The sequence below is a fragment of the Paenibacillus sp. TY11 genome (assembly GCF_059772165.1).
Genome location: NZ_JCBAIQ010000007.1, coordinates 230,687 through 288,357, shown reverse-complemented (window position 1 = coordinate 288,357; position 57,671 = coordinate 230,687). Strand labels below are relative to the sequence as shown.

The 57,671-nt window shown below is 43.4% G+C and carries 52 protein-coding genes, 3 tRNA genes and 1 pseudogene (1 of these 56 cut by a window edge); 46 read left to right on the top strand and 10 right to left on the bottom strand.

What is annotated here, in order from left to right; genetic code table 11:
- From pelA to AC6EJC_RS10365, 3 genes are all read left to right on the top strand, one after another.
- Window positions 1-898: the 3' portion of a pectate lyase gene (gene pelA / locus AC6EJC_RS10375; protein ID WP_444953888.1), read on the top strand. It extends 311 nt beyond the left edge of the window; 898 of the gene's 1,209 nt are visible here — the last part of the coding sequence; its start codon lies off the left edge, out of view; the stop codon is at window positions 896-898.
- Window positions 899-1,035: 137 nt separating this feature from the next.
- Window positions 1,036-1,554: an acyl-CoA thioesterase gene (locus AC6EJC_RS10370; protein WP_444953887.1), complete on the top strand. Its 519-nt coding sequence runs from the start codon at window positions 1,036-1,038 to the stop codon at window positions 1,552-1,554.
- Entirely contained in the window at window positions 1,551-1,949 is a 399-nt protein-coding gene (locus tag AC6EJC_RS10365) for an FxsA family protein (protein ID WP_081276763.1), read from the top strand. The genes AC6EJC_RS10370 and AC6EJC_RS10365 overlap by 4 nt, the downstream gene beginning before the upstream one ends.
- A 29-nt stretch (window positions 1,950-1,978) precedes the next feature.
- Here AC6EJC_RS10365 and ytvI read toward each other — a convergent pair whose 3' ends face one another.
- Entirely contained in the window at window positions 1,979-3,097 is a 1,119-nt protein-coding gene (gene ytvI / locus AC6EJC_RS10360) for a sporulation integral membrane protein YtvI (RefSeq protein WP_444953886.1), read from the bottom strand.
- A gap of 345 nt (window positions 3,098-3,442) precedes the next feature.
- Between ytvI and citZ the strand changes: the two genes are divergently transcribed.
- The 15 genes from citZ to AC6EJC_RS10285 all read left to right on the top strand — a co-directional run bounded on the left by citZ (window position 3,443) and on the right by AC6EJC_RS10285 (window position 20,553).
- Entirely contained in the window at window positions 3,443-4,555 is a 1,113-nt protein-coding gene (gene citZ, locus AC6EJC_RS10355; protein ID WP_444953885.1) for a citrate synthase, read from the top strand.
- A 152-nt stretch (window positions 4,556-4,707) separates the two neighbouring features.
- Window positions 4,708-6,003 (top strand): NADP-dependent isocitrate dehydrogenase, encoded by a 1,296-nt coding sequence (gene icd, locus AC6EJC_RS10350; RefSeq protein WP_444953884.1) that lies wholly within the window; start codon window positions 4,708-4,710, stop codon window positions 6,001-6,003.
- Window positions 6,004-6,019: 16 nt separating this feature from the next.
- Window positions 6,020-6,961: a malate dehydrogenase gene (mdh, locus tag AC6EJC_RS10345; protein WP_444953883.1), complete on the top strand. Its 942-nt coding sequence runs from the start codon at window positions 6,020-6,022 to the stop codon at window positions 6,959-6,961.
- 629 nt (window positions 6,962-7,590) lie between these two features.
- Window positions 7,591-8,007 (top strand): hypothetical protein, encoded by a 417-nt coding sequence (locus AC6EJC_RS10340; protein WP_444953882.1) that lies wholly within the window; start codon window positions 7,591-7,593, stop codon window positions 8,005-8,007.
- Between the two features lie 216 nt (window positions 8,008-8,223).
- Window positions 8,224-9,093: an SDR family oxidoreductase gene (locus tag AC6EJC_RS10335; protein ID WP_444953881.1), complete on the top strand. Its 870-nt coding sequence runs from the start codon at window positions 8,224-8,226 to the stop codon at window positions 9,091-9,093.
- Between the two features lie 119 nt (window positions 9,094-9,212).
- Window positions 9,213-11,015: a two-component system histidine kinase PnpS gene (pnpS, locus tag AC6EJC_RS10330; RefSeq protein WP_444953880.1), complete on the top strand. Its 1,803-nt coding sequence runs from the start codon at window positions 9,213-9,215 to the stop codon at window positions 11,013-11,015.
- A gap of 128 nt (window positions 11,016-11,143) precedes the next feature.
- Window positions 11,144-11,875 carry a response regulator transcription factor gene (locus AC6EJC_RS10325; protein ID WP_010349065.1) on the top strand — a complete coding sequence of 244 codons (732 nt, stop codon included), beginning with the start codon at window positions 11,144-11,146 and terminating at the stop codon, window positions 11,873-11,875.
- 159 nt (window positions 11,876-12,034) lie between these two features.
- A complete protein-coding gene (locus AC6EJC_RS10320) occupies window positions 12,035-13,159 on the top strand; it encodes a methyl-accepting chemotaxis protein (protein WP_444953879.1) in 1,125 nt (374 codons plus the stop codon).
- A gap of 127 nt (window positions 13,160-13,286) precedes the next feature.
- The gene (pstB, locus tag AC6EJC_RS10315; protein WP_013309606.1) at window positions 13,287-14,045 is read left to right on the top strand and encodes a phosphate ABC transporter ATP-binding protein PstB; all 759 of its coding nucleotides are present in this window, start codon (window positions 13,287-13,289) and stop codon (window positions 14,043-14,045) included.
- A 36-nt stretch (window positions 14,046-14,081) separates the two neighbouring features.
- The gene (phoU, locus tag AC6EJC_RS10310) at window positions 14,082-14,741 is read left to right on the top strand and encodes a phosphate signaling complex protein PhoU (RefSeq protein WP_444953878.1); all 660 of its coding nucleotides are present in this window, start codon (window positions 14,082-14,084) and stop codon (window positions 14,739-14,741) included.
- 178 nt (window positions 14,742-14,919) lie between these two features.
- Entirely contained in the window at window positions 14,920-17,574 is a 2,655-nt protein-coding gene (gene polA, locus AC6EJC_RS10305; protein ID WP_444953877.1) for a DNA polymerase I, read from the top strand.
- A 71-nt stretch (window positions 17,575-17,645) separates the two neighbouring features.
- Window positions 17,646-18,476, top strand: coding sequence for a DNA-formamidopyrimidine glycosylase (gene mutM, locus AC6EJC_RS10300; RefSeq protein WP_444953876.1), 831 nt, complete (start codon window positions 17,646-17,648; stop codon window positions 18,474-18,476).
- 111 nt (window positions 18,477-18,587) lie between these two features.
- Window positions 18,588-19,385: an MntP/YtaF family protein gene (locus tag AC6EJC_RS10295; RefSeq protein WP_444953875.1), complete on the top strand. Its 798-nt coding sequence runs from the start codon at window positions 18,588-18,590 to the stop codon at window positions 19,383-19,385.
- An 11-nt stretch (window positions 19,386-19,396) separates the two neighbouring features.
- Window positions 19,397-19,993: a dephospho-CoA kinase gene (coaE, locus tag AC6EJC_RS10290; protein WP_444953874.1), complete on the top strand. Its 597-nt coding sequence runs from the start codon at window positions 19,397-19,399 to the stop codon at window positions 19,991-19,993.
- On the top strand, window positions 19,990-20,553 hold the full coding sequence (locus tag AC6EJC_RS10285; protein WP_444953873.1) for a lytic transglycosylase domain-containing protein: 564 nt from the start codon (window positions 19,990-19,992) through the stop codon (window positions 20,551-20,553). The genes coaE and AC6EJC_RS10285 overlap by 4 nt, the downstream gene beginning before the upstream one ends.
- Before the next feature lie 118 nt (window positions 20,554-20,671).
- Here the strand turns inward: AC6EJC_RS10285 and AC6EJC_RS10280 are convergent, their stop codons facing one another.
- Window positions 20,672-20,896: an alpha/beta-type small acid-soluble spore protein gene (locus AC6EJC_RS10280; protein WP_013309613.1), complete on the bottom strand. Its 225-nt coding sequence runs from the start codon at window positions 20,894-20,896 to the stop codon at window positions 20,672-20,674.
- A 105-nt stretch (window positions 20,897-21,001) separates the two neighbouring features.
- On the opposite strand from AC6EJC_RS10280, the gene nrdR reads away from it, so the two are divergent.
- The 3 genes from nrdR (at window position 21,002) to AC6EJC_RS10265 (ending at window position 21,761) form a co-directional block, all read left to right on the top strand.
- Entirely contained in the window at window positions 21,002-21,469 is a 468-nt protein-coding gene (nrdR, locus tag AC6EJC_RS10275) for a transcriptional regulator NrdR (protein WP_013309614.1), read from the top strand.
- 131 nt (window positions 21,470-21,600) lie between these two features.
- A tRNA-Ala gene (locus AC6EJC_RS10270) sits at window positions 21,601-21,676 on the top strand.
- Between the two features lie 12 nt (window positions 21,677-21,688).
- Window positions 21,689-21,761, top strand: a tRNA-Lys gene (locus tag AC6EJC_RS10265).
- Window positions 21,762-22,058: 297 nt separating this feature from the next.
- Here the strand turns inward: AC6EJC_RS10265 and AC6EJC_RS10260 are convergent.
- Window positions 22,059-22,520 (bottom strand): MarR family winged helix-turn-helix transcriptional regulator, encoded by a 462-nt coding sequence (locus AC6EJC_RS10260; protein WP_444953872.1) that lies wholly within the window; start codon window positions 22,518-22,520, stop codon window positions 22,059-22,061.
- Window positions 22,521-22,728: 208 nt separating this feature from the next.
- Between AC6EJC_RS10260 and AC6EJC_RS10255 the strand changes: the two genes are divergently transcribed.
- From AC6EJC_RS10255 to AC6EJC_RS10220, 8 genes and pseudogenes are all read left to right on the top strand, one after another.
- A complete protein-coding gene (locus tag AC6EJC_RS10255; protein WP_444953871.1) occupies window positions 22,729-23,613 on the top strand; it encodes an SDR family NAD(P)-dependent oxidoreductase in 885 nt (294 codons plus the stop codon).
- Window positions 23,614-23,619: 6 nt separating this feature from the next.
- Window positions 23,620-23,698: transfer RNA gene (locus AC6EJC_RS10250), tRNA-Thr, on the top strand.
- A gap of 381 nt (window positions 23,699-24,079) precedes the next feature.
- A pseudogene (locus tag AC6EJC_RS10245) lies at window positions 24,080-24,199 on the top strand (L-rhamnose mutarotase); the annotation flags it as partial.
- A gap of 69 nt (window positions 24,200-24,268) precedes the next feature.
- A complete protein-coding gene (locus tag AC6EJC_RS10240) occupies window positions 24,269-26,026 on the top strand; it encodes a cache domain-containing sensor histidine kinase (RefSeq protein ID WP_444953870.1) in 1,758 nt (585 codons plus the stop codon).
- A 4-nt stretch (window positions 26,027-26,030) separates the two neighbouring features.
- Complete coding sequence (locus tag AC6EJC_RS10235; RefSeq protein WP_444953869.1) at window positions 26,031-27,584, top strand: response regulator transcription factor; 1,554 nt, start codon at window positions 26,031-26,033, stop codon at window positions 27,582-27,584.
- Window positions 27,585-27,658: 74 nt separating this feature from the next.
- Window positions 27,659-28,948, top strand: a complete 1,290-nt coding sequence (locus AC6EJC_RS10230) for an ABC transporter substrate-binding protein (protein ID WP_444953868.1) — start codon at window positions 27,659-27,661, stop codon at window positions 28,946-28,948.
- Window positions 28,949-29,204: 256 nt separating this feature from the next.
- Window positions 29,205-30,305, top strand: a complete 1,101-nt coding sequence (gene bglB, locus AC6EJC_RS10225) for a beta-galactosidase BglB (protein WP_444953867.1) — start codon at window positions 29,205-29,207, stop codon at window positions 30,303-30,305.
- Between the two features lie 134 nt (window positions 30,306-30,439).
- Window positions 30,440-31,981 carry an MFS transporter gene (locus AC6EJC_RS10220; protein ID WP_444953866.1) on the top strand — a complete coding sequence of 514 codons (1,542 nt, stop codon included), beginning with the start codon at window positions 30,440-30,442 and terminating at the stop codon, window positions 31,979-31,981.
- A gap of 243 nt (window positions 31,982-32,224) precedes the next feature.
- Here the strand turns inward: AC6EJC_RS10220 and AC6EJC_RS10215 are convergent, their stop codons facing one another.
- The 3 genes from AC6EJC_RS10215 to AC6EJC_RS10205 are packed head-to-tail and all read right to left on the bottom strand — an operon-like array spanning window position 32,225 to window position 34,654.
- Complete coding sequence (locus AC6EJC_RS10215) at window positions 32,225-33,229, bottom strand: alpha/beta hydrolase family protein (protein WP_444953865.1); 1,005 nt, start codon at window positions 33,227-33,229, stop codon at window positions 32,225-32,227.
- A 20-nt stretch (window positions 33,230-33,249) separates the two neighbouring features.
- The gene (locus AC6EJC_RS10210; RefSeq protein WP_444953864.1) at window positions 33,250-33,879 is read right to left on the bottom strand and encodes a GNAT family N-acetyltransferase; all 630 of its coding nucleotides are present in this window, start codon (window positions 33,877-33,879) and stop codon (window positions 33,250-33,252) included.
- A gap of 19 nt (window positions 33,880-33,898) precedes the next feature.
- Window positions 33,899-34,654, bottom strand: coding sequence for a helix-turn-helix domain-containing protein (locus tag AC6EJC_RS10205; protein ID WP_444953863.1), 756 nt, complete (start codon window positions 34,652-34,654; stop codon window positions 33,899-33,901).
- Window positions 34,655-34,906: 252 nt separating this feature from the next.
- On the opposite strand from AC6EJC_RS10205, the gene AC6EJC_RS10200 reads away from it, so the two are divergent.
- The 3 genes from AC6EJC_RS10200 (at window position 34,907) to AC6EJC_RS10190 (ending at window position 38,341) form a co-directional block, all read left to right on the top strand.
- Window positions 34,907-35,785 carry a radical SAM/SPASM domain-containing protein gene (locus AC6EJC_RS10200; RefSeq protein WP_444953862.1) on the top strand — a complete coding sequence of 293 codons (879 nt, stop codon included), beginning with the start codon at window positions 34,907-34,909 and terminating at the stop codon, window positions 35,783-35,785.
- Window positions 35,786-36,103: 318 nt separating this feature from the next.
- Window positions 36,104-36,934: a copper amine oxidase N-terminal domain-containing protein gene (locus AC6EJC_RS10195; protein ID WP_444953861.1), complete on the top strand. Its 831-nt coding sequence runs from the start codon at window positions 36,104-36,106 to the stop codon at window positions 36,932-36,934.
- Between the two features lie 324 nt (window positions 36,935-37,258).
- Window positions 37,259-38,341 (top strand): ankyrin repeat domain-containing protein, encoded by a 1,083-nt coding sequence (locus tag AC6EJC_RS10190; protein WP_444953901.1) that lies wholly within the window; start codon window positions 37,259-37,261, stop codon window positions 38,339-38,341.
- A 90-nt stretch (window positions 38,342-38,431) separates the two neighbouring features.
- On the opposite strand, the gene AC6EJC_RS10185 is transcribed toward AC6EJC_RS10190, so the two are convergent.
- Window positions 38,432-39,319 (bottom strand): LysR family transcriptional regulator, encoded by an 888-nt coding sequence (locus AC6EJC_RS10185; protein WP_103048081.1) that lies wholly within the window; start codon window positions 39,317-39,319, stop codon window positions 38,432-38,434.
- Window positions 39,320-39,445: 126 nt separating this feature from the next.
- Between AC6EJC_RS10185 and AC6EJC_RS10180 the strand changes: the two genes are divergently transcribed.
- From AC6EJC_RS10180 to AC6EJC_RS10165, 4 genes are all read left to right on the top strand, one after another.
- A complete protein-coding gene (locus AC6EJC_RS10180; RefSeq protein WP_444953860.1) occupies window positions 39,446-40,117 on the top strand; it encodes an O-methyltransferase in 672 nt (223 codons plus the stop codon).
- A 350-nt stretch (window positions 40,118-40,467) separates the two neighbouring features.
- Window positions 40,468-41,214 carry a DeoR/GlpR family DNA-binding transcription regulator gene (locus AC6EJC_RS10175; RefSeq protein WP_444953859.1) on the top strand — a complete coding sequence of 249 codons (747 nt, stop codon included), beginning with the start codon at window positions 40,468-40,470 and terminating at the stop codon, window positions 41,212-41,214.
- Between the two features lie 2 nt (window positions 41,215-41,216).
- On the top strand, window positions 41,217-42,128 hold the full coding sequence (pfkB, locus tag AC6EJC_RS10170) for a 1-phosphofructokinase (protein WP_444953858.1): 912 nt from the start codon (window positions 41,217-41,219) through the stop codon (window positions 42,126-42,128).
- Window positions 42,129-42,195: 67 nt separating this feature from the next.
- A complete protein-coding gene (locus tag AC6EJC_RS10165; RefSeq protein WP_444953857.1) occupies window positions 42,196-44,124 on the top strand; it encodes a PTS fructose transporter subunit IIABC in 1,929 nt (642 codons plus the stop codon).
- A gap of 162 nt (window positions 44,125-44,286) precedes the next feature.
- Here the strand turns inward: AC6EJC_RS10165 and AC6EJC_RS10160 are convergent, their stop codons facing one another.
- Complete coding sequence (locus tag AC6EJC_RS10160) at window positions 44,287-45,162, bottom strand: LysR family transcriptional regulator (protein ID WP_444953856.1); 876 nt, start codon at window positions 45,160-45,162, stop codon at window positions 44,287-44,289.
- Window positions 45,163-45,273: 111 nt separating this feature from the next.
- Between AC6EJC_RS10160 and AC6EJC_RS10155 the strand changes: the two genes are divergently transcribed.
- The 10 genes from AC6EJC_RS10155 to AC6EJC_RS10110 all read left to right on the top strand — a co-directional run bounded on the left by AC6EJC_RS10155 (window position 45,274) and on the right by AC6EJC_RS10110 (window position 55,658).
- Complete coding sequence (locus tag AC6EJC_RS10155) at window positions 45,274-45,660, top strand: tautomerase family protein (RefSeq protein WP_444953855.1); 387 nt, start codon at window positions 45,274-45,276, stop codon at window positions 45,658-45,660.
- Window positions 45,657-45,974: a carboxymuconolactone decarboxylase family protein gene (locus AC6EJC_RS10150; RefSeq protein ID WP_444953854.1), complete on the top strand. Its 318-nt coding sequence runs from the start codon at window positions 45,657-45,659 to the stop codon at window positions 45,972-45,974. The genes AC6EJC_RS10155 and AC6EJC_RS10150 overlap by 4 nt, the downstream gene beginning before the upstream one ends.
- Before the next feature lie 236 nt (window positions 45,975-46,210).
- Complete coding sequence (gene licT, locus AC6EJC_RS10145) at window positions 46,211-47,068, top strand: BglG family transcription antiterminator LicT (RefSeq protein ID WP_444953853.1); 858 nt, start codon at window positions 46,211-46,213, stop codon at window positions 47,066-47,068.
- Between the two features lie 184 nt (window positions 47,069-47,252).
- A complete protein-coding gene (locus AC6EJC_RS10140; protein ID WP_444953852.1) occupies window positions 47,253-49,133 on the top strand; it encodes a beta-glucoside-specific PTS transporter subunit IIABC in 1,881 nt (626 codons plus the stop codon).
- A gap of 76 nt (window positions 49,134-49,209) precedes the next feature.
- The gene (locus tag AC6EJC_RS10135) at window positions 49,210-50,619 is read left to right on the top strand and encodes a glycoside hydrolase family 1 protein (RefSeq protein WP_444953851.1); all 1,410 of its coding nucleotides are present in this window, start codon (window positions 49,210-49,212) and stop codon (window positions 50,617-50,619) included.
- A gap of 143 nt (window positions 50,620-50,762) precedes the next feature.
- Complete coding sequence (locus tag AC6EJC_RS10130; RefSeq protein ID WP_444953850.1) at window positions 50,763-51,665, top strand: LysR family transcriptional regulator; 903 nt, start codon at window positions 50,763-50,765, stop codon at window positions 51,663-51,665.
- A 123-nt stretch (window positions 51,666-51,788) separates the two neighbouring features.
- Window positions 51,789-52,928, top strand: a complete 1,140-nt coding sequence (locus AC6EJC_RS10125; protein ID WP_025719664.1) for a 5-methyltetrahydropteroyltriglutamate--homocysteine S-methyltransferase — start codon at window positions 51,789-51,791, stop codon at window positions 52,926-52,928.
- A gap of 279 nt (window positions 52,929-53,207) precedes the next feature.
- Window positions 53,208-54,059, top strand: a complete 852-nt coding sequence (locus AC6EJC_RS10120; RefSeq protein WP_444953849.1) for a GNAT family N-acetyltransferase — start codon at window positions 53,208-53,210, stop codon at window positions 54,057-54,059.
- 140 nt (window positions 54,060-54,199) lie between these two features.
- On the top strand, window positions 54,200-54,457 hold the full coding sequence (locus AC6EJC_RS10115) for a YciI family protein (RefSeq protein WP_444953900.1): 258 nt from the start codon (window positions 54,200-54,202) through the stop codon (window positions 54,455-54,457).
- A gap of 349 nt (window positions 54,458-54,806) precedes the next feature.
- Window positions 54,807-55,658 (top strand): DJ-1/PfpI family protein, encoded by an 852-nt coding sequence (locus AC6EJC_RS10110; protein WP_180984570.1) that lies wholly within the window; start codon window positions 54,807-54,809, stop codon window positions 55,656-55,658.
- Here the strand turns inward: AC6EJC_RS10110 and pdxR are convergent.
- Both pdxR and AC6EJC_RS10100 read right to left on the bottom strand, forming a co-directional pair.
- Complete coding sequence (pdxR, locus tag AC6EJC_RS10105) at window positions 55,653-57,044, bottom strand: MocR-like pyridoxine biosynthesis transcription factor PdxR (protein ID WP_190299004.1); 1,392 nt, start codon at window positions 57,042-57,044, stop codon at window positions 55,653-55,655. The two genes, AC6EJC_RS10110 and pdxR, sit on opposite strands and share 6 nt — an antisense overlap.
- Window positions 57,045-57,206: 162 nt before the next feature.
- On the bottom strand, window positions 57,207-57,545 hold the full coding sequence (locus AC6EJC_RS10100) for a helix-turn-helix domain-containing protein (RefSeq protein WP_444953848.1): 339 nt from the start codon (window positions 57,543-57,545) through the stop codon (window positions 57,207-57,209).
- Between the last annotated feature and the right edge of the window lie 126 nt (window positions 57,546-57,671).

Here is a 57,671-nt window from a genome sequence, read left to right as displayed (position 1 = left end):
ATTCTTCAAAGCTATGGAAAAGAATTATAAATCCAAATGGGATGGCAAAGCTGCACGATCTACATGGAAAAGCAAGGATGGTGTAGAACTGGGAACGTTTGATAACGAGGCCACAACAACCGAAATTCGCTTTTTGGCGGATGTATACAAAAAAACAAAAAATAAAGACATTAAGAACAGTGTCCAAAAAGCAGTTGACTTCGTTCTAACCTCTCAATATTCCTCCGGTGGCTGGCCGCAAGTATACCCTAAACGTGGTAATTATTCTGATGCCGTAACTTACAACGATGATGCGATGGTTAGAGTTATGGTTCTGGCTGACGATATTGTGAACAAGAAGCAGCCGTTTGATAGCGATATTCTGGACAATACATATCGCTCCAGACTTCAGCAGGCCCTTAATAAAGGCGTACAATATACGCTTAAATCTCAAATTGTAAACAATGGCACACCGACGATCTGGGGGGCACAGCATGATCCGGTTACTTATGCATCTGTTGCGGCCCGAGCATTTGAGCTTCCTTCCAAAACAACTACGGAATCGGTAGGTATCACGGCCTTCTTGATGTCTCAACCGCAAACGGCTGAGGTGAAAAAAGCAGCTCAAAGCGCCTTGAAATGGTTAGACGCTAACCGGATCGATGGTATCAAATACAATCGTCAAGGTCCAGAGTTTTTCCAAAAGGACGCATCGAGCGTAATGTGGTATCGTTTCTACAATGTGGAAGACAATAAGTATTTCTTTTCAGACCGAGATGGCAAAAAGTATACGGACATCATGAAAATTAGTGAGGAGAGACGACTCGGTTATGCTTGGGCAGGAAGTCAAGCGAAAAGTCTGTTGATTGCAGCTTCGGAAAGCGGATATTACAAATTGTCCAAGCCGTTGCCTAAATAATAAAGCCATCATTATAAATGATTTGAGAGGGTAGAGCCGCTTCGGCTCGGCCCTCTTTTTGTTCCCGGGCTGTAAATATGGTTTAATGGAGAGAGGGTAAAATAGAGATAAAGATGCACAAAGATAGGAGAGCTTGTATGACTCAAGAGGAGAACCAAACGGAATTACGCTGGTATGGCGCATCGCTACGCGTCCGTTATCAGGAAAGCGACCAGATGGGGGTCGTGTATCATGCAAATTATTTGAACTGGTTTGAGATCGGGCGCACCGAAATGATCCGGCAGGCGGGCTTTAACTATCGGAGCATGGAGGAACGAGGAGTTTTGCTGCCAGTTATTGAAATCAATGCGAAATATGCGAGTCCTGCTCGATATGATGATTTAATTACCATTTATACCGCTATTACGGACTTCTCCAGACTACGTCTAAACTATACCTATGAGGTTCGACGGGTAACGGACGATGAGCATCAAAGGTATGTTGGAAAGGTATGGACGCAGGCAGACACGCTGCCGGGAGAGCTGCTCGTCACAGGGACGACACGCCACGTATGGGTGAATACCGAATGGAAGCCCGTTCGACTGGATCAGGCGCTACCTGAGCTGTACACTGCATTAAGGTCTGCTTTTACAGGCGAGGAGGGACAGAAGTCATGATGATGCGTAAACGTCTATGGCTGTTGCTGCTGCTCATTCCTTTGGCGGAGCTGTACGGGTTTATATGGGTAAGTCACTGGATTGGAGCGGGGAAAACGATTCTGCTCATCATTCTGACAACCCTGATTGGGGCTGCCATGATGCAATTTGAAGGTCGCAAGGTAATTGCCGATGCAAAAAATGAAATGAACCGTGGACAAATGCCTGGTCGTAAAATGCTGGATGGATTATGTGTCTTTTTCGGTGGGAGTTTGCTGCTTATCCCCGGTTTTTTAACAGATATTATTGGTTTTACGTTGGTGTTCCCTTTAACACGAGTGTTGTATCGACGTTTTTTATTGAAGTGGCTGGAGAAAAAAATGAAAAACGGCAGTATTACGTTTCGGCGGTTTTGACGTGAGCTGCCGTTTTTCCTATCTATGATCTAACGGACTCTTCCGGCGAGAATATAGTTGCGCAAGTCCTGAATGACATTCGCGCGATTCAGTGCATCAACGACAATGAATGATACAGGTCCGATAATCAGTCCTAAAACGCCAAACAGCTTGAGCCCGATGAACATACCAATGAGGGTGGGAAGCGGGTTCAAGCCCACGCTACTGGCCAACACCTTAGGTTCCACGATCTGCCGTCCAACCAACAGAATGATATATAGGATCGACAATCCTACCCCTAGTGCCAAATTACCTGACATATATGCATACAGTATCCACGGAATCATCACGATGCCAACCCCTAAATAAGGCAGCAAGTCCACCAGCCCGATCATCAAACCGATGGTAAAGGCGGATTCCACACGTAATATGAACAGTCCAACAATGACCGTTAATGCCGTAATGGAGATTATGATAAACTGTGCTCGCAAATAGCCGTACAGTGCTTTACGCAGATCGTGCCATATATCCGACAAGGGCTTGCGAATCGTATCAGGAACCGTATTTGAGAGCATCCGACTATGTCGGTCCCAGTCCTTACTAATAAAAAAGGCCGCTAATACAATAACCATTAGCACTGCACCCATATTAGGCAGAGAGGTCAGCAAGTTCAAAACTCCATTAAAAAATTGGGCGACTAGCGTAGTGACAGCCGAACTGACTGTTTGAGTTGTTTTATCAATATTACTGTTAATGGTATGTTGGTAATCCGGATTATCCCGAATAAAATGGTTAATTTCAATAATTACATTTTGAATCAAATCGCTTTGAGTCCAATCGATAAACAGGCTTTTAAAACGCTCGATATGCCCGTCAAAAGTCATGGCCAGCTTAATAACTTCTCGGACAATGCGGGTGATTGCCGCAGACAGAATAATTGCGATTCCGCCTAAATATACAAATAATGAGACCGTGACAGCCATCCAACGTGGCATACGGGCCTTGTTACGCAGAAAACCAACCAGTGGATTCATGGCATAGGCTACAAGCCAGGCGAACAGGAAGGGATAGACGAGAGGAAATAGCACATATATGCCCAGCAACAGAGCTACAATCACGATTGCGACCCATAGTGCGCGAAATATGCGATTCAGGATTAACCGGCTCAAGCTCTCACGGCTCCTTTCTTTTACGATGGTATTCCACAAAATAAGTGTTCTACTATACATATGCGGGAAGGGGGTGAGACAAGACCTGTGTAAAAAAGTGCAAATGGACTAATATATTTTGTAAGGGGTTTCAAAAATTTCTTTATAGAAGCGATAAAACATTTGAATGTGTTGGAATAGCCTTGAATGTTCACATAAACGACAAAATCCAGTATAGTGAAAGAAGGTTTAAATATTGACATATGGCGTTAACATTACTCAGCTATTTAAAAGGCATATCTTACTTTTGAAAATGTTTACATTGCAAGTCCGTTCACAATGTTTTTACAAAGGAGAGATGTAACGATGACAGCGACTAAAGGTCTGGAAGGGATCGTAGCGACCACTTCCTCCATAAGCTCTATCGTAGATGGCGTTCTCACGTACCGGGGTTATAACATTGATGATTTGGCTGTTAACGCCGATTTTGAAGAGGTAGCTTATTTGTTGTGGTTTGGAAAATTGCCTGATCAAGCGCAATTGCAGGAGCTTCGCAACCAGTTAAGCGAATACGCTGCTATTCCGGATGAAATTATTACTCAATTAAAGTTGTACCCGAAAGATTTGAGCACGATGGCTGCCCTGAGGTCAGCTGTATCGTCTCTCGCTTTGTATGACCCAGAGGCGGATGATATGTCCAGAGAGTCCAATGTGACTAAAACCGTCAAGCTTCAGGCGCAATTGCCCACCATTGTGGCAGCCATAGCACGTATACGCGAGGGCTTGGAGCCAATTGCGCCTAAAAAAGGTGTTTCCATTGCTGAAAACTTTTTGTATCAGCTTACTGGCAAGGATCCGGAGGAGACGGCTATTAAAGCGTTCAACCAGGCTCTCGTGCTGCATGCCGATCATGAATTGAATGCTTCGACCTTTGCTGCGCGTGTAACGGTAGCTACATTGTCGGATATTTATTCCGGGATCACATCTGCCATTGGGGCTTTAAAAGGACCGTTGCATGGTGGGGCCAACGAGGCCGTTGCCAAAACGCTGGAGGAGATTGGCGGTTTGGATCAGGTGGACTCATATATTCAGGCCAAACTGGATAACCGCGAAAAAATCATGGGCTTCGGACACCGTGTCTATAAAAACGGTGATCCGCGTGCCAAACACTTGCACAAAATGTCCCGCGAGCTGGGTGAAATGAACGGCGACACTACGTTGTTTGATATGTCAGTTCGAATTGAGGGAATTGTAACAGGACAAAAAGGCTTGAAGCCAAATGTGGATTTTTATTCTGCCTCTGTTTATACCCAACTGGGTATCAAGAGAGACCTGTTTACACCTATTTTTGCTGTGAGTCGTGTATCCGGGTGGACCGCACACATTTTAGAGCAGTATGAAAATAACCGTCTGATTCGTCCTCGTGCCGAATATACAGGTCCAACTGATCAAAAATATGTGTCACCAGAATTGCGCTAATCCCTTGTTGAAGGAAGATTGAGGTTGTATACCCTGATTTTAAAAAATAAGGTACAATAGAGGGGACGACGAGAGATGTAAGTTTTTTGTCTATGATAAAGATCACGTCTTTCGTCCTGTACCCATTCATATCTGAGGAGGAAAAGGAACTTATGGCGAAATTTGAAAAGTTTGAGCTCCCAACTGAAGGCGAAAAAATTACGATTGATAACGGTCAACTAAAGGTTCCGAACCATCCGGTAATTCCGTTTATCGAAGGTGACGGTACGGGTCGCGACATCTGGAAAGCTTCCAAGCGCGTACTGGACGCAGCTGTAGAAAAAGCATATAACGGCAGCAAAAAGATTGCCTGGTATGAAGTATTCGCTGGTGAGAAAGCTTTCAATACATACGGCGAGTGGCTGCCTAACGATACTTTGGAAGCCATCCGTGAGTATATTGTAGCCATTAAAGGTCCACTTACGACACCAATTGGTGGTGGTATCCGTTCCTTGAATGTGGCATTGCGTCAAGAACTGGATTTATACGTATGTCTGCGTCCTGTTCGTTACTTTAACGGTGTTCCGTCTCCAGTGAAACGTCCTGAGTTGGTAGACATGGTTATTTTCCGTGAGAACACAGAAGATATCTACGCAGGTATCGAGTATGCTGAAGGGTCCGAAGACGTGAAAAAGGTTATTCAGTTCCTCCAACAAGAGCTGGGTGTGAACAAAATCCGTTTCCCTGAAACTTCTGGTATCGGAATTAAGCCAGTTTCCTCCCAAGGTTCAAAGCGTCTAGTACGGGCAGCTATTCAGTATGCTGTTGACCACGGACGCAAGAGCGTAACGCTCGTACACAAAGGCAACATTATGAAATTTACCGAAGGTGCCTTCAAAAACTGGGGTTATGAAGTGGCTGAGGAAGAATTTGCAGATAAAGTATTTACTTGGGCTCAATATGATGTAATCAAGGAAAAAGACGGTGAGGATGCGGCAAATGCAGCTCAAAAAGCAGCTGAAGATGCAGGCAAAATCATTATCAAGGATGCGATTGCTGACATTGCACTTCAACAAGTGCTGACTCGTCCCGCCGAATTTGATGTTATTGCTACGCTGAACCTGAACGGGGACTATCTGTCCGATGCTCTTGCTGCCCAAGTTGGTGGAATTGGTATCGCGCCAGGTGCGAACATTAACTATGTAACGGGGCATGCCATCTTTGAAGCTACACATGGCACAGCGCCAAAATATGCTGACAAAGACGTGGTGAACCCTGGTTCCGTAATTCTGTCTGGCGTAATGCTGCTTGAACACTTGGGTTGGAAAGAAGCAGCTGACCTGATTTACAAAGGACTGGAGACGTCCATTAATAAGAAGATTGTAACTTATGACTTTGCCCGTCTGATGGATGGCGCTACACAAGTGAAATGCTCCGAGTTCGCAGATACCATTATTAGTAACCTGTAAGGAAGGGGAATGCCACGTGACCATTCAACGTAAAAAAATATCAATTGTTGGTGCCGGTTTTACCGGTGCCACTACCGCATTGCTGCTGGCTCAAAAGGAGCTAGGGGATATCGTACTGATCGACATTCCGCAACTAGAGAATCCGACCAAAGGCAAGGCGCTTGATATTTTGGAGGCCGGTCCGGTACAGGGATTTGACAGCCAGGTCACAGGCACTTCTAATTACGAGGATGCAGCCAACTCGGATATCGTCATTATTACAGCCGGGATTGCACGTAAGCCGGGTATGAGCCGTGATGATTTGGTAAATACGAACGCAGGAATTGTAAAATCCGTGTGTGAGAACGTGAAGAAGTATGCACCGGATTCTATCGTCATTATTCTGAGTAATCCGGTCGATGCTATGACCTATACTGCATACCAAACGCTGGGTTTCCCGAAAAATCGGGTTATTGGCCAATCGGGTGTGCTGGATACAGCACGGTATTGTACCTTTATTGCACAAGAATTGAACGTTTCCGTCGAAGATGTGCGCGGTTTCGTTTTGGGTGGTCACGGTGATGATATGGTGCCACTGGTACGCTATTCCAGCGTCGGTGGTATTCCTATCGAAACCCTGATTTCTCAGGAACGTATCGAAGCGATCGTACAACGGACACGTGTCGGCGGTGGAGAGATCGTTAACCTGTTGGGTAATGGTAGCGCATATTATGCTCCGGCAGCCTCGCTTGCACAAATGACAGAAGCGATTGTAAAAGATAAAAAACGGATTATTCCGGTCATTGCTTACCTGGAGGGAGAGTACGGCTATCAGGACTTGTTCCTTGGCGTACCAACACTTCTTGGAGGCAATGGCATCGAAAAAGTGTTCGAGTTGGAATTGACAGCCGAAGAAAAAGCAGCGCTCGATCAATCCGCCGAATCCGTACGCAATGTAATTAAAATAGTTACCGTGTAAGTTCGGTTATCTACTAAAACGGTATACTATTACTTGAAGAGGTGTCCCCAAGCCATAGTCATGGCCGCCGGACACCTCTTTTACTTATAAACAGAATATAAGTAATCTATTCGTTTTCCTCCTTATTCCTTTAATGTTGAAAATTTCAGCTTGGATTTGCTGGCACCAGCGGAGTGGACGGAACGATTGCGGACAAGCGTAAGCGTTCGCCTTTGTCTCCGGATTTATACCCTATAAAATATATTCAATAAAATTCGGAGACAACAGCGATGGTAGCAACGTTCCGTTCGCGGAGCCTCTCCCCAGCACCCAGCCAAGCTGAAACCTGCACCCCGCCACCTCTTTGCTTTGACCCGTTTCCCCGGTATAATAGAGTTTATATGCATTGATAGTTACATGAGGATTTTGCAAAAATCCAATAAGCGACTTCCAATGAACAAGATATAGATCGAAATGGTTTAGTTCGGCTATATCTTGCATTTCGGAGCGACTGAAATCGAATTTTGCAAAATCCTAACATAGAAAAGCATGTCCCAAAACACTGAAATGATGGTAGTCTACTCGTTGGAATATGATCGTTCTATGGAAAAAGAGTTTGTATGAAAACAAAGAAATGGAGGTTGTAAAGAATGTTTTTTATTCACATTATTGGATCACTGGCGATGGGTTTTTATTTATTGCTCCCCTTCGTTGTGGGCAAAATCGACAAATTGGCTCCTAGCGTGCAGGAGGGAACGATATCGGCTGTTCAGCTATTGAACCGTTTGGCTCAATTTGCACTGATCCTAGTGCTTGTTAGCGGTATCTATATGATTTTTGCCTGGGGTTCTTATTCGGTAGCATGGATCGTTGTCGTTTTGCTGTTGTTTCTCGCCATTTCTGGTATCGCGGGATCCATGGGTAAGCCGTTACGGCTGTCGCTGGAAGCGATTCGTAGCCAACAGCCTATTACGCAATACGCTGGCAAAATGCGAATGTTCAGTACGCTGCTTGCCGTATTCCTGATTTTAATTACGTTTTTAATGGTATACAGCCATATTATTTAATTATTCATTTGGTGAGAGCCTGTAATCGAATGATGACAAATGCTAAATTGAAAAAAACGGTATGTGCTGAAAAGCATAGGCCGTTTTTTTGTGCGCTCAAATAACTACATTTTTCCTTTTTCGTTTAACGGATAACTTTGTGTGGTAAATCAGGAGTAGAGTGGATGCAAATGTTGCATCCTAAAAAAATATCTGATTTTGAAGGGAGAATGTACAATGCCTAAAAGTAATCAACCTCAGCAAACCTTACCCCCACAGCATCAGGACCAGCAACCGGGGATTGAGTCCAAAATGTCGCCTGCACCCCAGTTTGAAAAACCAACTTACAAAGCCGCTGGAAAGCTAACAGGTAAAGTTGCACTTATTACTGGTGGGGACAGTGGAATTGGACGGGCTGTAGCTGTCACGTATGCCAAAGAAGGTGCGGACGTAGCTATCATCTACTTGAATGAGCATAAGGATGCGGAAGAAACAAAACGTCAGGTAGAGCAGGAGGGACGCAAATGCGTGTTGATTCCTGGCGATATCGGAGATGACCAATTTGCCAAAAAAGCGGTTCAACAGACGGTTAACGAGCTGGGCAAGCTCGACATTGTCGTGAACAATGCGGCAGAGCAGCATCCACAACAAAAGCTGGAGGATATCACCAAAGAACAGTTGGAGCGCACTTTCCGTACGAATATTTTCGGTATGTTCTTCCTCACGCAAGCGGCATTGCCACATTTGAAGAAAGGGAGCGCTATCGTCAACACAACGTCGATTACCGCGTACGCTGGCAACAAGACGCTCATTGATTATTCATCCACCAAAGGGGCAATAACTTCATTTACTCGTTCTCTTTCACTCAATTTGGTGGAACAAGGTATTCGAGTGAATGCTGTAGCACCGGGGCCGATCTGGACACCGCTAATCCCGTCTACATTTGATGCCAAGACGGTCAGCGAGTTTGGTGGAGCGCAGCCGATGAAGCGTCCGGGTCAGCCGGAAGAATTAGCGCCAGCCTATGTGTACCTTGCTTCAGACGATTCTTCTTATGTAAGCGGGCAGGTCATTCATATCAACGGCGGTGAAGTTATAAACGGATAAGAGGATAAGGGAAAGGTTGGGGCAGTGTTATGCCCTGGCCTTTTTTTCTGTTCACAGTGGAACATAATGAAGGTAGCCTGTAGAATGGACTTAACTCAACCAAAGGATGGGCATATTTTATGAAATCGTTTCGTTTTAGGCTTACCCTGATCATGCTGATTTTGATTGGCGTATCTGTCCTTGCTGCTGGAATCACTATGGGACAAATTTTTAAAAATTCGAATATGAAGGTGCTAGAGGAGAACATGGGACGAGAGATCGACCTGCTACGCGCTACATTCCCTTTTGTTAATGCAGATGCCCTGTCCAGTACGGATTACGTCTCCTACTATTCTCAAAAGGCGAAGGAAATTGCCCATCTGACGGAATCGCGGGTGACCTTCATTCGTAAGGATGGAACGGTGGTGGGTGATTCGTTAAGTGATCCACGCAAGATGGAAAACCATGCATCCCGTGAAGAAATTCGGCAAGCCACGGCGGAAGGAATCGGTCGGACGATACGCTACAGTGAAACTCTGCAGCGAAACATGCTATACGTCGCGGAGCCTGTTGTGTCGGACAAGGGCTTTGACGGGTATATCCGTTTGTCCATGAGTCTAAAAGCAGTAGAGGAGGGAGTACAGCGCGGCTGGACAGCCATTGGAATTGGACTCGTGTTGCTGTTTCTTGCTGCTGGATTGGTGAGCTATCGTATTGCTCGCAGCCTCACCTCGCCCATTGAACATATTACAGGGGTAGCCAACCGCATTTCAGGACTGGATTATGACGCAAGGGTTGGTGTACAGCGCCGGGACGAGGTAGGGCAACTGGGTGAAGCCATTAATCGTATGGCTGACAGCCTCCAAAACCAAATGAAAACGATACGTGACAATGAGGATTTACTTCAGAGCGTCATGAGTAATATGACAGGCGGAATTCTGATGATTGATGCCGGTGAGCGTATAGCGCTTGTAAACCGTGAGTCTGAGCGGATGCTCGGTGTCGTGGGTAAAAGAGTGACGGACAAGCCGTATCATGAGCTGAAGAAGCACTATGAGCTGACGAAGCTGATTGAGGGCAGCATACAAAGCCGAGAAAGGTTGCATGGTGAGGTGCATTTGTACAATCCAGAGGAACGACTCGTCTTGCTGGATGGTGTGCCTATGTATGAGGATGAAGGTGGATACCGGGGGATGCTGTTCCTTTTACAGGATATTACGGCTATTCGACGGTTGGAAAATATGCGGAGCGAATTTGTGGCAAACGTTTCTCATGAGCTAAAAACACCGATTGCCGCAGTCAAAGGCTTTGCCGAGACGTTGCTTGGTGGCGGGGTAAAAGATGAGGAGACGGCCCGCTCATTTTTGCAAATTATATATGATGAAAGCGAACGACTGAATCGGCTGATCGGCGATATCTTGGTGCTTTCCAAAATCGAATCCAAACGTTCCCCGCTGGATTGCTCTCCGGTTCATATTTCGTCGTTCATAGAATCATTGCTGGAAAAACTGAACAATGTAGCTGCCAAAAAAAGAATCACGCTACACATGGACGTTCCGGACGAACTGTTTATGGAGGCGGATGAAGATAAGCTTCAGCAGATTTTCCTGAACCTTTTGTCTAATGGCATCAACTATACACTTGATGGCGGCAAGGTAAAGATCAAGGTTATAACGATACAGCGGGAGAATGACACGGAAAAGGTCGTATTTACAGTCAGTGATACAGGCATTGGGATTCCGAAGAAGGATCTGCCACGTATCTTTGAGCGCTTTTACCGGGTGGACAAAGGACGTTCGCGCAATTCCGGCGGAACGGGTTTGGGATTATCCATCGTCAAGCACTTGGTCGACCTGCATCATGGTACACTTTCGGTGGAAAGCGAGCTTGGATTGGGTACCACATTTACGATTGATTTACCGCTATTGCAACAGGAAGAATGAACTAGAACATTTTTTACATTCTGTTAACAATGCCGTGATAAAATAAACGGGTGTCGCATGAGTATGGAAAAGATTTCAGAATTTTGACCAATGCGCCTTTAACAGGTAAACAGGAGATGAAGTTATTTATGGGACAACGCTTGCTGGTTATTGAGGATGAACCAACGCTTGCCAGATTGCTATCCTACAATTTGATACAAGAAGGTTTCGAAGTGGACACGGAGGATCATGGCAGTGCAGGGTTTGAGAAAGCCTCCAGAGAGTCCTACGATTTGATCCTGTTGGATTTGATGCTGCCCGGAATGAACGGGCTGGACATTCTGAGCAGACTGCGCCATCAGGGGCTGACGACTCCTATCATTATTTTAACGGCCAAAAACGGCGAAGCCGAGGTTGTCCAAGGGCTGAAGTCGGGTGCGGATGATTACATCACGAAGCCTTTCGGTGTTTCTGAGCTGCTGGCCCGCGTAACGGCTGTGCTGCGAAGAACTTCTGGCGGAGATGAAGGAGTGTTGTCTGATCAGAAAGATGGCTCCAAAATTCAACTGGGCGAGCTGGAAATTTACCCTGAAAAATATGAAGTCATTCTTGGAGGTCAGTCTATCAGCTTAAGACCCAAGGAATTTGAGGTACTTCTCTATTTGTCCCGCAAGCCGGGTGTGGTACTGACCCGGGATGATCTGATGAATGCCGTTTGGGGCTTTGACTACATTGGCGGTCAACGGACAGTGGATGTACACGTCAGTTCATTACGCAAAAAGCTGGAGCTTGATCCCGACTCGGTTCATATTGATTCGATCCGCGGAGTGGGGTACAAGCTGGTTGTGAATAAAAAAAGAAGCGCTTCTCATTTGTTATAAATGAGGAGCGTTTTTCTTTGTCCAGGGCAGTGTTCGGCGACTGTTGTGTCCATTTCGTGATTTTACATTTCGTTAACAAAAATAACCGTTAGAATCAACAAATGACCGATATGATGTTCCCGTCACTCCAAGTAGTTAAAAAAAGGGGACTTCAGAACGATGATAACGGAACCAAAGACCCAGCCGAGTTCCACTGCCGTGATTGAACGTGAAACATACAAGCCGATTACTACTTATGTGCCATGCCGGGAGGTTCCGATCATTGGTACGGATATGTCTTGCAAAGAACTGTTGGCACTTATGAAAACACAGGAAGACATCCCTTGTGTCATTGTCGTGGATAAAAATGATCTTCCATTGGGCATTATTATGAGAGATGCGTATAATCGCCATTTTACGGGCAGGTTTGCTGCGGCGTTGTTCTATGACAAGCCTGCGGCCATATTTGCCGACCCCGATACATTAATTGTGGATCTGAAAAGCCCGGCATCGGACATTGTAGAACTGGCGATGCTGCGCGAAGATCAGCGTTTTTACGATTGTCTATTGATTAAGGAAGGGACACGGTTACTCGGCGTACTTACGATTCGTGATATCCTGTCCGTCGTTCAGCGAATGCAAAGAGAAGCGGACGAAGATCGGGGCGATGTGATTCGGCATAGCTATGACGGAGTCCAGCGTATCCAGATGACCGTGCTGGATGCAGCTAAAGAGGCTGATGACAGTGTGCGGCTAACCCGCTCAATGAGTGAATTATCCCGCCGTGGCAAAGTAGAACTGGAGGATGTCCTGCTCTCCTATCGTGCAGTCACGGAGCAAATGAAGCGCCAGCATGAGCAGATGACTGCACTGACCCAATCGCTGAACGACATTGCGGGCATGGCCTCATCCATTCGTGCATTGGCAGATCACAGCGGACTGCTGGCGATCAACGCGTCCATTGAAGCGGCACATGCTGGCGAACACGGGCGAGGCTTCCAGATTGTGTCTCAGGAGGTACGGAAGATGTCACTCCAGACGAAAGCTTTTTCCGCACAGATTACAGGCTTACTCACCCATATTGAGCAAATGCTGCGTGACACCGCTGAACTGACCGATGCGAGTATGCAGCAGATTCATACAGGCTCTCAATTTATATCTGCCGGAACACAAACATTTGCCAAACTACTGCAGGCTGTTGATGAAATAGAAGCCAAAAACAGCGAAATGGCCCGTTCCGCAGAGGAAGCGGCTTTGAATGCAGCCGGAATTGCCAAGGAGCTTGAGCTTATGCTGAGTTCTTGATCATTTTACATACCGTTAACAAATCCACCACACTGAATTTACACACAGCTTATATAATCTTTATATTGTGCAAATCAGGTGCAATGCTTGAGGACCATAACTGCAACACGAAGGAGATCATAAATCAATGAATGATTCCGTAATCCGGATTGATAAGCTGAATTTGTATTATGAGAAATTTCACGCGCTGAAACATATAAACCTAGATATTCCTGAAAAAACGGTAACAGCCTTCATCGGTCCGTCTGGCTGTGGCAAATCAACCCTGCTGCGTACGCTGAACCGGATGAATGACATGATACCGGGCACTCGTATTGAAGGCACCGTGAGTATCGCAGGTCAGGATATATATGGCGATACAATGGAAGTTGAAACCCTGCGTAAGCAGGTGGGAATGGTTTTTCAACAGCCTAACCCGTTTCCCAAATCCATTTATGATAACGTGGCCTACGGACCGCGTCTGCATGGAATTCGGCAAAAGGACAAGTTGGACGAATTGGTAGAGCAAAGCTTGCGGCAGGCGGCACTCTGGGAAGAGGTCAAGGACTTTCTGAAGCGTTCAGCCCTGAGTTTGTCCGGTGGACAACAGCAGCGGCTGTGCATTGCCCGGGCGCTTGCTGTACAGCCAGATATTTTGCTTATGGATGAGGCGACATCTGCACTGGACCCGATCTCCACGATGAAGATTGAAGAGCTGGTTCAAGAACTGCGTGACACGTATACAATTGTCATGGTGACGCATAACATGCATCAAGCGGCTCGTGTGTCTGGTCGAACTGCCTTCTTTTTGAACGGGGTTGTGGTAGAGGCGGCCGACACAGAGACGATGTTTTCCACGCCGCAGGATTCCCGCACGGAAGATTATATTTCCGGGCGATTCGGCTAAAGCCAAGATTACTATGCCAGGAGGGGTGACTTCGAAATGATTCGCAGAAAAGGTTTTGATGAAGGATTAGATGAGCTGAGAGCCGTACTGCGCGAAATGGGCGCACATGTATCGAAGGCGCTCGACCAAGCCATCGAATGTTTGCAGACCAAAAATACGGAATTGGCCCAGCAGGTGGTCAAAAATGATGCATCCCTCAACGCGCTGGAAGAGAACATTCTCGATATGGGTTCGAAACTCATTATTACCCAGCAACCGGTGGCCAAGGATTTACGCCGGATCATTGTTGCGTTTAAAATCTCAAGCGATCTGGAACGGATGGGGGATTTGGCCCTTGATATCGCCAAGGTTACACTGCGCCTGGAGGGGCAGCAGATGATCAAGCCACTGGTGGATATTCCACAAATGGCTGCCATTGTTAAAGAAATGATTGACGATGCGATCAAATCCTATTTGGATGAAAATACAGATCTGGCCTACAAAATGGCCAAAGAGGATGATCGTGTGGATTCCATGTACAGCCACATGATCAGCGATCTGTACGCCTTTATGGTAGAAAAACCGGCGGAGGCTTCACAAGCCATGCTGCAACTGCTTGTAGGACGATACATTGAACGAATTGGTGACCATGCTACGAATATCGGTGAAAGCACTGTATATCTCGTGACAGGGGAGAGACCAGATTTGAACCAGTAGAGCTTTCGGGTATATAGCGGTTGTTTCTGACCCAGACTTGTCTTTGAGCAAAAGGCAAATTTGGTTAGGAAACAACCGTTTTTTTTCTGAAAAAGGAGCCTTGTATGTTAAGATAGGAAGAGGAATGCGTAAAACGTAAGAACGTTACGAATGCATTGATGAACTTGCGAGGTGCTAAATGGATAAACTCATGCTTATAGATGGTAACAGTATCATTTACCGGGCGTTTTTTGCTATGCCACCGTTAACGAATTCGAGCGGGCAGCAGACAAACGCGGTGTACGGATTTACGACGATGTTATTGCGGCTCTTGGAGGAGCACAAACCAACACATATTCTGGTTGCCTTTGATGCCGGGAAAATTACATTTCGCCATAAAGGGTACGAGGATTACAAAGGCGGACGGGAGAAAACACCACCGGAGCTGTCCCAGCAATTTCCGCTGCTGAAAGAGCTATTGACCGCCTTCGGGATTGCCCAGTTTGAACTGGATGGCTATGAGGCGGACGATATTATAGGCACCCTGTCCAAGACAGCGGACGAAGCGGGTTTCAATGTGCTGGTCGTGACCGGGGACAAGGATATGCTTCAATTGGCTTCAGACCATGTCACTGTCGGGTTGACCCGCAAAGGGGTTACCGAGGTGGAAACGTACGGACCTGAGCAGATTCAGGAACGTTACGGCTTGAAGCCGCTGCAAATTATTGACCTTAAGGGTCTGATGGGCGATACATCGGACAATATTCCTGGAATTCCGGGCGTGGGTGAAAAAACAGCGCTCAAGCTGCTGCACCAATACGGTTCGGTCGAAGAGGTACTGGCGCATACGGATGAGCTGAAAGGCAAAATGAAAGAACGCGTTGAGACACATGCTGACGATGCGCGAATGAGCAAGGATTTGGCGACCATTTATCGGGACGTAACGTTGGACAAGCAGCTGGAAGATGTCATCTTTAGCGGGCTGCAGGCAGAAACGGCCGGGCCAGCTCTGGCGAAGCTGGAGTTCAAATCCTTGCTGGAGCGCTTATCCCTTTCGGGCGAGGTTGGCAGTGCTGGAGTAGACGTAGAGGAAGCCGCGGCTGACGTGACTGTGCTGGATGAGCAGCGGATTAGCGAGTTGGTAGAAGTGTTGGACAACGTAGATGTGCTGCATGTTGAGACGCATGGTGATAATCCGCATCATGCTGAAATCGTAGGTCTGATATTTGCCGCAACGGGACGACAGTTTTTTATGACACTGGATGTATTGCAAAGTGATGCAGCTACGCCTATTCGCGAATGGCTTGCTGACCCTGAACGCAAAAAACGTGGTCATGATCTGCATCGTACGGATTTGGCTTTACACTGGCATGGAATTGAGTTTGCCGGTGCCGAGTTTGATGTGCAACTGGCGGGGTACTTGTTAGACCCGACCGATGCAAACCAGACATTGAGCGGGTTGGCAGCCAAGTATGGCTTGTCTTCGATTCGTCCAGACGACGAAGTGTTTGGTAAAGGAGCTAAATATAAAGTTCCTGACGTGGATGTACTGTCCGATCATGTGGCCCGTAAGGCTACGGTGATTGAAGCGTTGGTACCCGTGCAGCAGGCTGAGCTGGAAAAAACAGAAATGCACAAGCTGTTCCATGAACTGGAGATGCCGTTGTCTCGCATTTTGGCGGATATGGAAAAGCAGGGGATTTTGGTGAACGTAGAGGAACTGCGCGCTTTGGGTAAAGAATTTGAAGCCCAGATCGCAACATTGGTGGGTGAAATCTACAGCATTGCCGGAGTAGAGTTCAATCTGAATTCGCCCAAGCAGTTGGGTGAGATTTTGTTTGATAAACTGGGCTTGCCTGTCATTAAAAAGACGAAAACGGGGTACTCGACCGATGCAGAGGTGCTGGAAAAGCTGGCTCCCTATCATGATATTGTGCAAAACATTTTGCAGTACCGCACAATTGCCAAGCTCCAATCGACGTATGTCGAAGGATTGCTTAAAGAAATTTCGGAGAAAACGGGTAAGGTGCATACGTATTTCCGGCAGACGGTTGCAGCAACAGGACGCTTGAGCAGTCAATTTCCGAATTTGCAAAACATACCGATTCGTCTCGAAGAAGGTCGTAAAATCCGCAAAGTATTTGTTCCGTCCGAACCGGGCTGGTCTATTTTGGCGGCAGACTACTCACAGATCGAGCTGCGGGTGCTGGCCGATATTTCGGATGATGAGCGTTTGAAGGAGGCTTTTGTCCACGATATGGACATCCATACCAAGACCGCATCCGATGTGTTCGGTGTGCCAGCGGAAGATGTGGACTCCAATATGCGGCGTTCCGCAAAGGCGGTCAACTTTGGGATTGTCTACGGGATCAGCGATTATGGTCTGTCGCAAAATTTAAATATAACGCGGAAGGAAGCGGCTCGCTTTATCGACCAGTATTTTGACGTGTTCCAAGGCGTTCGCCGTTACATGGATGATATTGTGAAGGATGCGAAGCGGGACGGCTACGTAAAAACGCTGTTGGAACGCAGACGATATTTGCCGGAGATTAACGCCAGCAATTTCAACCTGCGTTCGTTCGCCGAGCGCACAGCAATGAATACGCCGATTCAAGGTACCGCAGCCGATATTATCAAGTTGGCGATGGTTCAGATGGACGAAGCGCTGCGCGAGCGTAATCTTCGCAGCCGTATGCTGCTACAAGTACATGATGAGCTTGTGTTCGAGGTTCCGCCTGAGGAAATGGAAACGATGAAAGAGCTTGTCCCGGCTACAATGGAAGCCGCGTTGAAGCTGGCTGTGCCGCTCAAATCCGAAGTAAGCTATGGCAGCAATTGGTATGAGGCCAAGTAAGATATTTCAATGAGTAGATAGTCCCAATTTGACGCTGCTTCCGTTATAATATAGGGTGAGGTGAAGACATCATGCCGGAATTACCGGAAGTAGAAACGATTAAACGAACGCTAAACGAGCTTATAGTCGATAAACATATAGATCATGTGACCGTAAATTTGCCGCGGATCATTCAACGGCCTGATGATATACACGCTTTTGCCATGGAACTGGCGGACCACCGGATTACAGGAGTGGAGAGACGCGGGAAGTTTTTGCGGATTTTGCTGGACGGGCTGGTGCTCGTCTCCCATCTTCGAATGGAAGGGCGATATGGATTGTATTCACAACATGATCCTGTGGAAAAGCATACTCATGTCATCTTTCATTTTAAAGATGGTACGGAGCTGCGTTATCAGGATGTGCGCCAATTTGGTACGATGCACTTATTTCCGGCAGGACAGGATTTGCTGGAAAAGCCGTTGAACAAGCTCGGTTTGGAGCCGATGGACGAGGCCTTTACACCGGAAATGCTTCGTGCCGCTGTTGGAACTCGTTCGACTTCGATCAAGGCCGCGCTGTTAAACCAGTCATATGTGGTGGGCATCGGGAATATTTATGTAGATGAATCGTTGTTTAAGGCGGGTATTCACCCGGCACAGCCAGCCAAAAACCTAACGGATAACCAATTTCAAGTCTTGCATGAAGCTATTGTCTCCACGCTGGGCGCGTCGATTCAGGTTGGAGGCTCGTCCATCAAATCGTTCGTTAACGGACAGGGCAAAACGGGCGACTTCCAACATCAATTGCAAATCTATGGGCGTAATACGAAGCCTTGTGTTAACTGTGGTACATTGATCGAAAAATCTGTCGTAGCCGGACGTGGCACGCATCATTGCCCGGTATGCCAGCCTCTGCGCTAAACAGGCACAGTCACCCCAAGCCCATCCCTCTCATATATTGTTCCAAGTACCAATACTGCGAAGGGTTTCGGTTGTTGTAAGGCCCTGCCTTCGCAATGGGAGGGAATTGGAGTGGCTAATCATTGGGGAGCCCTGCTGTTACTGGCATTTGCGCTAAGTTTGGACAGTTTTGGAGTCGGTGTTACATATGGTCTGCGCAAAATGAAAATTCCACTGTTGTCGATTGCTATCATCTCCGTATGTTCAGGTCTGGTGATCGGCATATCCATGCAGTTGGGCGCATTACTATCCCATGTCCTGTCTCCTGTATATACGACCGTTTTCGGCGCTGTCATCCTGATCTGTATCGGCTGTTACTCTTTGATTCAAGCTCTGCACCGCAAGGAGGATTTGACGGAGGATTCAGTGGAAGCCCCTCGGGGTCTGCTCCTTACGGAACAGGCTGATCCAGTGAGCAGATCTGTTCTTGCGGAGAAAAAGGGTGCAGAGGATGCTGATACAGAGTCTTTCCCTAGCTCAAGAAAAGGTCTGTCGGCAGAAGCTTCTTTGGAGCTACAGCAGCAGGAGCGAACGTTATTTTCACTGGAGTTCCGCAAATGGGGGCTTGTTATTCGGATTCTTCGGAGCCCGTCTGCTGCGGATATGGACCGTTCCGGCAGTATATCTGCTACCGAAGCGGTTTGGCTAGGTATTGCATTATCGGTCGATGCGTTCGGAGCGGGATTAGGGGCAGCTATGCTTGGTTTTCAGCCACTGTCTACTGCGCTGGCTATTACGTTATTCAGTGGAACATTTTTGATTGCAGGTATGAAGGCAGGTTTCTTCCTGTCAGCATTTCGATTTATGAAGGCGCTGGGTGTGTTGCCGGCATTATTATTGATTATGATGGGCATATTGAAGCTGTTATGAGGTGAAAGAGCATGAATATCGGATTAACCGGAGGTATTGCTACCGGAAAAAGCACCGTGTCGGCTCTTTTGGTCGCCAAGGGTGCGCTGCTGATCGACGCAGATGCCATTGCCCGGGAAGTCATGCTTCCGGGGCATCCGGTGCTGGCGGCGGTCATACAGCATTTTGGACAAGCTATAGTGAACAGTGACGGAACCCTGCACCGCAAAAAACTGGGCGAGATTGTATTCAGAGACCCTGCCCAGCGGCAGGCACTTAACGATATTACACATCCTGCTATTCGTGAGGAAATGCGTCTGCGCATGGAAGCATATGAACGAGAGCAGCCGGACAAGCTTGTTTTGGCAGATATCCCGCTACTGTACGAGTCCGGGCTGGAGAGCTTGTACGAGGAAATTATGGTTGTATACGTACCACGTGATGTTCAGCTCCAGCGTCTGATGCTCAGAGACGGTCTAACGGAAGAACAAGCCGAACTTCGGTTGTCCGCACAAATGGATATTGAACGAAAGAAAAGCTTGGCCGATATCGTTATCGACAATAGCGGAACACAGGCTGAGACGAAACGACAAATTGATCAATTTTGGCAGCGAAAGGGACTTGCATGAATATTTTACGTAAGAAAAGAGTCCTGCTCACTTTGTTTGTCGGGTTTGTTCTGATTCTGTTCCTCAATTCAAATTGGATGTCCTGGTTCTATCCGATTCAATATAAGGATGAGATTCGGCAGTATTCACAGACGTATGAAGTGGACCCATTTTTGGTGGCGTCTATTATCCGCGTGGAAACAAATTTTAAAACCAGCAAGCAGTCACACAAGGGTGCGCTGGGGCTCATGCAGATTATGCCGAATACCGCAAATTGGATTATGGACAGCGCCGAGATTCAAAAGGTCCCGCTAGACAGCGTCAAGCACGAGCCTGGCACCAACATTGAGCTGGGAACCTGGTATCTGCATAACCTGTCTATGAAATTTCAGGATAACCCAGTAGCGATCGTAGCTGCTTATAATGCAGGGCCAGGTAAAGTTCAGGAGTGGCTGAATAAGGGAGTGTGGGATGGAAAAGAAGAGTCCATTAAGCAAATCCCTTTTGGTGAGACACGGCATTATGTACAGAGAGTCATTTACTACTACAGGCAATACACGAAAATTTATGATGAGTTTTAAATGACAAGTTAATGACAATATGAGCCTTTTCGCTTTAAAATGAAAAAAGCGCAGGACAGGCTGTTTTTAGCAGCCCATCCATACACTTTTTCTTGTTATTTCTGCGTTATTACCGCGATTATTGGTATTGACCTGCCAATTGTTGTTCGGCGATCGTTACGAGGCGTTTTGTGATGTACCCCCCGATCGAACCGTTCTCATAGGAAGTCATGTTACCTTGGTATCCATCTTGAGGAATGCTGATACCCAGCTCTTGAGCGATTTCATATTTCATTTGCTCCAGAGCGCCGGAGGATCTGCTGACTACCAGGTTGTTGGAGTTGCCATTGTTTCCTTGTGCCATTGTTGTTCACCTCCTCGCGACGTGGTAAACATATTATGATCCGTTTAGACAAAATTATTACTAAAAAGCTTCGGGAATTTATTGGAAAAAGGAAGTGATGAGATTATGAAATGCCCGTATTGTGCCTACAATGGCACGAAAGTATTGGATTCGCGACCTGCGAATGATAACAAGTCCATCCGCCGTCGTCGCGAATGCGAACAGTGTGCCAGGCGTTTTACCACCTTTGAAATGGTGGAGGAGACCCCACTCATGGTCATCAAAAAAGATGGCAGCCGTGAAGAGTTTAGCCGTGATAAAATGCTGCGTGGTCTCATTCGGGCCTGCGAGAAGCGCCCAGTATCTGTCGAGCAACTGGATATGATCGTATCCCAGGTGGAGAACGCCATCCGCAACACAGCAGCCACAGAGGTGGATAGCCAGCAGATCGGTGAGCTGGTCATGGAACAGCTTTACCCAGTGGATGAAGTCGCTTACGTACGCTTTGCGTCCGTCTATCGGCAGTTCAAAGACATCAATATGTTTATGAAGGAACTGAAAACACTGTTATCTAAAGATACAGCCAGCGACTGATCGCTGACTGTATCTTTCTTGAGTCATGGTGGGAAGGTGATTATATTTTTTTTATAAAAGTATTGACACAAGGGTGGAAATTTTATATGATATAGAAGTCGCTTGAAACAGTTGATTCACTGACATATAATGGGGCCTTAGCTCAGCTGGGAGAGCGCATCGCTGGCAGCGATGAGGTCAGGGGTTCGATCCCCCTAGGCTCCACCAAAATTTTAATATGGACTCTTAGCTCAGTTGGTAGAGCAGTTGACTCTTAATCAATTGGTCCAGGGTTCGAGTCCCTGAGAGTCCATCCTTTAGAAAAAACGGCAGAAATGCCGTTTTTTTATTTGTGCTTAATCAAAATCCATTATGTATTGGATAGTGAAAATGCTCAGCATTCGTTGCTGAGCATTTTTTGTTGTGACGCTGTTTAGAGACTATATGGAGTATGGAGGGGGCTTTTAAAACGTAGGTCTTTCCTGATCTTGTGATCGTGAATGAAGAGAAATGGACACGGGTTCAGTTTATACGTGAGCAACATAATCCCATAAGCTTCTTTCTTGAAGTTAAATCTCACATTCCTTAACATTCATGTGCAATGAACTTGTTACTTGTGATCAAATCCGTTAAAGTCCCTGAGCATTCCGATAAAATTTTCAAGTTGTTCATCGTCCCATCTTGAAATGTGTTCGTAAAATACAAATTCTTTCTCTTTTAGAGCATCAATCGTCTTTTGTTGTCCAAGCTCAGTGAGAGATAGAAGTATTCCTCGACGATCATCAGGGGAGGCTTCCCTTTTCACATAACCCAAAAGCTCAAGTGGTTTGACTAGACGGCTAACCGAACTGCGATCCATAGCTGTTGATTCCGCCAGCATAGTGGCGCTTGTTGGGCCGTATGAATACAACCAACGGATAATATGGAAACTCGCAGGTTGTATTGAAGGATCGAAACGTGCTGCAGTTTTGACATTTAGCGCATGTGAGGCGCTTATGAGAGCATTGATTTGCTCGCCGAGTTCCAGTTCCAGTTGTCCTCTCGGCGTATTTTTGTGTCGAACGTCATTCATCCTATTTCACCTAACCTTAATTGATAAAGTAAATAATTCAAGTCAATTACTTGACATATATCAATCAAAATAATATAGTTGATTTATATCAAGTATATGACAGCGTCAGCTGCATGTCAAAACTTGAGACGGGTCTAACGGAGTAAAGCAATGAACGGCCAATTACATTGACATTGACAATGACTATTCAGCACAAAGGAGAATTACTATGACGGCTAATCCGGTTGTTGTAATAACTGGCGCAACAAGTGGTCTGGGGCAACTCGTTGCGATTGAATTGGCTAAACGTGGTACTCATCTTCTCATGACAGCCAGGAGCAGGGATCGCGCTGAAGCTACTAAAAAAATTATAAAAGATATGATGCCTTCAACAAAAGTAGACTTTTTTTTCGGGGACCTATCCTTAATGAAAGATGTCATACGTATGGGAAACGAGATTTCAACTGCATACCCCAAAATAGATGTACTTTTGAATAATGCAGGACTGCATGCATTCGAACAACGGGTAACCTCCGAGGGAATTGCAGAAATGATAGCTGTGAACTATTTAGCGCCGTGGTTATTGACGCACACCTTACAGCATTCCTTGAAAAATGCAGGAAGCGCGAGAATTATAAATGTTGCTTCTGAGGCTTCACGCAATCATGGCGAGCTTAAGCTCCCTGAGGATTTGATCAATATATCTCCTTTTACTTCCAGAGGTTCGTCTTCAATATATGGGAAAACCAAGCTTTTTAACATTATGTTTACTGGCGAACTGGTACGTCAATGGGCTGGAATGGGGATCAGTGTTAACGCTCTAAATCCGGGGTTTAATGTTACAGGTCTCGGACGTGAGCTCTGGTTTGCATCAATGCTTGAGCGTTTTTTGAATTTTTTTCATATTGGTGATCCACGCAGAGGAGCTGATATTATGACTCGTTTAATTGTGGATCCGCAGTACCAGGCGGTTACAGGAGGGTATTTTAATGTCGGAACCGGACATTCGATTGTACCTGTACACCCCGGTGGAGATATCGCTATGCAAAATAAACTGTGGAATTGTACGAAAGAATTACTACAACAAAGAGGTCTTCTTAACAATATGACCTGATTTTATGGATTACAGCGGCTAAACTGAGGACTGTGAGCAGTTGACTCTTAATCAATTGGTCAGGGTTCGTGTCCCTGAGAGTCCATGCTTTAGAAGAAACGGCAGAAATGCCGTTTTTTTGTCGTTGATCAAGTATGGGATTTATTTTCACAGTGTAAATGGCGGCAATGCCCGCATTGCAGAACGAAACTTAAGCGACATCATAACGCTTAGTATTTGTTCTTTGCTCATCCATGCAGATCCGCTAGATTGAGAAATCTCTTAGCTACATGCATTTCGTATATGAAGAGTAGTTCAATGAAAAGATGTGAAAACAATATTTTAGTGAATTGCGTCATAGGGCATCTATCGTATTTTAGTGTAATTTAGTTAAATAAGAAAGATAAACAAATTCATCCTAAAATACTGCAAAAGATAAAATTGTTTTTAAATTCAATATTTCTTGATGAAGAAACGGAGCTTATTACAAATTGCTCAAACAGATATTTGCCAAAAATGGTGGACATATATGAAGCCTTTAATAGAGACCAATCCTGATGACAGTCCTGTGTCAAGAAATTTAAAGGAAGTATTTTATTTGGAATAATAAATATTAAAGAAAATGTCTAAATCCGAATTTGTATCATTCCCGAACTGAGGGAGCTGTTTCATGTTCATGAAGAAGATATGGTTTTACTTTGCGAATTTATATATAAATTCAAAGCTAAACGTAAAGCTTTTCTTAACGATTACATTGATTATGCTGACAACACTAGTATTTGTATTAGGAGGCCTTCAATATGCATTTTCCCTCTATGATGAGCAAATCTATGCAAAATCCTCACAAGTGCTGATGATGTCGTCCAACAATGTAGAAGAGAAGCTTGAAAGAGTAGAAGAAGTTAGTTATAACATAGCAGTCGATCCGTATATTCAAAAAAATTTATTAGATCTTCAAGGAAATGTAAAAGGTTATGATTTCTATCGTCTTGAACAGAAAATTGGAGATGATTTGGAGAAATATGTGGATCCGGCAAATTACGTTCATTCCATTTATCTGTACGATTCAGCAGGTAGGGAGTTTGTGGCCGGGGATAGTAGCGATCCAATAAAGAATAAAGATAGGGAACTTGCTCTTAGTCAGGCGGATAAGGATGAGGGTAAAAACCATTGGATGGAGCTGGAAGGATATAATGGGGATTTAATTTCTGTTCGCCTTATCCAGTCTTATGAGAACTTAAACTTTGAAACCATTGGCAAACTGCTTATTCGTGTTGATTTAGACAAGATTGTAAGCGGTTTACCAAAACCTCATGGAGAAATAGCAGGAAATATTGTGATTACAAAAGAAGATAAGGTTTTTTATTCGGAAAAAGGAATAGAAGATTTTAAAGAATATCATTTCAATGCAAAAAATGACCAAGGATATAGTATTGAATACATTAATGGGGAAAGAACCTTTGTCAGCCATATTATAACCGATTTTAAAGACTGGACATATTGGAGCATCATTCCCTTTAACATGATGTTTTCCAAGATTACTGCTGCGAAATATACCTTGGTACTGGTTTTTATGTTAATGTTTGTTTTTCTTATTTCCCTTGGTTTTAAATTTTTAAGAAAGTTTACGAATCCCATTCAAGAATTAGCATCTACCATGCAGGAAGTCCAAAAGGGGAACTTTCACGCAGTAAATTTATTAAATCCTTCTATGATTAATGAAGGCGAGATAGGGATTCTTTATCGGAATTTTATAACAATGATCCAAAGAATTGATGAGTTGATCCAGGAGAACTTTTCTAAGCAGTTGCTGATAAAGGAAACTGAATTTAAAGCACTTCAGGCTCAGATAAACCCACACTTTTTATACAATACACTGGAATCTGTTAATTGGTTGGCTAAAACAAATAAACAGAAGCAAATTTCAAGCATGGTAGAAGCCCTTGGTCATCTTATGAGATACTCCATAAATTTTAACCGGGATATTATCACTTTCGAAGAAGAACTTGAGATTTTAAAAAGCTATTTAACAATCCCAAAATACCGGTTTGACGACCGGATTGATTTTCAGATGGACTTTCCCTCCCATGTTGCAAAATATAAGATTCCAAAGTTAATATTGCAGCCGCTTCTGGAGAATTCGTTCAAGCATGCAGTTGAGCCTTCCATCTATTTGTCAGTTATTAAATTGCATGTTTATCAGGAAGAGGACAAGCTATTTATTCGGATAGAAGATAACGGGCCTGGCATAGATCCTCTGATACTTCAAAAAGTAAAAGAAGGCAAAATAAATCCTATAGGTACTGGAATAGGATTGAATAATATCGATGATAGGATCAAGCTTTATGCTGGCGAACAGTATGGTTTAAGAATTGAAAATCTTTCGGGAAAAGGGACCGCAATTACGGTAGTTTTACCTGTTCAAACGGGGTGATAGAATGTCATATAAAGTGTTATTGGTAGATGACGAAAGAATTATTGTCGAAGGTATTTCCAGTGTGGTCGATTGGGCAGCATTGGATACGGAGCTTGTAGCAACGGCGAGAAATGGGATTGATGCGTACGAGAAAATTGTTGAACTAAAACCTGATATTGTTATCAGTGATATTAAAATGCCTGGTATGGACGGACTTAGTCTTATCTCAAAGGCGCATGAAAAATATCCTTCTATAAAATTCATCCTATTGTCCGGATACAGTGAGTTTGAATATGCGAGAACCGCCATGCACTATGATGTTAAAAATTATTTGTTAAAGCCATGTAATGAGGATAAAATTACAGCTGCACTTAACGATACCGTTAAAGAACTAAATGAAAAAAAGGTTCATGAAACCTTTATTAATGAAACGTGGGAAAAATATCAAAACGCTCAACCTTATATCAAAGCACATTTGCTAACCGAATTCTTAACGAGTAAAAACTACTTAGATAATGATTTATCATTCTATGAGCAGCTTTTTGATTTTGAAATAAATAATCAGCAGTTAAGAATCGTTCTTTTTATGATGGAAGGTTATTTTTCTTATGAACATTTGTTTGCCATCAAAAATATTGGAGCTGAGATCCTTGACTCTGTCTTGGTAACTACCAATATTGGTGAATATGCACTGTTCCTTATCAAGGATGATCATGACTCGGAAAAATTACATCAACAAATTAAACAAATAAGAAAGACCATTTATCAATATTTCAAAAGAGATACCACTGTTGCCATAAGTGAAGGGAACTATTTCCGAAACGCTAGGAACTTGTACCTTGAGGCAATGGAGTGTTTGGAGCATCGTTTTTATTTGGGGGAAGGAAGCATTATAACGAGAAAAGATATTTTACCGGCAAATACAACCGTCCCCAATGATTTTATTATCGATGAGCAGCAACTTGTTCTAAAAATCAAATCCGGACATATCCAGGATGTATGTAAAGAAATAACCATCTTTTTTGAAAAAATGACGGATTTACGGCTGGGGATTGACTTGACAAAATCCTATTGTATACAGCTTTATATTGCAATTGTACAGACGGTAGATACAGATCGCATGCAAGATTACCTCATGGGAACATCTGCACTGTTAGAGATGGAAACTGCCCAGCAGATGAAAGATTATATCGAAGCAACAGCCAGAAAAATGACCAATGAGTACTATAATCGTTTCAAGTCAAAACAGTCTTCCGTAATTAGTAGAGTAATAGAAATTTTAATCGAGAATCTAGGTAATCCTGATTTATCACTAAAAATGGTAGCCAATGATATTCTATATATGAATCCAGATTATCTGGGAAAACTGTTCAAACAGGAAACGGGCCAGAGATTCTCAACCTGTCTTACTAAATTAAGAATTGAAAAGGCAGTGGAGTACATTTCAAAAATGGACGATGTGAAGGTGGGCACGTTGGCCAAAATAATCGGTTTTGGTGACAACCCCCAATACTTTAGTCAGGTTTTCAAAAAATATACTGGTTATACACCTTCTGAATACCGAAAAGGTACATGAATCCACCGCTTGTTTTGCCAGCTAAGAGCTAACAACGAATAATATAGGCTCACTCGCAAAAGGGAGGCTAAAGCTTGAAAAAGTTTGGCTTGTTATTATTTGCTTTTATAATGTTCCTTTCAGTCGCTGCTTGCAATTTAAACAATATAGGAAATAATGAAGAAGAAAGTGAAAAAGTAACCCTGCGCGTGGCATGGTGGGGTGACCAATCCAGACATGAATATACGTTGAAAGTTATTCAAATGTATGAGAAAGAAAATCCAAATGTAAAAATTGTAGAGGAATATGCCAACTGGGAGGATTATTGGAAGAGGCTTGCTCCAATGGCTGCCGCTAGCCAATTACCAGATGTGATTCAAATGGATAGAGCCTACCTGTTTCAATATGGTGAAAAAGGTCGACTGGATGATTTAACTCCGTATATAAAAAATGGGACGATTGATATTCGATCCATTGATGAAAACGTCATTTCCGGTGGAAGGATTACAGATAAATTATATGGCTTCACACTTGGATCGAACGTTCTTTCTGTTATTACAAATGATAATCTGTTAAAAGAAGCTGGTATTAAAATTGAAGATGAAAATTGGTCTTGGGATGACTTCGAAAAAGTAGCAATCGAGGTCAAAAATGCTACAGACGTATACGGTACAAATGGAATGTACCCTGCCGATGTATTTTTCCCTTACTATTTAAGAACACAAGGTTCGCGTCTTTATAATGAAAAGGGTACAGGCCTTGGTTATACGGACGATCAATTATTCATTGATTACTTTAAAAGGCAGCTTAGGTTAGTTGATGCAAAGGCCTTCCCTACTCCAGAAGTTCAAGCACATGTAGCAGGAATTCATGATGAATTTATCGTAACAGGAAATGCAGCAATGAGTTGGAACTGGTCCAATCAATATTCAGGATTTGCCGAATCGGCTAAAGCACCCTTATCAATCAAACTGCCTCCTGAGTACGGGAACGAAACTGCTTTATTTTTAAGACCAAGTATGTTCTTTTCAATCCCTAAGAGTTCAAAACAAAAAGAACAAGCGGCTAAGTTCATTAATTTCTTTGTAAATAATATGGAAGCCAATAAGTTGATCAAAGGTGATCGAGGTGTCCCCGTATCTTCAAAGGTGATCAAAGGAATCAAGCCAGAATTATCCGAAGTTGAAACCAAAATTTTTGATTATGTTGAAAAAGTGTCTCAAAATGTACACACCACGGATCCGATTGATCCACTGGGCCATTCGGAAATAATGAAAGCGCTTGATAATATATCCGAACAGATTTTATTTAAGAAAATTACTTCGGAAGATGGAGCGAGGTCCTTTAGAAAACAAGCTAAAATGATTTTAGGAAAAAATAAGTAATCATAACACCTTCAAGAGAATTCGTCCGTATCGTCAGATATGGAAATAACCTTGGAGGTTTTTTTGCGTTGCAACCAGAGTGAGTTTCCCCGTGGGCATAACAATGAAAGCAATCAGTCTATTGAAACAAGTATGTTTTTTAAACGTAATCCACTGTTTTTTTTATAGTTTCAAGAAAGCACTTTCAATACAATAACAGTATAAGTGTAAGCGATGACAAATGAAGATAAAGAGATCATTATTTGGAGGGATTGTTGTGTTGCAGGTAAAAGCTTTCGAAAAGAAAGAGGTCATTGATCATATTCATTTATTAATGAATAATCTCACACAAATCAAAGACCAAAGCGGTGAATTTTTACTCAATTTTGACGGGTTAATTGTGGATGATAAAAGCTGGAATATTTGGAACTGGCCTCAGGGTGTAGGGTTATATGGAATCTATAAATATTGGAAATTAACTGATGACCCAAGAGCTTTGGATATTATCAATGAATGGTTCAATGCAAGGATCCAAGAAGGTGCACCACCGAAAAACGTCAATACGATGGCGCCGCTATTAACATTGGCATTTTTATATGAAGATACCGGAAACCAGACATACCTGCCCTATTTGGAGGATTGGGCTGAATGGGTAATGCATGATATGCCTCGTACAAAAGAAGACGGGTTACAACATATGACCTATGGACCGGAGAATAAAAATCAGCTTTGGGACGATACCTTAATGATGACTGTGTTGCCTTTGGCGAAAATCGGTAAGCTGCTCAACAAACCTGAATACCTGCAAGAAGCCAAAAAGCAGTTTCTAATCCATATCAAATATTTAACGGACAAAAAGACAGGCTTATGGTTCCACGGCTGGACATTCGAAGAAAACCATAATTATGCCGAAGCGCTTTGGGCGAGAGGGAATTGCTGGATTACCATTGCGATTCCCGAGATTATTGAAATATTGGAATTGGAAAAGGGAGATTTTCTTCGTGAATTCCTAATTGATACATTGAACAGGCAAATTGAAGCACTTGCCAACTATCAGGATGTAAGCGGATTATGGCATACACTAATTAATGACCAGACCTCTTATTTGGAAGCCTCTGCTTCAGCTGGATTTGCATATGGAATTTTAAAATCCGTTCATAAGCGGTATATCAGCCAGGACTATAAAGAAGTCGCCCACAACGCTATTCGCGGAATTATCAGTGAAATTAATAAAGAAGGAGCATTGCAAAGGGTATCCGTAGGAACAGGTATGGGAGATACTTTAGAATTTTACAAGGAAATCAGAAAGACTACCATGCCTTATGGACAATCGCTTGCTGTGCTTTGCCTATCCGAATATCTTCATACTTATATTTAAAACAAGTCTGATGGATCGTCGTTATTGCCGGTTGGCTTAGTATTATAAGCCATATATCATTGCCGAAATGAAAGCGGTTAACGACATATATCTAAATCTCCGGTTGCTAATTTCCCAAATGGAGGAGAATTAAAATGGTTAAACAACCAAAATTTATTAATTATTTGTCCTATGGGTTAGGTGATTTCTTAGGGGCAGGCGCGTTTGCATTGACAGCAGCATGGTTGCTTTTCTTCTTAACAACTTTTTGTGGTCTAACTGCCATTCAAGCAGGTTCTATTTTCGCTATTGCCCGGATTGTTGATGCGATTGCAGCACCAACTATGGGATATATTACAGATAATTTTCATAAAACAAAACTTGGCCGACGCTATGGAAGACGAAAATTCTTTATATTAGCCGCCATTCCACTTGTACTTGTCTATACAGCAATTTGGGTTTCCGGTTTTTCTTACTGGTATTACTTATTAACCTATATCTTGTTTGAAATTGTGTACTCAATGATTTTAATTCCTTATGATACACTTGCCGCTGAAATGAGTAACGATTATAAAGTACGTTCGAAGTTTACAGGTGCAAGAATGTTTGTTGCTCAGGCTTCAGCTGTATTCGCTGCATTTATTCCTGGCCGTCTTGTGGAAGCATTGGGTAAAGATGATCCTCTTACATTCCTGTACTCAGGTATTATTTTCACTGTCATATTTATAGTGGTATTGTCACTGCTTTACAGAAATACATGGGAACGTCCTCTCGAAGAAATACCTGAAGAGAAAGTGATTGAAAATAGAACTTTTTTACAAAATGTTCATAAGATCTATGCGGATTTATTCTCGACTTTACGAGTAAAAACATTCCGTCACCATCTGGGTATGTATTTGGGTGGATATTTAAGTCAGGATGTATTCAACGCCGTATTTACTTATTTTGTTGTTTTTGCTCTCCTGCAAAATGCTGTTGCCGCATCCAACTTATTAACCTTTATGTATGTCATGCAGCTTTTTGGCGTATGGATTGCTCTTACCTTAACGATTAAATTGAATCCTGCCCCGGCGTATAGAACTGCAATTTCTCTCTTTATCGCAGGAGTTATTGGATTTATCGTATTAAAGGTCACTGGAACGCTAAATAACACCGTATTATTGTTTGCTATGATTGGAATTTGCGGGTTGGGACGCGGTGGTTTGAACTACATCCCCTGGAACAACTACGCATTTATTCCAGACGTAGATGAAGCTTTAACTGGTCAAAGACGTGAAGGTGTGTTCGCCGGTGTAATGAGTTTGATCAGAAAAGGGACACAGGCGTTAGCAGTCTTTTTAGTAGGGGTTGCATTGCAAGAAGCAGGCTTTGTATCCGGGCAAGCATCACAACCGGCTTCAGCTGTAACAGCAATTATTTCTATCTTGCTGTTTGGTACGCTCTTCTTTTTGGTGGGAGGTTTGATTATCTCTTATCGTTACAAATTAACTAAAGAAAATCATGTCGTTTTGATGGATGAAATTAAACGCTTGAAAAATGGCGGCTCTAAAAAAGACGTTACACCGGAAGCACGACAAGTTTTTGAGCAATTAACAGGTTGGGAATATGAAAAAACATGGGGAAATAACACAGTGGGGTATGAAAATCTTATAAAATATAAAGATAATCATGAAACCAAACATGAAGTAATAGTATAAGTGTAAACATGGGTGAATTGAAATGATCAAGTCAATAAAGCCGTATCATATGGATTTCATGTGATACGGCATTGCTTATATAAATGGGTTATATTAAGGTGAAAACAGTTACATCAGTATGTCTGAGCCTGAACTTACCGAGTGCTTTATACTCCATGCTGCTTCATCCATACGTTAAACGATGTCTGGTGCGGCCCCAAATTTCTCCATCTTTTATAACTAACCGCACAAGGACTTACACCTTTAACGCTGGCTTACATAATCGGCAAGGATTTTTAGATACTCAACATTCACCAATTTTCTGGGGGCAAATATCGCTGTTAAGAAAGTTAGCGATTTGGAATGCGCGATTTTTTCATTCATCATGGAATGGTCAGCTTCAGGCAAATGAATGACGGACAACAGCTGTGAAGGTACCTTCTGTCGGTATACTCGCTCGGTATCTTCTACATCAACGTTAATATCTTTTCCGCCCAAAACCAAAAGTACAGGAGAATTGAAATTCCCTAATTCCTCAGTAGAATCAGATCGAAAATTTTTGCCTATAAAGCTCCACCTTTCTTTAGGAATCAACTCGTCAGGGTCGGCTATGCTTAGGTATTCTTCGTAAGAAGCATGTTTTTTCAGTAATTGTAGAACTTCTTGATCGTAGTTCAATGTCTTTTGAATCTCTTGCGGAGTAGCCCCTTCTTGTTCCATTTCTTTTCTGGTGTTAAATTGTCCTTGTGAAATCCAGTTCACTGCTGGGGATACAAGGATGCTGAAAGCGATGTTAGGCTCCTCTTTAACGATCTTCGGAATGACCCAGCCTGCTTGACTTGCTCCCCACAAGCCGATTTTTTGCTTATCGATCATCGGTAAGGCTCTCGCCCAGTCTATTGCATATCTGATCTCCTGTGCCCGATCCTCCATGCTTTGATCCAGCCAATTACCGGGAGCGCCATGAATACCGGGCTTATTCAGGGATAAGGAGGCATAACCCTTGGAAGCGAACTTTTCCCATAGTGGTTTGTATCCATCATCGTATGTGTCATTGATGGCACCATCCCCATGGACGAAAACAACCAGTCCAACCTTTCCGGAGTAGTCCTTAGGCAAAGCTAAAGTTCCCGTTAATCCCCCTTTAGGAGTCTCAATTTGAATTTTTTCTTCCGTCATCTTGTAGGAATTTTGATATAAAACAAACCAGATCAAGACAACAACCAAGCCTGCCGCAATACCAAGGGTAAGCGTTAATGTTTTTTTCAATGATGTGCTCTCCTCGAATGTTATTTAGTCGTTCTCCAGGTCATACGCTGCCATACGGGTTCCTTGAAGAATAGATGTCGCATTAAATTATAATTGGAACGTTCAACATGGAACCCTAATTTGTTATACAAGCGGACAGCTCCCTGGTTTTGATGCGCCACATGAAGCGTCAACACATGAAAGTCGGACTCAACCATAAATTGCTGTGCGAAAGTTAGAAAATGCCGTCCGATCCCCTGATTACGATGACTTGAACGAATCGCCAAATGATCAATGTAACACTCATCTGGTCCAGGGATATACTCCAGCTCATGCATACCTGTCAAAAATTTAAATACATTGAAGCAACCAAACTGCTTTATGAGCGGAGCCAAAGAAATAGGGTTTGTTTCAGGAAGTGAAGAGGAGGGGACCTTCCATTTGAGCGAAAGGACACCGACAACTTCATCGTTCTCTTTGGCTACAAATTGTTTCATAGATGTAGAATTAGGATTTTGAACCCAAATCTTCATTAATAGCTGCTGTATTTCTTGATCCTCCAGTGAAACCAGAGATTGAAATTTTGCTTTAAACGATTCTACTAAAAGCCTGCAAACAGCTTCATGGTCTTGTTTCTGATAAGCAACAATGTCAAAGGGGTTTACACTCATTTAACGCCCTCCAAGAGATTTATTCTATTTTAATTTGAATTTCGTATTGCAGCTTGTTGTTATCGAACATCGAAAGATACGATTTTTCTATTAGAACAATCTTGCTTTTGCAGCTATATTGGTGCTGAGCTACATATCGTTCCATTTGTTTGATTTCATAATCAATCTCAGTATTTTCAATGACGGAAAGATGCTTATAAAGATAGTTACCTTCTCCCAGAATATAGTCAGCCACATCCGTCGTTTCATAACATAGCTTCACCTGTCCAGAATCAGACAAGTAATGCAGGTCATTTTCAAATAATCGAGGTGGGGCGGGGCGGTGTTCAAATAAGTTTCCGGCAGTGAGCTCTTGACCATTCTCAAATTCAAACCACAGCTTTAAATGACGGGGGCCTAATAATTTGATCTGATACTCATCTTCCTGCTGGGTCAGATTATCATGTTCTTCTAACACTTTTTGAATAAACTGTTCATACATCTTCAAGTTAGCTATTTCAGCCTGTACCTTCTGCAACGAATGCTCTAAAAGACGGTTATAATCATCGGCAGCATAGGAAGTCATACATTCTTCAATCTGACCGACAGGGACATTTAATTTACGCAGTAATAAAATATGCGAAAGTTGATAAATCTCGTGAAGCCCGTACATCCGATATTGATTTTCTTCGGTGTATGACGGGAAAAGGATACCCTTTTCTTCAAAGTACCGCAGTTGATGTACAGATACATTCATGAGCTGAGCAAGCTGGCTGATCGTAATGTGGTCTTTCAAATGGCAAAACTCCTTATTGTATAGTTGAATAACTCTACTATAAACCTTAGGTCAGACCTAAGGTCAATAGCGGAATTAAGGACACGTTATGCATCCTGCAAGGTTGTTCATTCAGAGCCTCGAAGAAAGGGGAATGGACCAGGAAAACGAACATAAATGATTTACCTGTCCCGGATAACCCGTTATAATCATAGGACTTGGGTTAATGGAGTATAACAAGATGTTCAGGATGAAGGTTAGAATGGGGAAATCATGTTGAAGACTTTTAAGAAGGTATATATTGAAATTACAAGCATCTGTAATCTCGCGTGCAGCTTTTGCCCTCAGACACAGCGAGTTAAAAAATTTATTGATCCAGAAGTCTTTCGGGACGTCCTTGATCAGGTCAAGCCACATACGGATTACATCTATTTGCATGTAAAAGGAGAGCCGTTGCTCCATCCGAAAATTGACCTTTTGCTGGAAAGTGCTCATGAGAAAGGGTTAAAGGTCAATATTACCACCAATGGTACCTTGCTGCCGAAGACCGGACATAAGCTGCTTGGACAGCCAGCGCTACGGCAGATGAACTTCTCTCTCCACAGTTTTGACGGGCATGAAGGCTCCGTGGATCGAGAAGGTTATTTGGGTAATATTTTCACGTTTGTAAGAGAAGCTGTGAAGCACAATGTCATTATTTCGTTCCGTCTCTGGAACCTGACGCAAGATAATTTGACTAATGTGCAGCGTCAGCGCAACCGGGAGACATTGGAGCAGTTGGAGCAAGAGTTTGGATTGGACTATCGGATTGAAGAAAAAGTGATACCGGGTAGTGGGGTCAAAATCGCACCAAACGTTTATTTGAATCAGGATCACGAATTTGAATGGCCGAGTCTCAGTGCCCCGGAAGATGATGGAAAAGGCTTTTGCCATGCGCTTCGCAGCCAGGCGGCTGTATTGGTGGATGGAACGGTTGTCCCTTGCTGTCTTGATGGCGAAGGTGTCATTAATTTAGGTAACGTGCATGAGCAATCTTTTTCCGACATTGTGGAAGGAGAGCGTGCAAACCGCCTGTACTTCGGGTTCTCCAAGAGAGAAGCGGTGGAAGAGTTATGCCGGAAATGCGGGTACCGCAAACGATTTGGAACCTAATCATATAGGTAGAACTTTCAATCGACAGTAAAATGAATCGCAAGGAAGATAGCCCTTTTGTAGGGCTATTTTTGCTTATATTTTGATATGTACATAATCAACGGTTTTGGCTAGCCAGTTGTATGGTAGGGAATCATTCAACGTCTACACCGATGGACTTTAACACTAACGCCGCGAGTTCATTTACCGAGTGCAAAAGAAATTCATGAGAATGATCTAATTATACTGGAAGTACAGGATACATCTATATGGACGGTCTTAGATTAGTTTTTAATAGGGGGAGAGGGGGGGTCGCCCCTCTTTGAAGGAGGAGACTTTATGGGAAAGCTGCTGTTCAAGATGATGCTATTAAGTGTATTTATTTTTTGCTTTTCTCAAGAAGCTTTTACAGGAAAATTATCAGCTCAGAGTACAGATCAAAGCACACAATTTTTAAAGATCAATAACTATTATGTCTTATTTACAACTCCCAAAGCCCCTTATATTGATAAAAATAATCGCTTCATGGTGCCTTTGGGATCTATTAACGATTTATTGGGGGGACACACTACGTATGATCCGACTTCCAAAACGGCCACCATTCAGTTTGGTTCGCACCAGGTTGAGTTTAAAATGAACTCAACTGAGATTGTTACCGACTTAAACACGTCTGTGATGGATACCGTCCCGGTGCTTTACAAAAATGCGATGTTTGTTCCTTTAGGGACACTTACTACGCAACTAAATATACATCAGGAATGGAATCAGCAAAATAAACTGTACACTCTCATCGGAAATGAATTATTGAAGACACCTATGATGGAGAATGTAGAAGATTTGGATCATTTTAAAGAACAGGTAGACAATGAGAATGCATTCAGTTTGTTATCGTACAAATTGACCATGGGGGAAAAAATTCATCTAACTATTACTGCTAAGAATATGACAGGAAAGAAGATTAGTGAGGGCATTGAAGATTTAAATACCACTTTTATTTTTGATAATAGCACGGCGACGGAAAATAGAAATCGTAAAAGACCAAGTATAGATAAGGACGAAATCGTGACTCGTAACGAGGAAGTACAGTATGCAAAAATAACGGAAAATAATAAAGTCATTAAAAATGAGCTGGTGTATATTCTTTTTAAGGGCAGAACGTTAAAGCCATAAACTTTTAAAAAAGGGCTTTTAAGTTATCATAGCTTTCAGCTGAGAGCTGTAATAACTCTAGCTTGCCTAACTTCCTTTAGGTGATGTGGGGTATCTCATTGTTATGCAGTTTCTGAGTTTCTTTATAGGTTCCACACATTTTTGATATCAGACGATAGCTTTTCTAGAAAGTTTTGACCTCTATTACTCACTTGTTTGTATTGGAGTGAATAATGAATTTTGGGGAGTCAGGCGGATTTATGTAAAAGAGAGATTGGTATAAAATAGAGATACATGAGTAGTAAAGAGATGAACAACAGATACATAAAATGTGAGGGAATAAAGATAATCAAATTAAAAGATATAGGTAATTTCGAGGTTCTTCCTGAAATAGCGATGCATATTGTTGAAGGCAATATATCGGCTTTACGCCAAGCGCTGACGGAAGGATGGGATATAGAACAAGGAATCATACTCAGCAAATATACGACGTTAAGTCCACTGGATATTACACTCATCACTGAGCAAATGGAAGTCTTGAAGCTGCTAGTGGAGCTGGGTGTTCAACTCAATGTGAAAGATAATCCCTCCTTCCTGACGGCTGTTCGCTACTGTACAGAAGAGATTGTCCGCTATGTGGTTGCCCATGGTGCCAAGCTGGACGGGAAAAACCATGTAAAGTCAGGTGCCTATGAACAAGCTTACTACGGTAACAAAAACAATATCCCGCTTATTCATGAGCTTGGCCTCCATATGAAGCAGTATGCTGGAGCAACGTTACGTAACGCAGTGAGTAAGCATGACTTAAAAACGATAGCACTCTTATTGGAGCATGGTGTAGATATTAATTACAATGCCCCTAATATGGTATATCCTTATAAAGCCACGCCTTTAACCGTGGCAGCACGCAATAATGATTTTGCGATGGTGAAGTATTTGGTCGAGCAAGGCGTAGATGTGACGCTGGCAGAAAAAGATGGAGAACGGGCATATACGATTGCAATTCGTAATAAGAACGTGGAAATGGCTGAGTATTTAAAGTCCGTGGAGCCTCCAGCGTTTCATAACCTGGAAAATAAACGACATGCTTTAAAAAGTTACAAGCTTCCGAAGGATCTTGTAGACTTTCTAACGGGGGACCGACTTCGTATAGACCTGCCGGAAAATAATTTTGATATTCAATTTGTTGAGTTTTTTTCATTCATAGATACTGTTGAGATGAAGGTGGGACGGCAAAAGCTGTTGCGTCTGTCTCTAAAAGTAGACAACTACTCGGATATCATATTGGTGTGGAATCCGAAGCAGAAGTGTCTGGGTTATTATGACGAGGAGCATCAGGAATATGCGGATGTGTGCAGCTTTGCTGAGTTTCTTGCACAGCCGGAAGATTTTCTGGAGAAGATTACTGAGGGAGAATATTTATCATAACGTGGTGAGCCATGAATGCGGTATGAACGCAGTCATGGCTCTTGTTATTTTTAAATACAGCGCTAGTGTACACAGGTGCCTAAATGCTCATCAGGAATGGTTACGTATGAGCTGAATGAGGTTTAGAGTAGCGGTAGATAGGGGTTCGTTTTTGCGGGTACAGATGGCGATTGAATTGAGAAGCTGGATGTCTTCTACGTATACCCGGCACAGCTCGCCGCGTTCTACATATTCACGTACGACCAGTGAGGACACAAAGTTCGCACCATATCCGGCAATAACTGCGGTAATCGCCTCATGTAGCCCTGTGAAGTTCAGGGTGACTTTGGGGGCGGGTGCATTGTAAGTTCGACATAAGGAAAACAATCTCTCCCGTGTCGAGCTTCCCTTTTCACGCATAACAAAGGGTTCATGCATCATTTCCAGTAAAGAAACTTGCTGATTCGCATACCGATGATCGGGAGCTACCACGAACCACAATTCATCACGAAATAATTCTTCAGTCTGAATCGTATCAGGATACTGCTCAGGCAGTCCTCCGTAGATAGCCAAATCCACTTCTATATTTAATAGCTGCTGCAAAGCATCGTTGGAATTTGTAGTGTTAATCGTCATTTCAACATGTTCATATTGTTGTTTGAATTTTGCAATCCAGGCCGGAATGAGAAAATGAGCCGGTAAATAAGTAGCCGCTAGCCGGATATGACCATGGGCTCCATCACGATAATCTTGTGAAAATTGTTCGATTTGCTGTTCGACAGCAAAGAGCCGTCTGGCGAGTACAGCAAGTTTTTCACCAGCATCCGTTAAGGCAATCCCTCTTCCTAGCGGCATGAGCAGTGTGAGAGATATTTCTTTTTCAAATTTTTTAATCTGGGCGGTAATCGCAGGTTGGCTAATATTTAAAAGTTCAGAGGCACGTGTCACACTCCCTGTAGAGGCGACCACGTGAAATAAGCGTAATGCATGCAGGTTCAAGACCATCCCCCCTTTCCGACTGATTCATACATACAGATTATGAAAAGAGCAAAAACATATATTATTTTTATAATAATAATTCATTTACAATCAAATTGTAAGTTAATCCAAAGGAGAGTGGAGCGAATGAATCAAACGAACACGTGGGATCAAGTAGACCAGTATATCTCGGAGCGTCTCATTCCGCATGATACTGTCTTGGAACAGGTATTGGCTGCTAACCAAAAGGCGGGACTACCTCCGCATGATGTATCACCCAATCAGGGAAAGCTATTAAATATCTTTGCTCAAATGCAAGGTGCACGACGTGTGTTGGAGATCGGGACTTTGGGAGGCTACAGTACAATCTGGTTGGGAAGGGCGTTGCCGACGGATGGAGAAATAGTTACACTGGAAGCGAATCCGGTTCATGCTAAAATAGCCCAGTCGAATATATCGTTGGCTCAGTTGGATGCAATGGTGGAACTTCGGGAGGGAGACGCTTTGGAGCAGTTAGCACAGATGAAAGAGGAGGGCGTTGCTCCCTTTGATCTTATTTTTATCGATGCGGATAAACCCAATAATCCATTTTATCTGGATTGGGCACTTCGCTTTTCGCATCCTGGCACCGTTATTATTGGCGATAATGTTATCCGTAAAGGAGAAGTAATTCAAGCTTACAGCACAGACCCTCGTGTACAGGGAGTAAGAAAGTTTTATGATTTGCTGGCTGAAGAATCGAGAATTACAGCTACAGCTATCCAGACCGTGGGGAGCAAGGGATATGATGGTTTCGTCATTGGAATCGTTAAGGACTGAGAGTTAAGGGTCTCGGTTAGCTAAACACAGAGGGGAGCAGTCCCGGTGTTTAGCTTTTTTTCTGGTACAGAAGGTTGGGACGAATTGTGTGCCTAATGGTAAAATAGTGCTGATTGAAGCGTCAGAACGTTTTTGAACGTTTACTGCTGAATTCCTATGTAAGAAGAATGAATTTACATAAAAGTAGATGAATTTTCTTTAAAATGTAAACGCAATCATGATGATTGGAGCAGGAATTCACCATTTTGTAAAAAAATGAAGTTGGAATGAATTTTTTTGAATTTTTTTGGAGAAAAATGATTGTTTTTTATCAAGTTTGTGGTACGATATGAACAGTTGGGGGAATGAAGATGCTGACGGAAGAAAGATACAAGTTAATAATACAGCGCTTACAAGAACGTGGTGTTGTAAAGTTGCAGGAATTGGCTGATCTGTTGGGAGCTTCTGAGTCAACGATTCGGCGTGATTTGATAGATCTTGAAGGCCGTCAGTTGCTAAAGCGGATTCATGGCGGGGCAACCTTGCTGAATCAGAAAAGTCAGGAACCTGGCATAGAAGAAAAAACATTCAAAAACGTTCAACAAAAAAACGTAGTCGCCCGTATGGCAGCCAAAGAAATTTTGAATGGAGAATGTATTTATCTGGATGCGGGAACAACAACAATGGCGATGATTCCTTACATTGAAGCTAAAGACGTGACGGTCGTGACGAATGGTCTATCCCACGTAGAAGCACTGGTAAGCAAACGAATCAGAAGCTATCTACTGGGAGGGATGATGAAAATTCATACCAAAGCCGTAATCGGGAGTATTGCCCTACAAAATTTGGACAATTTTCGATTCGACAAGTGCTTTCTGGGAACGAACGGGGTGGATGTGGAAATGGGGTATACGACTCCTGATCCTGAAGAAGCGCTGATAAAGCGGCGTGCCCACCAGCTGTCCGGCAAAACGTATGTGTTGGCCGATTCCAGCAAAATTGGAGAAATAACCTTCGCCAAACTGTTTGAGCTCAAGGAAGCTATCCTTATTACCGAATCGGTGCCTGAACGCTCACGCCGATCCATCGCTCAGAAAACTAAGATAATCGAGGGATAACAATGATATATACAGTAACGCTGAACCCTTCCATTGATTATATCGTGGAAGTTGACGATTTGAAGCTTGGTGACTTGAACCGGATGAAACGTGATTTAAAACTGCCAGGTGGCAAGGGGATTAATGTATCACGTGTACTGAACCAGTTGGGAGCAGACAGCACGGCGATTGGTTTTCTCGGAGGATTCACAGGCAGGTTTATCGACGATACATTGCGGGAAGAATCCATTAAAACTGATTTTGTCATCATCGAAGATGATACACGGATCAACATTAAGCTCAAGCATGGCGATGAAACGGAAATTAACGGTTTGGGACCTGCGATTCGTGAGCAAGAGGCCGATGCGTTGGTACAAAAGCTGGCGGGTCTCCAGAAAAATGACATAGTCGTCTTGTCGGGAAGTATTCCGCCGTCACTTGGAGGAGATTTCTACGATCGGCTGATTAGCGTATGTCAGCAAACCGGGGCTGAATTCGTCATCGACACCACAGGTGAGGCGTTGATGAAGGCACTGGCTCATAAACCGCTGCTCATCAAGCCGAATCACCACGAGTTGGCTGAGTTGTTTGGCGTAACGATTCATTCAAAGGAGGAGATCGTCACTTACGGTCGTAAACTGCTGGAAGCAGGTGCAAAAAATGTACTGATTTCCATGGCAGGAGAAGGGGCTTTGTTCATTACGGCAGATGAAGTGTATCACGCAAATGTACCAGCAGGAACGGTGAAAAATTCTGTAGGCGCAGGTGATTCAATGATTGCTGGATTCGTGGGTACGCTGGCTCTTCATGGCGATCCGATCGAAGCATTCCGTGCAGGAGTGGCATCCGGAAGTGCAACTGCGTTCTCCGATGATCTGGCTACTAGAGAGAAAATTGAACAATTACGGCCGCAAGTCACGATTTCAAAACGGTAATCCATCTGCATCATGAGCTTATTATGCGTGTGTCAGCACGCTGATCGAACTTAGGAGAGTGTGAAAAATGAGAATAACAGACCTGATGATTAAAGAAACGATGATCATGGACCTGCAGGCGACGACAAAAGACGGGGCGATTGAGGAACTCATCGCCAGTCTCGAAGCAAGTGGACGTATTAATGACCGGGCGTTGTTTAAAGAAATGATTTACAAACGCGAAGCAGAATCCAGCACTGGAATCGGCGGCGGCATTGCGATGCCGCATGCCAAGACCAAAGCCGTGAATGAAGCGACCGTCGTTTTCGCCAAAAGCAGTAAAGGCGTAGAATTCGAATCGTTGGACGGTGAGCCGGCGAAAGTATTCTTCATGATTGCGGCTCCAGAGGGAGCAGCAAATACGCATCTTCGCACACTGGCGGCTCTTTCCCGGCTTCTAATTGATACCGATTTTATCGACAAGCTGATGAATACGCAAACACCGGATGAAGTATCCGAGCTGTTTGATACCAAGCAGGCGGAAGAAGAAGCAGCCAAGAAAGCAAAAGAAGCAAAGAAAGAGGCTGCCAATGCACAGAAAACGCCGGATGTTATCGTTGGTAACCCGAATTCAGACGAGTTTGTGGTTGCGGTGACTGCCTGCCCTACAGGTATTGCGCATACGTTTATGGCTGAAGACGCTCTCATTAAGAAAGCGACAGAAATGGGTGTAAACATCCGGGTAGAAACGAATGGCTCGGAAGGTGCGCAAAACGTACTGACAGCGGATGAAATTCGCCGTGCCAAAGGTGTAATCGTTGCTGCTGACAAAAAGGTTGAAATGGCCAGATTTGACGGTAAGCCTGTATTGCAAAGACCGGTAAGTGACGGTATTCGTAAATCTGAAGAACTGATCCGCAAAGCGCTAAACGGCGATGCGCCAATTTATCGTAGTGAAGGTAAAGGCGGCGCTGAAGAGTCGAAAGCGGAGAAGAGCAGCGTGGGCAGTAAAATTTACAAGGATTTAATGAACGGTATTTCTCATATGTTGCCATTCGTTGTAGGCGGGGGGATTTTGCTAGCAATTTCCTTCTTGATTGAACAGGTAGCGGGAGAAGATAATGTATTCTTCCAACTGTTACAAACGATTGGCGGCGGAACAGGTGCGTTCCACTTCCTGATTCCGATACTGGCCGGATTTATCGCGATGAGTATTGGAGACCGCCCGGCACTGATGCCAGGTATGGTTGGTGGTCTGATGGCTGTAAACTCCAATGCAGGTTTTCTTGGCGGTCTGGCAGCAGGTTTCCTGGCTGGTTATGTGGTTATCTTCCTGCGTAAAGCTTTTGCAGGTCTGCCGAAAACGCTGGATGGCTTAAAGCCAATCTTGTTATATCCGGTATTTGGACTACTAATTACAGGCGCGATTATGTTCTACCTGATTGATCCAATTTTCGGTGGTATTAATACGTGGCTTGTCAATGTTCTGAACAATTTAGGAACGGGTAATGCGGTTATTCTGGGTCTGATCCTGGGCGGAATGATGTCGATTGACATGGGTGGACCTTTCAACAAAGCAGCTTACGCATTTTCGATCGGTGTCTTTACTTCCAGCGGTAACACGAACGGAGCAATGATGGCTGCTGTTATGGCGGGCGGTATGGTACCTCCACTGGCGATCGCATTAGCTTCAACGTTCTTCAAAAATAAATTTACTGAGCAAGAGCGCAAGTCTGGTTTGACGAACTATGTACTCGGTTTGTCCTTTATTACAGAAGGAGCAATTCCATTCGCAGCTGCTGACCCTCTGCGTGTTTTAACTTCTTGTATTGTAGGTTCAGCGATTGCTGGTGGTCTGACGCAGTTCTGGCAAATCAATCTCCCAGCTCCACATGGCGGCATTTTTGTAGCAGCGCTTGCCAATCATGCTTTGCTGTTCTTGCTTGCAGTGGCGATTGGCTCCGTGATTTCTGCGCTCATTCTGGGACTGTGGAAAAAACCGCTCGAAGCAAAATAACTAATATCACAAGAGTAAAGAAATAAGAAGAGGGACACACTCTCTCTGGTTTTCATAATAGTAAAGCCGCTAAACACCAGGTTTCTGAGTGTTTAGCGGCTTTTTCTTTATGCGAAGGTGTCGGCTTGCGTATATAGCTTATTAGTAGTTTTTGCATTGGAGCTATAGCCTACAAAGCTCCTTAACCAGTTGCATAAACAACTTTCGGGCTGAAGACATATATTGCTGGTGTTGATTGTTTTGTAATAGTCCGATGGGAATATTCGGGTCTGTTAGCTGGAGGGGGACGGTGACCAGTTCCTCCGGCAAAGGCATTGACGATAGAACCACTCCAACCGAAGGGATCGTTTTTACGAATGAGGGTATAGACGAGATTTGACTGACGGTATACAAAAACGGTATCGACGGGAAGCGGGAAAGTTCTTTTTCCAGTCGGATATGGTACAGGCAGTTTTTCCCTCCAGCTATAAGCGGATATTCATACAAATCCTCCAGCTGAAGTTCACTTTTTGCCGCGAAAGGGTGATTACGGGACACGATAAAGGCGATGTGTTCGTGATAAATGGGTTCAAAGTGTAAGGAAGGAATCGAGTGAGGTTCCCCAGAGATCGCAAAATCCAGCGTACCGTCCATCAAAGCTTTCGAGAGTGTATCCGTGTTTCCAACTGTAAAATGACATGTAATATTCGGTTTATGCTCTCGAAATTGCCGCAGAACCAAGGGCAGTACGGTAGCCGCTACTGTTTCAATCACACCGATATGGAGCGTGCCGATCTCCTCCTTTTTCAGGGACTTGGCCTGATCCATCACAAAATTCCAATGCTGAATAAGCCTATCTACCTCTTCGGCATAAAGTTTGCCTGAGGCCGTTAATTCCGCATCCCAACCCCTTTTAAAAAGCTGGAATCCCAGCTCTTTCTCTAGCCTCTGGATTTGGCTCGTGACTGTAGACTGCGCGTAGTTCAATTTGGCAGCAGCTTTTGAGAACGTTCCTTCTTCGATAATGGTACGAAATGTAGTTAGCTCTTTCAGATCCATGCACACTCATCTCCATCGGTAAAAATGAATATATTTATGATTATTTTCAATTATACAGATAAAAATAGGTGGAGTACAATTATCTTATCCCGACGGATAGGAGAGATGAACATGCCATTTGTACGAGTAGGTTACATGGAGCAGCAATACACAGAGCAAGAGCTGCCATGGATTAGTCGCTGTATCATGAACGCTTTGATCGAACATTTTCAGGTGCCGGAAAAAGATTACTTTCAGGTTTTTCATGCTCATAAGCAGAGCGAGTTTTATTATAGTCCGGATTATTTGAATGTACCCAGAACACACAAGCTGCTTTATATCCAAATTACGATGGGCTCGGGTAGAACAACGGAACAAAAAAAGAGTTTCTACCAAAGGTTAGCTGAACTCATATCTATGGAATGTAAGATTAGACCGGAGGATGTATTTGTGACACTGGTGGAAACTGAATTAGAGGACTGGTCCTTTGGCAACGGACTTGCCCAGATGATTTTATGAAGCATAGATTAATCACGTCGAGTGTTCGGGAAACGGTGGGTGATTTTGCTCCTGCTTTTGTAGGCTATACAGAAAATGTTCTTTTTGGAAATGTGTGGAGAAGAGGCGAGTTATCTCTCAGAGACCGGAGTCTCATTACAGTTGCTGCTTTGGTAGCGGGTGAGCATGTGAATCAACTTCCTTATCATCTGAACCTGGCCAAGGAGAACGGGATTTCGGAGGAAGAACTGGTTGAGGTCATTACACAGCTTGCCTTTTACGTAGGATGGCCCCGGGCAGCTTCAGCTATTCAGGTTGCCAAAGACGTACTTTGATATTTTTATATGATTTGGTGATAAACTATATTCACAGAAGACTTTTCAACAGGATTGTATTGTTATTCTGGTTTGAAAGCGGTATAGTAAGAGTAATTGAATGAAGGGTCAAGTGCCCTTCGGGATTGTTACTGGTTAGCAGGCGATACCCAAATAATGACTAATTTATTTAGTCGTTATTTGGTTTTTTTTGTTATTACAAACTTTTTCATTACATCAATGAGGTGAGCAGATAGATGATCATCCGGCAAATTTTTAACAACAATGTCATCCGAGCCGAAAATCAGGTGGGTCATGAATTTGTTGTCATAGGGAATGGTCTCGGCTTTAAAAAGAAAAATGGTCAGAGAGTCGATGAGGAAAAAATCGAAAAAACTTTTGTATTAAAGTCCGATAAAATTCCGCAAAAATTAATTGATCTCATTGGAGAAACATCTGTAGAATATTTGAAAGTAGCGGATGAAATTGTGGGAAACGCAAAAAAAGAAATGGGAGATATCTTTAGTGATAACATTTATATCTCTCTGATTGACCATATTCAATTCGCCATATCCCGCTATAGAAAATCAGTCGGTCTTAAGAATTCGCTTTTGTGGCAAATTAAAAAATTTTACAAAAAAGAATTTATGATTGGTATGGGCGCACTGGATATCATCGATGCTCAATTTGGCATTCAAATGGATGAGCATGAAGCGAGCTTTATTGCTATGCATTTTGTAAATGCAAGACAAGACGGCCAGGGAATGAAACAAACGGTTGAGATTACAGAGGTCATAGATGATATTTTCAATATTGTAACCGATTACTATCAGCTGACGCTGGATGAAACTTCATTCAATTATTCCCGGTTTATTACTCATTTACAGTACTTTGCCCAACGATTGCTGAGTAATGAACAAGAGCAACTAGCTTCAGGTGACAATTTCTTGTATGACCAAGTCAAAGATAAATATGCGAGGGCTTTTCAGTGTACCCAATTAATTAATCAATATTTGGAATTGAAGCATGAAAGTGCTATGTCGATTGACGAAAAAGTGTATTTGACGATTCATATACAGCGTGTAACCTCCAGAAATGATATAGCTAGTTCTTAGAAAAAAAAGCTTGCAAACGATTTCGGAGTGATTTATAGTAGGCTCACAACTTAAATATAAGGATTGTTACTGGTTAAGCAGGCGATACCTAAATGAATGGCAGTGATCATTTTCTTTGATCATATAGGCCTTTCGTTTAGGTATTTTTTTGTTTTCAGGCAATCTGCCCTAAAGGAGAATGAACATGGACCATAAGAAAATGGGCGATGACATCGTACGTCTCGTTGGAGGAGAAGAAAATATCAATGGGCTTGTCCATTGTGCTACACGGCTCAGATTTGACCTGAAGGATTCTAGAAAAGCCGAAAGAGAAGCTCTTGAGAAGCATGAAGGTGTCATTACTGTTGTTGAAAGCGGAGGACAATTTCAAGTCGTTATTGGTAGCCATGTTGCCTATGTATATACGGAGATCATGAAAAACAGGGATTTTGGATCGGAATCCCCTGCGGCCAGCGAATCTAGTGGAAAGAAGACAGCGGTCGTATCTACGATCTTTGAAGTCATTTCCGGCAGTTTCTCCCCGTTGATTCCAGCGATGGCGGGCTCGGGGATGCTAAAAGCACTCCTGACTGTTTTGACTTTACTGGGATGGATGTCTGCGACAAGTGATGCCTATATGATCCTGTCTGCTGCGGGGAATGCTGTGTTTTACTTCTTGCCGATTTTGCTTGGGATCACACTCGGTATAAAGCTGAAGGCGAATCCTTATGTAGCCGGTGTGATCGGTGCGGCCCTCATGGAACCCAACTTTACGGGGCTGATGGACAAAGGCTCTGATGTATCGTTTTTAGGAATACCGGTGGTCATGATGAACTACTCAGCCAGTGTTTTCCCGGTTTTCATATCCATCAGCATATATGCGTTGGTGGACAAGTTTTTGAAGAAGATCATTCTTAAGGATCTACAGCTCTTTTTAGTTCCGATGCTGGCCTTAATGATTATGGTTCCGCTATCTGCGATAGCTTTCGGACCCTTCGGTACAGGGGTAGGAGATTGGATTTCTTCAGGTGTGACATGGTTAATTGGTGTAAGTGGCATTTTGTCAGGGATTGTTCTTGGCGGTTTTATGACCTTTATGGTCGTCTTCGGACTTCACTGGGGTTTTACACCTATCACGATTCAAAATATCGGTGTGGGCGGTGATCCGATTGAGGCGATGGCTGCAGCGGCTGTATTTGCTCAAATTGGTGTCGCATTTGGTATTTTCCTGAAAGCGAAAAAAGATAAAACACTTAGAACTCTTGCAGGTTCCACGAGTATTACAGGCTTGCTGGCTGGTGTGACAGAGCCGATTGTGTATGGTCTGGTGCTCCGTTTTAAACGTGTCATTCCGATTGTCATTATTGCCGGGGCTCTAGGCGGAGCCATTAATGGACATTTTGGAGTGAAAATGACGGCTTATGTTTTTCATAATATTTTTGCTATTCCAGTATATACGCCAACCTTAATTTACGTTTTCGCCATTGCATGTTCATTTATAGCTGCAACGGTACTGACCCTTATTTTTGGGTATGAAAGTAAGGTTAAGAGGGAGGCCCCGGAAATGGTTGAATCCGTGAAAACAGAAGAACCCGTGCCAGTTGTTACAACAACCATGGCCGTTGACATCAAGAAAGAAACGATCTACAGCCCGATCACAGGCAAGACTACACCACTGAGCCAAGTGAATGATTCTGCATTTTCTACAGGGGCCATGGGAAAAGGGTTAGCCATTGAACCGTCTGTCGGTGAGGTCGTAGCGCCAATAGATGGAGTTGTAACCTCGCTGTTTCCCACAGGACACGCCATAGGCTTAACTTCAAATGCGGGTACGGAGATATTAATTCATATCGGAATTAACACCGTTGCGCTGAAAGGGAAACATTTTAATCCAGTGGTTAAAGAGGGGGACAGCGTGAAACAGGGTGATTTGTTAATCCAATTTGACAGGGAACAGATTATAGAAGCAGGATACGAAATCGTGACGCCTGTCATCGTCACACTTACGAAAAATAAAGTGGACGTATTTGAGACAAATCAGGAACAGATTCAGAAAAATGAAGTATTGTTGACTTTGGTTGTGTGATACAGGAAAGCGTCATCATCACATCCATAGATTGCGAACATCAGAAGCATATAACTATAACTGGAGGGACTATATCATGAAACATAACCAATTGAAGGCATTTCCCGAAGATTTTTTCTGGGGAGGTTCAACTTCCGCTTATCAAGTAGAGGGTGCATGGGACGAAGATGGAAAAGGACCCTCTGTCATTGACATGGCTAATCACGTCGAAGGAGTCACTGATTTTAAGGTAACCAGTGATCATTATCATATGTTCAAAGAAGACGTAGCTTTGATGGCTGAAATGGGCTTTAAGGCGTATCGTTTCTCTATTGCCTGGACACGTATTTATCCCCAGGGAGCAGGTGAAGTTAATCAGAAGGGGATCGCGTTTTACAACTCATTAATTGACGAATTAATTAAATATGGCATTGAACCGATTGTTACTATGTATCATTTTGATCTGCCTTATGCTCTTGAAAAACAAGGCGGCTGGTCGAAGAGGGAGACGATTGATGCCTTCGAACAGTATGCCAAAACATTGTTTGAGAACTTTGGAGACAGGGTGAAATATTGGTTAACCATTAATGAGCAGAACATGCTGATTCTCCATCCCGGTTCTATTGGCACATTAGATACAAGTCTGGAAAATCCGCAAAAGGTACTGTACCAACAAAATCATCATATGTTAGTCGCGCAGGCGAAAGCGATGGTATTGTGCCATGAAATGCTACCTGACGCGAAAATTGGACCAGCGCCGAATATCGGGGTTATCTATCCAGCCAGTTCCAAGCCGGAAGATACACTGGCGGCTGATAACTATGCAGCGATTCGCAACTGGCTCTATCTGGATATGGCTGTATTTGGCCGTTACAATCACATTGCGTGGAGCTATTTGGTCGAGAAAGGCTATGAGCCTGTCATTGAAGAAGGGGATATGGAAATATTAGCGAAGGGTAATCCGGACTTTATCGCATTTAATTATTATACCTCTCAAACCGTAGGAGAAAGTTTAAATGACGGAAATGATTTTTCACATACAGGGGATCAGCATGAAATTGTGGGTGAACCAGGCGCATACCGAGGTTCCGTAAACCCCAACCTGCAAAAGACGAAGTTTGGTTGGGAGATTGATCCGGTCGGTTTTAGATCCACGTTACGCCAAATCTATTCTCGCTACCATCTACCTTTAATCGTGACGGAGAATGGCTTGGGAGCTTTTGACAAGCTTGAAGAAGGTGATGTAGTGAGTGATCCTTATCGTATTGACTTTTTCAAGAAACATATCGAGCAGATTCAACTGGCTATTACAGATGGCGTAGAAGTATTCGGCTTCTGTCCGTGGTCTGCGATTGATCTTGTCAGTACCCATCAGGGCTCCAGTAAGCGTTACGGGTTTATCTATGTGGATCGTGAAGAGTTTGATCTCAAAGATTTGCGTCGTATTCGGAAACAAAGCTTCTATTGGTATCAAAAGCTGATCTCCACAAACGGTGAAATTCGTTAATTAAAGCAGCAATGCAAAAGCACCTCCCTGAAATGGATTACCATTTTGAGGAGGTGTTTTTTTGGGTGTAGGGGCTTCTTGGAACAGCAGTGTTACCATGTGTTATATAATAGAAGAAACACAAACGGAAAGGACATCATGCATTGACCTTACAACAATTAAAATATGTCATCGAGGTTGCCAATCGCGGTTCCATGAATGAGGCGGCGAAGCGGTTGTTCATTTCCCAGCCCAGTCTGTCGAACGCGATTCGCGATCTGGAGGAAGAAATTCATATCACCATTTTTGAGCGTACCAATAAAGGGATTTCTTTGTCCAAGGAAGGTGTGGAATTCCTCGGTTATGCACGTCAGGTCGTTGAGCAGGCGGAGCTGTTGGAAAGTCGCTATCTGGATGCCAAGCCTTCACCACAGCATTTTGCTGTGTCCACGCAGCATTACGCTTTTGCTGTAAATGCATTTGTGAATCTGGTGAATCAATATGGCCAAGATGAGTATGAACTGGCTTTACGGGAGACCAAAACCCATGAAATCATACAGGATGTCAAAAGCTTGCGCAGTGAGATCGGAATCCTGTATCTGAACGAATTTAACGCCAAGGTCATTAACAAGCTGCTAAAAGATGCAAATCTGCAATTCAACAGCCTGTTTACGGCCAAGCCTCATATATTTATCAGTACCAATAATCCGCTATCCCGGCAGTCTATCGTGACTATTGACCAGCTTCATCCTTATCCATACCTGTCCTTTGAGCAAGGGGAGTACAATTCCTTTCACTTCTCCGAGGAAATTCTCAGTACGTTGTCACATCCCAAAAGCATTCGTGTCAATGACCGGGCGACCCTTTTTAATTTGCTCATTGGCTTGAACGGCTATACCATTTCTACCGGGGTCATCAGTGCGGATCTGAACGGTAACGAAATTATTTCCGTCCCTCTGGAATGTGATGAGTCTATTAATGTGGGATGGATTTGTCATAAAAACACTGCGCTCTCCAAGCTGGCCACCGTCTATGTAGAAGCGCTGCATGAGGCGATAGGGGAATAAAAGGTTGGGTATAGCTTCAGGCTATAACTAGCTATAGTTTATTGGAGTTACCTTATAACTGGAATTGTATGTTATCTTTCTTACAAGAACTTCACTACAGAAGCGAAAAAGGAGATAACCCTAATGAGCAGCATCCTTGACAATGCATCCCAACGTAAAGTGACCCCTTTTAGACACGATATGGTCGGCAGCTTTCTGCGCCCGCAAGCGATTAAAGACGCCAGAATTCAATTTCAAAATAATGAAATCTCTGCGGACGAGCTGAGAAAGATTGAAGATAACGAAATTATCAAGCTAGTAGAAAAGCAAAAATCCGTAGGACTTCAAGCCGTGACGGACGGTGAATTCAGACGCTCTTGGTGGCATCTTGATTTTATGTGGGGGCTGGACGGCGTGGAAAAGGTACAGCTTTCGAACGGCTACCAATTCCAAGGTGTGGAAACAAGAGCGGAAACCGCACGCTTGTCCGGTAAAATCGGACATTCCCGTCATCCTTTCATTGAAGATTTCAAATTCCTGAAGCAAGTAGCAGGTGAGGATGCCATTGCGCGCCAAACGATTCCGGCACCTGCGCAGTTCCTGGCCGAGTTGTTGCGTGGCGAAAATAAAGAAACAACGGATACGTACTACAGCAATCTGGATGAGCTGGTGACGGATATCGCCAAAGCCTACAAATCCGTGATTCAAGCGTTGTACAATGAGGGCTGCCGCAGCTTGCAACTGGATGATTGCACATGGGGGATGCTCTGCGATAAAAACTATTGGGAAGCCAGACAACATGCGGGTGAGAATGTGGAAGATACCAAAAAGCTGTTCGCCCGCGTGAATCAGGAAACGGTGAAGGATCTCCCAGCCGATTTGGTCGTTACGACCCACGTATGCCGTGGTAACTACCATTCCACCTGGGCATCTTCTGGCGGCTATGAGCCAGTTGCCGAAACCCTGTTCGGCATCGACAACATCGACGGCTACTATCTCGAATTCGATACCGACCGTGCAGGTGATTTCACACCGCTTAAGCATCTGAAAGATCAAAAGCAGGTCGTACTGGGTCTCGTTTCCTCCAAAACGGGTGAACTGGAAGACAAGCAGACGGTCATTAACCGCATTAAGGAAGCGACTCAATTTGTCGACATCAACCACATCTGCCTCAGCCCACAATGCGGCTTTGCTTCGACAGAAGAGGGCAATATTCTGACAGAAGAGCAGCAGTGGAAAAAGCTTGCTTTCATTAAAGAGATTGCGGACGAGATTTGGAAGTAAGGTTAGGGGAGTTGGATTGGAGAGATTCATGTATGATGAAAAACACGCCATTTATGGGCGTGTTTTTTGTTTGAGAACCTGCTAAAACTGACCAAGTCTCCTAAGTCTAAGATTTTGCTCTACATCATCAGCAATATAAAATTGTGAAGAAGAGCCAATCCGAATGTTATTTTGGGCTGTTTTTTTCGTTATTGTATATTAAAATGTAAAATTAAGCTAACTATTTATTGTCTGGTTCTCTTGACTGGTGAAATAATTCAGAAAGGAAGATTAAATAAGATGAAATTGTTAGATATCCGGAATTATAAAAAAGTAATACCCATCATTCAATCTGCAGATATAAATACCATGTTTGCTTTATCTGTTTTGGAAGGAAAGGTGGAAGGGAAGGTATTTATTGATGAAGAGGCTTCTCCTGCTTCATTTTTTATTCAGCATCCTTATAGAATGGCCTTGCTTTATGGAGAAACTAACAGGGAGGATTTTTATGTGCAGCTGGTATCTCATATGCTTAATGTCCAAAATGTCAGGAACGAATTTGAATGGCTGCAAGTATATCCTGCTTCACTATATTCAAAAATAGATGCTATTTTAGGAAGCAATCTAATCAAAAAGAACCCTGATGAACCATATAAAAAATCATTTTCAGCGGAAGAAGATACCAAGGTTCTAGAATATCAAAGAATAAATTTTAGTTTTAATAAGGAAAAGTTTTTAGCGTTTAAAAAGAAGCTAACAAATGAGAACCACAAAATTGTAACAACCTCCGAAACTATTTTTAATCAATTGGATGGGAGTGTAGTGCCAAAGTACTTCTGGAACAATTACAGTGACTTCATGAAAAACGGAATAGGTTTCACTTTAATTTTGGAGAACGATTTTCCTGCTTCTACTGCATTTGCAGCCTTTACAATAGGTGATAGGCTTGAAATAGGAATTGAAACCAATGAAAGAAATCAAGGTTCAGGTTTCGGTTCCATCGTATGTGCAGAATTAATTGATTATTGTATTGCTAATGGTTATAAACCGGTTTGGTCATGTAATTCCGGAAATATAGGATCTAGAAAGCTTGCCCATAAATTGGGATTTGAGGAAGCGACAAGAATACCATATTACCGTTTGCCAAAATAATATTAATTTGCGGTAATGGTTTCATACAGCATGATTTGCTATTGAGATAAATGTTAAATATAGGTTTGATAAATGAATTGATATTCATTTTGTTGATCAGTGATGCTGGATTTTTATTACAAGGGAAATATGGAGGGGAAATCAGTAGCTACTTTTTATTAATTACTACACGAACAAACAAGTTCGATGCTAATGATATCAAAGGACACTATGACCATCTGGAAAAGTTGAAAAAAGAGGAGCTTCTTGAAATGTATGGTCCATTTAGCGATGCAACGGGAGGAGCCTATTTAATAAAAGCAGCGTCACTTGATGAGGCGACAAAGATTGGGAATTTAGATCCGCTCATTCAAAACGGCTCTTCCACATCGACAATAAAGGAATGGCTGTTGCGTTAAATTTCATCTGCGAAGAGTGATCATAAGTGATCGAATATGAAAAGGGATGCGGGCTGAAAAGAAGGCACGCCGGAGTGTCTTTCTGGTATTGAATAAAAAATGAGGACTATGATTTTCTGAAAATGAAAAGCATGGCCCTTTTTTTATTTCCCAAGAGATTGCCCACAGATCTGCTGACAAGGAATAGCGGCAGGAGAAATAATGATGGCTGCCTCCCCTTGGTCTTTGGTTCGAATTTGAATACTGGCCTCTTTCATTTCTTGAAATCTGGCTCTTTTGTAAAAGACAGTTTACATGATTTGATATAAGTATCACGTGCACGGATAAATATATGTTGGAGGTTCTGGCAATGAGTAATAATGAATTACCCTTGAGAGTAGGCATATTTTTGTTTGATGGTGCTGATACAACCGATTATATTGGCCCTTATGAGGTGTTTTCCGCTGTGGATTATGTCTCGGCCAAAAAGCCGACTATGTATCAGACAGCGCGTACCCTGTATAACGTGTTTACTGTCAGTGAAACTAAAAAAGATCTGCGCGCTATGGCGGGGGGACTAATTGGGGGATTAGTTGTTAGGGCAGAATACGATTTTAATGATTGCCCCGAGATCGACATTTTAGTTATTCCCGGCGGCGCAATAACAGAGGAACTTTTAGCCAATGTCAATGTAATTAGCTGGCTGGAGGATCAGAGTAAAAACGCGGCTATTACCTTATCCGTGTGTACTGGGGCTGTATTACTGGCCAAGACAGGGCTCCTTAGCGGGCTGTCGGCGACAACACATCATCTGGCTTTTGATAAGTTATTGGCTATTGAACCTACAATAATGCTGAAGAAAGATGAGCGGTTTGTTGACAACGGCCATATTATCACGGCAGCCGGGGTTACAGCCGGATACGATGCAGCAATGCATATCGTCTATAAAACAGCCGGAGGCAATGCCCTTTTAAAAGCAGGCGAGGCACTGGAATATGGGAACGCTTGGAAAAGTATACAAAGAAAACTGGCCGGTCTGCCTGTACATCGTACAATTACCAATAGATGCATCAAATGCGGCAAGTGCGCGAAAAATTGTCCATTCAGTGCGGTTGTGGAAGGCGAAACACAGTTTCATATTCAAGTGGAACGGTGTGTCGGCATAGGACCGTGTGCCGGGTTGTGTCCGGTAGGGGCTATTGAGTCATCATTTCAACTATAATTCAAGCCAGGCCTGGCGCAACAGGCGGACAGCCGGGTCGATATCCTCGTTTGCAATGGCACCGAAGCCCAAAAGAACACGGGCCGTTGTCCCGGGTGAGGATTCCACCCAGAGATTGTCACCGTGGATATATACACCGGCCTGGGCCGCCTTGGCTACTAGGTTCCGTGAGGACACCGGCTGATTTAGATGCAACAGGATATGAAGACCGGCATTTACTCCGGATATTGTAACGGTGTCGCCGAAGTGCTCCTGTAGCGCACGTAGCAATATCTCTCGCTTTTTCTTAAACTGACGGAGCATTTTCCGCAAGTGACTTTCAAAAAGATTTTCCTGTAAGAACCGTTCCAGAGGTTTTTGGATGAGCAGGGGCACTGAGCAGGCATAGTTTTTGGTTGTCTGCTGCAGGTGCCGCACCAAGTTTTTCGGCAATACCGCATACGCAACCCTAAGGGAAGGCGAAAGGATTTTAGAAAAACTGCCGATGTAGATTACTTTATCTGGCGCCAATCCCTGCAGAGCCGGTGCTGGTTTTACGTCATAGAGCAGGTGGCAGTCATAGTCATCTTCAATAATCAGAGCCTCCTGTTCATAGGCCCAGTCAATAAGCTGTAGACGCCTAGTTATGGACATAATGCGGCCTGTAGGGAATTGATGCGAGGGTGTCACATAGACAGCCTGGGCGGTAGTGGTCCGTAATGCTTTGACATTGAGACCGTGGCTGTTAACCGGAATGAGTGGTACCTGAAAGCCGTAATTGGTAAAAGTCGAGTGGGCGGCGGTGAAACCCGGATCTTCCATGGCAATGGTGTTCGCCACAGTTCGGAGGAGCTGACAGATAATCATAAGACAATGGATAGTTCCAGAAGTAATCAATATTTGGTCGGCTGTACACCGGACATCCCGGTATTCATGCAAATACTTCACCAGTTCATTGCGTAGTCCGGGTTCACCCATGAAGTTACTGTAGTTCAAGAATTGTTCTTTGTCCTGTCGCAGACAGAGGTTAGTTAACCGCTGCCATTGCGGAAACGGAAAGGTCTGCGGGCTCAAATTGCCGTACCGGAAATCGTATAAAATTCCGTCCGGCTGCGATTGACTGGGAGGCGTGTCCGGAACATTATCTGCATACGCGGAGAATTTAGTGTTAGGGAGTGTTTCTACGTAATAGCCGCTACGGCTTTTGCCAACAATATAGCCTTCGGATAAGAGTTGCTGATAGGTGGTGTCCACCGTATTTCTACTGATATGAAGCTCGGTCGCGAGGCGGCGGCTGGAAGGCAGTTTGGCCTGCGCGCTGAGTTCACCGCTTAGAATTTTGGTGCGCATTTGTTGGTAGAGTTGTTGGTAGAGCGGTTTTTTACTTTTTGCATCCAGTAAGTACATTATGGGCCTCCTTATAGAAAATGCCGCGTGACGGCAAGGGTAAAAGCCTGTGTGTAAACACAAAGGCGTTGAGAAACACATCCTTTCTTATAGAAAAATACATGGGGTTGCCCAATTTTACATTGGGTTTATTTTACTCCCATAATTTTTTGGGAAATCTTCTTAGTTGATAATTTCCCTTATCACATTCCTCGCCAAGCGCACTTTCTCTGGACTCGACTTTTTGAGCATCGTAATAATTTCTATAATATCTTCATCAGATTCCACGATTTTTGGGTCCTCGCTTACATATGAAAAAAGTTGAATCAGGTTTACATCTAATGCCTTTGCGATTTTAGCCACGTTTAGCAAAGATACGTTCTTTTCTCCTCGCTCGATCTGTCCTATGTATGAAAAATGAAATCCGCCTTTTTCCCCCAGAGCCTCTTGAGAAAGACCTTTTTCTTTCCGCAAAACACGTATTCTGGCACCAACCAGCTTTAATACTTCTTTATCCTGCATCAGCTACACCTCACTAATTAAAAAGTGTAGACAAGTTTTTACACACCAAACATTGGTTGAATATCATCATTGATATCAATTTGTATCAAAAGGGTGTATAATAAGACTAATATTGAAATTCTCTGG

What these genes read in the sequence shown, in the direction of transcription:
- AC6EJC_RS10285 (WP_444953873.1), top strand. Translation starts at nt 19,990, where the DNA reads ATGAATATTTTACGTAAGAAAAGAGTCCTGCTCACTTTGTTTGTCGGG.
- AC6EJC_RS10365 (WP_081276763.1), top strand. Translation starts at nt 1,551, where the DNA reads ATGATGATGCGTAAACGTCTATGGCTGTTGCTGCTGCTCATTCCTTTG.
- polA (WP_444953877.1), top strand. Translation starts at nt 14,920, where the DNA reads ATGGATAAACTCATGCTTATAGATGGTAACAGTATCATTTACCGGGCG.
- AC6EJC_RS10120 (WP_444953849.1), top strand. Translation starts at nt 53,208, where the DNA reads ATGAAATTGTTAGATATCCGGAATTATAAAAAAGTAATACCCATCATT.
- AC6EJC_RS10260 (WP_444953872.1), bottom strand. Translation starts at nt 22,520, where the DNA reads ATGAATGACGTTCGACACAAAAATACGCCGAGAGGACAACTGGAACTG.
- AC6EJC_RS10335 (WP_444953881.1), top strand. Translation starts at nt 8,224, where the DNA reads ATGCCTAAAAGTAATCAACCTCAGCAAACCTTACCCCCACAGCATCAG.
- AC6EJC_RS10325 (WP_010349065.1), top strand. Translation starts at nt 11,144, where the DNA reads ATGGGACAACGCTTGCTGGTTATTGAGGATGAACCAACGCTTGCCAGA.
- AC6EJC_RS10320 (WP_444953879.1), top strand. Translation starts at nt 12,035, where the DNA reads ATGATAACGGAACCAAAGACCCAGCCGAGTTCCACTGCCGTGATTGAA.
- pdxR (WP_190299004.1), bottom strand. Translation starts at nt 57,044, where the DNA reads ATGTACTTACTGGATGCAAAAAGTAAAAAACCGCTCTACCAACAACTC.
- pnpS (WP_444953880.1), top strand. Translation starts at nt 9,213, where the DNA reads ATGAAATCGTTTCGTTTTAGGCTTACCCTGATCATGCTGATTTTGATT.
- AC6EJC_RS10200 (WP_444953862.1), top strand. Translation starts at nt 34,907, where the DNA reads ATGTTGAAGACTTTTAAGAAGGTATATATTGAAATTACAAGCATCTGT.
- nrdR (WP_013309614.1), top strand. Translation starts at nt 21,002, where the DNA reads ATGAAATGCCCGTATTGTGCCTACAATGGCACGAAAGTATTGGATTCG.
- AC6EJC_RS10165 (WP_444953857.1), top strand. Translation starts at nt 42,196, where the DNA reads ATGAGAATAACAGACCTGATGATTAAAGAAACGATGATCATGGACCTG.
- AC6EJC_RS10150 (WP_444953854.1), top strand. Translation starts at nt 45,657, where the DNA reads ATGAAGCATAGATTAATCACGTCGAGTGTTCGGGAAACGGTGGGTGAT.
- AC6EJC_RS10110 (WP_180984570.1), top strand. Translation starts at nt 54,807, where the DNA reads ATGAGTAATAATGAATTACCCTTGAGAGTAGGCATATTTTTGTTTGAT.
- AC6EJC_RS10195 (WP_444953861.1), top strand. Translation starts at nt 36,104, where the DNA reads ATGGGAAAGCTGCTGTTCAAGATGATGCTATTAAGTGTATTTATTTTT.
- AC6EJC_RS10210 (WP_444953864.1), bottom strand. Translation starts at nt 33,879, where the DNA reads ATGAGTGTAAACCCCTTTGACATTGTTGCTTATCAGAAACAAGACCAT.
- icd (WP_444953884.1), top strand. Translation starts at nt 4,708, where the DNA reads ATGGCGAAATTTGAAAAGTTTGAGCTCCCAACTGAAGGCGAAAAAATT.
- AC6EJC_RS10135 (WP_444953851.1), top strand. Translation starts at nt 49,210, where the DNA reads ATGAAACATAACCAATTGAAGGCATTTCCCGAAGATTTTTTCTGGGGA.
- AC6EJC_RS10280 (WP_013309613.1), bottom strand. Translation starts at nt 20,896, where the DNA reads ATGGCACAAGGAAACAATGGCAACTCCAACAACCTGGTAGTCAGCAGA.
- AC6EJC_RS10125 (WP_025719664.1), top strand. Translation starts at nt 51,789, where the DNA reads ATGAGCAGCATCCTTGACAATGCATCCCAACGTAAAGTGACCCCTTTT.
- pstB (WP_013309606.1), top strand. Translation starts at nt 13,287, where the DNA reads ATGAATGATTCCGTAATCCGGATTGATAAGCTGAATTTGTATTATGAG.
- AC6EJC_RS10160 (WP_444953856.1), bottom strand. Translation starts at nt 45,162, where the DNA reads ATGGATCTGAAAGAGCTAACTACATTTCGTACCATTATCGAAGAAGGA.
- AC6EJC_RS10240 (WP_444953870.1), top strand. Translation starts at nt 24,269, where the DNA reads ATGAAGAAGATATGGTTTTACTTTGCGAATTTATATATAAATTCAAAG.
- AC6EJC_RS10220 (WP_444953866.1), top strand. Translation starts at nt 30,440, where the DNA reads ATGGTTAAACAACCAAAATTTATTAATTATTTGTCCTATGGGTTAGGT.
- AC6EJC_RS10140 (WP_444953852.1), top strand. Translation starts at nt 47,253, where the DNA reads ATGGACCATAAGAAAATGGGCGATGACATCGTACGTCTCGTTGGAGGA.
- AC6EJC_RS10340 (WP_444953882.1), top strand. Translation starts at nt 7,591, where the DNA reads ATGTTTTTTATTCACATTATTGGATCACTGGCGATGGGTTTTTATTTA.
- AC6EJC_RS10235 (WP_444953869.1), top strand. Translation starts at nt 26,031, where the DNA reads ATGTCATATAAAGTGTTATTGGTAGATGACGAAAGAATTATTGTCGAA.
- pfkB (WP_444953858.1), top strand. Translation starts at nt 41,217, where the DNA reads ATGATATATACAGTAACGCTGAACCCTTCCATTGATTATATCGTGGAA.
- phoU (WP_444953878.1), top strand. Translation starts at nt 14,082, where the DNA reads ATGATTCGCAGAAAAGGTTTTGATGAAGGATTAGATGAGCTGAGAGCC.
- mutM (WP_444953876.1), top strand. Translation starts at nt 17,646, where the DNA reads ATGCCGGAATTACCGGAAGTAGAAACGATTAAACGAACGCTAAACGAG.
- AC6EJC_RS10180 (WP_444953860.1), top strand. Translation starts at nt 39,446, where the DNA reads ATGAATCAAACGAACACGTGGGATCAAGTAGACCAGTATATCTCGGAG.
- AC6EJC_RS10255 (WP_444953871.1), top strand. Translation starts at nt 22,729, where the DNA reads ATGACGGCTAATCCGGTTGTTGTAATAACTGGCGCAACAAGTGGTCTG.
- AC6EJC_RS10155 (WP_444953855.1), top strand. Translation starts at nt 45,274, where the DNA reads ATGCCATTTGTACGAGTAGGTTACATGGAGCAGCAATACACAGAGCAA.
- citZ (WP_444953885.1), top strand. Translation starts at nt 3,443, where the DNA reads ATGACAGCGACTAAAGGTCTGGAAGGGATCGTAGCGACCACTTCCTCC.
- AC6EJC_RS10100 (WP_444953848.1), bottom strand. Translation starts at nt 57,545, where the DNA reads ATGCAGGATAAAGAAGTATTAAAGCTGGTTGGTGCCAGAATACGTGTT.
- coaE (WP_444953874.1), top strand. Translation starts at nt 19,397, where the DNA reads ATGAATATCGGATTAACCGGAGGTATTGCTACCGGAAAAAGCACCGTG.
- licT (WP_444953853.1), top strand. Translation starts at nt 46,211, where the DNA reads ATGATCATCCGGCAAATTTTTAACAACAATGTCATCCGAGCCGAAAAT.
- AC6EJC_RS10370 (WP_444953887.1), top strand. Translation starts at nt 1,036, where the DNA reads ATGACTCAAGAGGAGAACCAAACGGAATTACGCTGGTATGGCGCATCG.
- AC6EJC_RS10175 (WP_444953859.1), top strand. Translation starts at nt 40,468, where the DNA reads ATGCTGACGGAAGAAAGATACAAGTTAATAATACAGCGCTTACAAGAA.